The sequence below is a fragment of the Pseudomonas mucoides genome (assembly GCF_015461845.1).
GTDB lineage: Bacteria > Pseudomonadota > Gammaproteobacteria > Pseudomonadales > Pseudomonadaceae > Aquipseudomonas > Aquipseudomonas mucoides.
In genome coordinates, this window is record NZ_JACOPW010000014.1 from 1 (window position 1) to 54,821 (window position 54,821).

A 54,821-nucleotide genomic window follows, 5' to 3' on the forward strand; every position below is an offset into this window, starting at 1 on the left:
CAGCAGCCTCTGTTGCTGTCAAGCGGTTATTTTCAGAAGTTTTCAAAGTTTCGCTTGGAAATCTCTAACAACTTCAACCACTTGCGCTTCCGATCACTCGGTAGCGGGAGGCGAATTCTACAGCGTTCCAATACTACGTCAAGTCTCTTTTTGAACTTTCTTTCCCCGTCCGAACGCCTGTACTACAGAGGCCTTTTCAGCCCCCTCCCAAGCCGCATTGGCTGGGTAAACCAGCGACGCGACTACTCGGTCGTCCAGTCGAGATCGTCGTCCCACTCCTCATCGTCCTCAAAGTCCTCCTCATCAACCTCCTCCGCTTCCGGTTGGTTAAGGAGGAAATCCTTACGACTCTCAGTAATTGCCCGTCTTAGTTCCTCCCCCTTCACGGGGCAGTTGAGCATTTGGGCGATGCGATCGATTTTTTTCGCCACGGCTTCCTCCAACGCATCGGCTACGACCCGATAGTGCGCGCTTTCGGGCACGGATGCCAAATGGCTGACCGTCTTGCAACTCAGTTTCTGGGCATTTCCTTGAGTCGGGCCTCGACGTTTTCGTCAGGAAAGCGTTTGTGCAATGCCTTCATTAATGTATCTGCCGCCTGTACCTGACCGGCATTCTGCAGGCGCACCACCTCACGCAGTTGCTCATCCAGCGCTATTGCCGGCGCCGCTGCACGTTTAGCAATTTTCGCCTCTTCGGCCCTCTCGGCATTAATCGGCTCGCTCTGCGCGGGCGCAGCAACATCGGCCATCGGCGCCGCCGGGGCAGCCAGAGAGCGCGCAGCTTCTTTTTTGACGACCGGGGCGGATGCCTTGGGCGCCGTGACGAAGTCATAGCCCGGCGATTGCTCCGGCGTACGCTGCGCCAACGCCAGCATCAACGCGACACCCACAAGGCTGGCAAACGCAACCTGCCAGCGAGGCTTCTGGCACGCCTGAATCCAGCGCTGCCACAGGTTTGGCTTCGGCACCGGAGCTTCCTTATGGGCCACGGCAAGGATCAATGAATCCAGATGAGCCGGCGGTTCACCCGTCGCGTGCTCACGAAAGTGCTTCACCACATCATCTTCAGGTGCAGGACGGGCGTCAGTCATATCAGTACCTCCTCGGCCAGCAGCCGACGCAGTTTTTGCTGGGCGTAACGCAAACGGCTTTTGACGGTTTCCAGCGGTGCTCCAATGAGCATGGCGATCTGCGCCAGATCGAGATTGCCATGGGCACGCAGGAGGAAGACCTCACGCTGGTCAGCAGGCAGATTTTGCAGCGCCGTTTCCAAGCGCTGACTGTCGCGACTCAGGCTTAGCAGTTGCTCCGGATCGGTCGCCTCATCAATGACTGCATGAGCCTGTTCGTCATAGCTGTCGTGCAAGGGGTTGTGGACTCCGTGCTTACGCCAGTGATCGATCAGTCGATTACGGGCGATCTGGTAAAGCCACGTACGAAAGTTCGCCCGACCTTGTGGCTGACTGGTACTGCGAATCAGGCTCAGCCAAGTGTCCTGGTAAACCTCTTCGGCCAGCTCGGGTTTACCGCTGAGGCCGAGCAGGAATCGATAGAGGCCCAAACGATGGCGAGCGTACAAGATCTCGAACGCTGGCCCGTCACCTGCTCGATAACGGGCCAGCAGCGCTTCGTCGCCCGGCTCAAGAGCTGACATGTCAGTTGTAGCCTCCTTTAATAAGCGGCTCACTGTTCGATGCCGTCGTGGTGCGCAGGCTTTGTGCTAACGCTACCAACTGCACGAACTCGGCACGCAGCCCGAATCGATCCTCTCCCCGCGCACCGCGAGCCAGTGCTTGCGTGTCCCTCAAACTGAAATCACCGGTATACCGCCCATCTTTAAGCTGCTGGGAAAACGCGGCGACGGCCGCCGCAAACCTCAGGTCATCGCTGGCTTTGCCGGATTGACTGTCAGTGATGGGTCGCTCGATCAAGCGACTATTCCCACCTTCGGGCAGCTGATACCTCACTCGCAGCATCGCCAGTTCTCCGGAACTCCCGGAAACGGACGACTCAGGTTTGCCATAGCGCAAAGGCTCCAGCCATCCCTTCTCACCCTTGGGCACAATTTCATACAGCGCCGTCACCGTGTGCCCTGCACCGATCTCGCCCGCATCGACTTTGTCGTTGCTGAAATCCTCGCGCTTCAACGTCCGATTTTCATACCCCAACAGTCGATACTCGCTGACCTGAGCCGGATTGAACTCCACTTGCAGCTTGACGTTCTTCGCCACGACCGCGAGCGTTGAGCCGAGCTGATCCACCAGCACCTTGCGCGCTTCACGCAGGTTGTCGATGTAGGCGTAGTTACCGTCCCCGGCGTCGGCCAGTTGCTCCATCAGGTGTTCATTGTAGTTATCCACCCCAAAACCCAGGGTCGTCAGGGAAACGCCAGTCTTGCGTTTATCCACAGCCAGTTGCTTGAGGCTATCGAAATCGCTGATGCCGACATTGAAGTCACCGTCGGTGGCCAGCAGGATGCGGTTGATTCCCTTGGGGATAAACGCCTGCTGCGCCATTTGATAGGCCAGTTCGATGCCCGACGCGCCAGCGGTCGAACCGCCGGCGGTCAATTGATCGATTGCTGTACGAATTTTCGCCTTTTCGCGTCCGGAAGTTGGCTCGAGCACCACACGCGAATCGCCAGCGTAGACCACCAACGAAACACGATCCTGTTCGCGCAATTGATCAACCAGCAATTTCAGGGTGCTTTTGACCAGCGGCAGACCTTCGCGGCGGTCCATTGAACCGGACACGTCCACCAGAAACACCAGGTTCGCCGGGGCCAGTTCCGCTACCGCGCGGTCAGACGCCTTGATGCCGATGCGCAGCAGGCGCGTATGCGGGTTCCAGGGTGACGATGCCACTTCAGTGGTCACGCCGAATGGCGAGCCGTCGGTGGGTAACGGATAGTCGTAGGGGAAGTAATTGACCATTTCCTCCAGGCGCACAGCGCCGTCGGGAGGCAAGCGCCCCTGATTCAGTAACCGTCGGACGTTGGCGTAAGCGCCAGTATCCACATCGGCACTGAAGGTCGAGACCGGCGCCTCGGCCACGCTGTGGATGGGGTTGTCCGCCAGCGCCTGGTATTGCTCTCGCTGTTCATCCCGATACCCCGGTGGGAATGACTCAGGTGCAACACTTGCGACCGGTGCCGGACGTGCGCTGCGCTTGGCCATCGACCTATCCGCCAGCGGCGCTTCACTGCGCACCACCCCAGCCGCCTTCATCTCGCTTTGAGCCGGTGGCGACACTTGCGCGGAATCGGGTGCGGAGGAAACGCCGCAACCGGCGATGGCCAGCAGCAACCCGGTGGTGAATCCCTGGGCGGCCGGGCGGAGGAAATGCAGAGGGAGGGACATGGGGGCTGACCTCAGGAGGAAATTGATCCATTCATCCTCTGAGACGAGCTCCCGTTCAGGTTCGGGTTAAACCGGCTGAAAATTAAACTCAGCGGTGGTAACGGCGCACCACGCTGCTGTTCCTCAGCACATGACCTTTGATTTTTTCCAGCAGTTGCGCACGCGTCAGGCCGGCAGGCAAGGCGTCTGGAGCGAGGTCCAGCGCATACAACTGAATAATGTAGTGATGGGCGCTGTCGCCAGTCGGTGGGCAGGGCCCCATGTAACCGGGGGTGCCTTTGCTGTTGGTGCCGCTGACACCTTCAAGGGCTGATTTTGCCCCGACGCCGGCAGGAATCTGGTGCGTGGTGGCCTTGATGCCGTAATGCACCCAATGATCAACACCTTGGCCCTTTTGGCCGTCCGGGTCGTGCATGACGATGGCATAACTCAGTGTTCCCGCCGGACCGGTGTTCCAGTTCAGCGCCGGTGACGCATTGTGTCCGCCACAACCCGGAGCATCGCTGGCAGCCGCCGAGGTAAACAGCCGGTCATCCGTTACACCTGGAATGTTCAGGGTGAAACGCTCCTGGGCCTGCGCCGGAAATTGCACGCAAAGGGCGACTGCAACGGCCGCCAGCCAAGGGTTCAGAGAGGTCAATCGGGTCATTCCGGAGCACCTTGTGCGGATAGGGCCGTCGTCGGCTTGCGAACTATAGCTGTACCGTTCGTGCGGTGGCAGTGGGAATTGGCTGAACCTCGCGTAAAGCGCCAAACTCTTAAGTGAAAGTCTGTCTGGAGAGCCATCATGGCACTGCACCGCGTTGCGCATTTCGCCGATGTGTCCGAGAGCCGGGGCCTTGAAGTCCGGGTTGCAGACACCAAAATCGTTTTGTTGCGAGTGGGCGATCAGTTACGCGCCTATCAGGGCGAATGCCCGCATGCCGGGGCACCGTTGGCGGAAGGCGCGCTGTGCCACGGACGCTTGATCTGCCCGTGGCACAAAGCGGCGTATCGGATTGAGGACGGGGCATTGTGCGAACCGCCGGCCCTGGACAGTCTCAAGCGCTATCCGCTGGAAGTACGCGAGGGCGAGATCTGGGTCGACGACCAGCCATTAGCCGATGCGCATACACCGCCGGCAGACGACGAACGGACATTTGTCATCGTCGGGGCCGGGGCGGCCGGTACGGCGTGTGCGGCGGCGCTGCGCGAAAAGGGCTTCGGCGGCCAAGTGCTGCTGATCGACCGCGAAGTCGATGCCGGCTACGACCGCACCGTCCTGAGCAAATTTGTTATCGCCGGGGAGATGCCGCCGGAAGAAATCCCGCCGCTGAGGGACGAGGCGTTTTATCGCGAACAGCGTATCGAGCGCATCAGCGGTGAAGTCGCCAGCCTGGACTCGTCGAGCAAAACCCTGCGGCTGACTGAGGGTCGATCGTTGAGGTATGACGCCGCGTTGCTTGCCACCGGCGGCAAGCCCAATCCTCTCACGCTGCCTGGCGCGGATTTGCCGCAAGTGTTCGTGTTGCGCTCAAAAGATCAGGCACGGGAGATTCTGCAGGCGGCAAAACCCGGCCAGCGCGCAGTAATCATCGGCGACAGCTTTATAGCACTGGAATCCGCGTCAGCCCTGCGTGAATACGGCTTGGAAGTGACTGTTCTGGCCCGGCATGCCATCCCCTTCGTCGCGCAATTTGGCGAAACCGTCGGCAAAGCGATTCGCGCCCTTCATGAGGCCAATGGCGTGGTGTTTCATACCGAAGGCGAAGCCTCTTATATAGAAGGCACGGAAAACGTCGAAGCGGTGTGCCTGGACAATGGTCAACGTTTGCCGGCGGACCTGGTGCTGGCCGGCATCGGCGTCACCCCCGCAACCGATCCGTTTACCGATCTGCCCAAGGAAAAAGACCGCTCGCTGAAGGTCGATGGCGCCATGCGCGTTACCGACGGGGTGTGGGCAGTCGGCGATATTGCGACCTTCCCGCTCAACGGCCAGCCTCAGCGCATCGAGCATTGGCGCCTGGCTCAACAACAGGCGCGGATCGCCGCCGCGAATATGCTAGGCGCTGACGAGCATTACCTCGACGTACCGTATTTCTGGACCTGGCACTTCGGCAAAAACTACGACTATCTCGGCCATGCCGAAGCCTGGGACGAAGTGGAGTTCAAGGGTGATCCCTACCGCCCGCCCTTTATAGGCCTGTTCGGCAAGAACGGCGTAGTGGCGGCTGCGGTTGCCTGCGATGAAGAACGGGCCATGGCGCTGCTCGCCGAACGCATGAAGCAGCCGCTCTCAATGGATGAAGCGTGGCAACTGATTCGGGACATGAGTTAGCAGGCAAACACCCGACAGCAAAACGCCCGGCCTCTGCGTGCAGCAGAAGTCGGGCGTTGTTTTGAACGACTGGTTTTATTCCTGGATTTCAGCACCACCACCGATTTTGCTCATCACGAAGCCCACAAACTCTTCTACGGTCATTTTCTGGCCGTTGAATTCCACCTGATTGTTGGCGTAGTGAAATTTGCTGACGATGTTGTTGCCGTCCAGTTTGGCGAATTGCGTACCGACCGCCATGCTGCCGAACATGTCGGCCGTGGCGGTCGCCTGGTCGGCGATGAGCTTGGCGTCGGTCTGACCATCAAGCTGGCTTTGCACGGTGAACACGTCGACGAGCATTGGCTTGGACACTTTTACATTGATATCCAGCAGTGCAATCAACTGTTGAGTCAGTTGATCGGGCGGCAGGTCCATGGTCGGTGGTTTGGTCAGGTCGAGCACCAGATTGGCGCGGCTTTCGCCATTGGTGGTGTTGAACGACAGGTTTTCCAACGCCACCTGCGGGCCGGCAGCCAGCAGTTTTTCAAGGCCTGTTTTGACCTGCGCCTCTTCGGCCGGGGTCAGGACCAGTTCTGGAGACGGCTGACCGGCCGCAGCGGCCTCGGCGGCGGCTTTCTCGTAAGGCTGCAGTTTGGTCTGGTAGACCTGCATCAGCGACATGGTCGCCGGGATATCGAGGTTCTTCAGGCTCATGGCCATTTGCGCGGAACCGACCGCCTTGCCGTTCACCGACACTTCACCCACTTTGTAATCGGCACGCCCCGAAGCGCTGGTGCCCGATTCCTCGGTCAGGTTTTTCATTTCAAATTTCTTCAGGCCCAGCACCGATTGCTTGGGACCGAAGGTGGATTTGCTGTCGCTCAGCTCGAGGGTGTTCTCGCCGGTGTAAAAACCGTAAGTGCTTTTTACCAGGTTACTGGCCATGGTCAGGCCATTGAGCTCGACCTTCACCGGGGTCTGATCTTCAGCCACGGTGGTCAGCGTCAGGCTGTCCATGTAGCCGTTGGCCTTGATCTTCTGGGCCTGGGCGCTGGCGGCGACTTCGAGGTTCAAACCGGAGAATTTCAGGTTGGACTTGTCATCCAGCGCGACATCCAGTGGCAGGAATTCGAGGGTGCCATTGGTGGCGTTGTCGTAACCGATGTTGACCACGCCGGTGAGCGGGGATTTGTCTTTGGCGGCAGCAAACCATTTCTCGGTGAGCGGGGTGCGTTCCAGTTCGTAGTGACTGGTGGCCATGACCGGCAACCACTTCAACGAGACCAGACGCGAGAACGGCAGCGGGCCATGTTCGATGTGGTCGACAAAGAGCAACTCAATCGGGGCTTCACCAAACATCTCGCCTTCGCCCTTGAGGCGGTAGTGCGCGGTGCTGCTGAACACATGACGCTCAAGCGACACCAGCTCCAGCGAGGCCGTGCCATTGGAACCGACCAGCGCAGCCTTCAGCTCTTTGTTGGCGTCGGCGATCGAGGTGTTCAACACGCCTTCGATTTTGGTCCCGGTGTACCAGGCTCCACCCGCGCTGATTGCACCGATGGCTACGACGATTCCAAGAAGCACGCCTGCTGATTTATTCATGAATGACCCAGTCAATGTCCGTTGTTTGAAGGTGTCGTCGTCTTCCCTGAACCCTTGAGGGGGTTGCGGCTCGACTCCGCTAAAAGTGGGGTGGAGATTAGCACTAGGCGCATCGGGCGGCCCAATGTTTAAAGGTTAAAGAGTGTCTATGGACTACTCGGGACGGTTGAGAGTTTCGGCGGATATGAAATCGCCATCGCGAGCAGGCTCACTCCTACAAAGGTTATGTGTCGTTCACAGAACCCTTGTAGGAGTGAGCCTGCTCGCGATGGCGTCATCCCAGCCAACACACATCAGGAATACTGCACTTCCATCTCATCCAGCTGATGATCAAAGCTCTTGAGCCGCGCCGTCCACGTATACACCAGCACCTCAAAGTCGCGGTTGATCACCGCCCCGCCGGTCACCTCCGAGCGCGGATCACAGACGTCGAGTTGATAGCGTTCCCGCGCCATCTTGGTGGCGACATCCGACAGCTCGCGGGCATTGTTGAGCCAGTGCCAGCCGTCCTCGGACACCTGTTTATCCAACGCCAGGCATTGCTTCTTCAAGGTTTCGAGGCTTTTTTCCAGCGGTGTGCCAGTGAGTTCGCCCATGACTTCCTGGAACGTGCGCCCCGGTTGCCAGTAGCTGCCCCAGAAATATTGGTCAAACACCGTTTCGACACGACGCAGCGCCACCTTGGTATCCCAGATCAGCACCAGGGTCTTGCCTTGTTCGAATTGTCTTTTTTTGATGCGCTGACCCTGGACGGAAGCCCAGGCCACCACCACGATCGCCATCACGGCGATGAGCGCGGTGGCGCTGTCGAGAAACACCAGCGCCTTGTCGATCTGGTGGGCCAGCATGATGCCGTAGAAATAGGTGGCCGACAGCAAAACCAATGCTGCAATAGCGCACCAAAAGCCAGGAGCATAAGGGTTTTTCATTATTTTTAATCCCCATGACCAACGCGAGCTTGATCGATGAAGTCGACTCGCGACTCCATCAAATCAAAGCATAGCAACGGCCTCAGGGTTTGCTGGCGTTCGTGCCTTGCGTTCGTCCGCTTTCCCAGCCGCCGCCCAAGGCGAGGAACAAATCGATCTGGCTGGCGGCCACCTGGGTGTTGGCAGCGGCGAGTTGCGCAGTGACGTCCGTGTAGGTGCGGGTCGCTTGCAGGTCCGCCAGGAATGATTCGCGCCCGGCCTGGAAGAAACGATGCGTCTGGTCCGCTGCCAGTCTTGCCGATTGCTCGGCGTCTGCCAGGGCGTCACGACGTTGCAACAACGCAGCGTACTGGGCCAGGCTGGTCTGGGTTTCGCGAATAGCGTTGAGCACCACCCCATCGAAATGCGCCAGCGTCGCCTGAGTCACCGCTTCGGCTTCGCGGATGCGTGCCCGGGCGCCGTTGGTCGGCACGTTCCAGGTCAGCGACGGACCGAAGCCCCAACGGTTGGTGGACGGGTCGCCGAGATCGTCGAGGATACCGACGGTGCCGATGGTCGCGCCAATGCTGATGTTCGGGTACAGCTCACCCGTGGCGACGCCAATCCCGGCCGTCGCAGTCGCCAGCCGGCGCTCGGCCTGCCGCACATCGGGACGACGCTTGAGCAATGCGGCGCCATCGCCCACCGGAATCAATTGCGCGATTTTCGGCAGCTCGTGGCAGGTGGCGGTGCCGGCCGGCAGTTGATCCACTGGCTTGGCCAGCAACATCGACAGGCGATACAGCCCGGCCTGACGCGAGGCCTCATAGCGCGGCATGTCGGCGCGCAGGGATTTGAACTGGGTTTGCGAACGGGTGACCTGGGTTTCGTCGCCACGGCCGGCATCGCGCAGGCGCTGGATCAGCGTGGTGCTCTGGGCCTGCAGGTCGAGGGAGTGCTGGGCAATCTCCCGCTCCTCATTGGCCGCGCACACCTGTGTGTAGGCTCGGACCACGTCGGCCACCACGGTGATGCGAGCCGTATCGGCAGCTGCCTGCGTCGCATCGGCGTTGGCCTTGGCCGCTTCGATGCCACGCTGCAACGTGCCGAACAGATCGAACTGGTACGACGCGCTGATGCCGATATCACCGACGTTGGCCACCGGCACTTTTTCCGGAATCAGGAACGCTTGGCCAGACTCCTGCAATCGCTGGGCGCCCATCTTCACACCGCCGCTCCAGCCACCCGCCGCTTCTGCCTCATCGACCTGAGCACGGGAGCGCGACAAACTGGCCGCCGCAACGCGCAAATCGGTATTGGACGCCATGGCCTGTTGTACCAACTGGTCGAGTCGCGGGTCCTTGTACAGGCGCCACCAATCGGCCGGCACCGGGGCGGACACCACCGTTTTGCCGTCGACCGCCAGATCGCCCTGCAAATCGGGTCGATGGACAGCCGCTTCGTCGGGCAAATGGTAATCCGGGCCAACGACCTGACACGCCGATAGCAGCAAACCTAATCCGGCAACCGCCAAACCCGACGCCTTGCTCATTTCGCCGGCTCCTGCGGTTGATCGTCGATGATCGACACGGTCGCAGTCCGCCCGGCGATCATGCGGAAGTCCGCCGGCACATCGTCAAAGACAATCCGCACCGGAATCCGCTGTGCCAGGCGCACCCAGCTGAATGCCGGGTTGACGTTGGGCAGCAGGTTGTTGCCGATGGTGCGGTCGCGGTCTTCGATGCCGGCGACGATGCTTTCCACATGACCACGCAGCCGCGCGCGGTCGCCGATCACGCGGATGTCGACGCTTTGGCCGACATGAATGCCGTTCAGTTTGGTTTCTTCGAAATAGCCGTCGATGTGGAATGAATTGCTGTCGACCACCGACAACACAGGTCGCCCGGCGGTGACGAATTCCTGGGCCCGCGGTGCACGGTCGTTGACATAGCCATCGACCGGGCTGCGGATGGTCGAGCGATCGAGGTTCAGTTGAGCGCTGTCCACCGCCACTTGGGCTTCCATCAACGCCACTTCGGCGCGAGCCACCCGGGACTGACTTTCTTCCAGTTGCTCGCCCGGCACCAGATTGCCCAGGCCACGGTTACGCTTGGCCTCGCGTTGCGCCTGAGCCAGGGTTTCCTGACGGTCGGCGACTGTCGCTTTAGCTTGGCGCAGTGCCAGTTTGAAACGGTCCTGATCGATGCTGAACAACACCTGCCCGCGTTTCACCAACTGGTTGTCGCGCACGTCCACTTGCTGAATCAGCCCGGACACGTCCGGGGCGATTTGCACGATGTCGGCACGGATATGCCCGTCGCGGGTCCACGGCGCAAACATGTAGTACATCACCATGCGCCAGACCACGACGACGGCGAAGGTCACGATCAACAGGGTCAGCACCACGCGCCCCAGGGTCAAAAAAGGTTTTTTCATGTCATCAGGTATCGACTGAGTGAGTCCACGGCGCCGAGCAGCAAAGCGTAGAGAGCCACGTTGAACAATGCCCGGTGCCAGACCAGACGGTAAAAGTGCAGGCGCATCAGCAACCCGTGCACCAGCAGGTACAACACATACGTAATGCCCATCAGTACCAGCAGCGTGGGCAGAAACACCCCGCTGATGTCCACATCACCGATCATAAAGGCGCTCCATCGATGCCATGGGGCAGCGGTTCTTCGAGTTCGCCCACGCTTACGAATTCCACGCCCGGCAACAACGCCAGGCGCAGGCCGCTCAGGGCATGCAACAAATTCAGACGGGCATCCTCATCACAATTTGTGTCCAGTGCCCGGCGGGCGCGGTCGAGGGTCATCAGCAACGGGCCGGGGGCCGGCAGACGCTCATCCGCCTTCAGGCAGGCCTTGAAATACTCACCGACTTCCGCCACCACCTGATGCAGCAGCGCTCGCGGTACACCGTCCACTCGCGGCGTGTAAGCCAGCAGATCGAGCACGTTCAGCGCCACACGCACCTCACGCAACGCAATGCCGGTGTCCTGGCCAGTCATGGCCAGACGCGGCAAGTGCTGCATCAGACGATCGAGCACGTGTACGCCCAATTGCCGGTGTTCGGCCAGGTTCGCCGGTTTGCTGAGATTGACGATGTCGCGCCAACTGAAGCGGGTTAACCGCTTGGCCGCCAGCTCCGCACCGAACGGCCGGGCGATCAGGGTCCAGATGAAGGCAAACAATAGCCCGATGGGGCCGGCCAGGTTGGAGTTGGCGAAACTGAGGAAGTCCGCATCGTAGGCGCCCTGAATGCTGATAAACGACGAGGTGTTGACGAGGGTCAGGAGCATGCCCAGGTAAAATTGCGGCTTGACCGTCAGGGTGCCGATGCAGATAAACGGCACGGCAAACGCCAACACCAGCATCGGGAAATCGTGCAGGTTGGGCAGCACCAGAAACAGGTAAAGGCTGGCCAGCACCACCGACATCGCGGTCCAGAAGAAGAATCGGTAAATCTGCGGTGCCGGGTCATCCATCGAGGCGAAAAAGCTGCACGACACGGCGGCCAGAATCACTGCCGAGCCGCCATCGGTCCAGCCAAGCAGAATCCACAGCACCGAGGCAACGATGATCGCGGTGACCGTCGAGGCCGCCGAGTAGAGCATCAACCCACGGTCGAGAAACGGTGACAGGCGACCGAGGCGCCAGTGGCGATACACGGCGCGCCAGCTGTCCGGGCTTTCGCACTGGATGGCGTATTGCAGGCTGCGGCAGTCTTGCCACACATCAATCCACTCGCCGAGGCGATACAACGCATTGGAGAACAGCAGCTGTTTGCGATCGTTAAGCGCTTCGGCGGACGGTTGCAGGGCCTCAAGCTGTTCTTTCAGCGCCTGCCAGCGCGCGAGGTCGGCGTCTTTGTGATTGAGCCATTCGGTCGCAGCGGCCAGCAACGGTGCGAACTTCTCCACCAGCTCGGGCGTACGCCGCTCAAGGGCATACAGCGCGTCGTCGAGGGCGTCGATCACCGGCAACAGGTGAATCATGCGCCCACGCAATTCCTTGGTGTTGCGCACGGTTTGCCGGTGCGCGCCCTCGTGCGGCAACTGGCCGATCATTAATTCCAGGGTATTGAAGGTCGTGACCATGGCGGAGCGCAGCGCACTGACTTCGTCCGGCTGCACCTGGCGGCTGAGGAAACGCAGGCTGTACGTCGAGGCATCGGCAAACCATTTGCTCACCGAGTCGTTGAACACCGGCGCCAGCCGCCGCGGCCAGAACATGGCGCCGACCACCGCTGCCACGGCGATGCCGAGGAAGATTTCTTCCGTCCGCGCTTCTGCCACATCCCAGACGCCTAACGGGTTGTTCACCACTGGCAAGGCGATCAGCGGCAAGGTGTAACCGGCGAGCATCAAGGCGTAGTTGTTGGCGGTGCGCAGGTGCAAGGACAGGAACAACAGCGTCCCGGTCCACAGCGCAATAACCACCACCAAAACGTAGGGACTCTGGACAAACATCGGCACAAAAAGCACCGCGGCCGCCGCGCCAAAAAAGGTACCGATGGCACGGTACAGCGCCTTCGAACTGGTAGGACCGACAAAGGGGCTGGACACGATGTAGACCGTGGCCATCGCCCAATACGGACGCGGCATTTGCATGAGCAGGGCGATGTACAACGCGATCATCGAGGCGGCAAAAGTACGCACACCGTAGAACCAGTCTCGCGCCGCGGGCATACCGCTGAAAAATCCGCTCAAGGGTTGACCACCGACGGCGAATTCGCCGCTTCAAAGGCTTTCAGTACCCGAAGCGTAGCTTCCAGATCGCTTTGGTCGATGCCTTCAAGCACTTCATGGCGCAATCGCACCAGCTCGATTTCGACGGCCTGCACCAATTCGCGACCGGTGGCGGTCAGGCTCAGGCACTTGGCGCGCCGGTCATGGGCATCTTCGGTGCGGCAGACGTAGCCCGAATGACACAACTGATCGAGCAAACGCACCAGGGACGGACTCTCCATCCCCGCCGCCTGCGCCACCGTCACCTGCCGCACGCCCTCGCCCAAGCGCCCGATCATCAACAACGGGACGGCGCAGGCTTCGGAGATTCCATAGTTGACCAGCGTGGTCTGGCAGATCTTCCGCCAATGCCTGGCGGCCACCACCATGGAGCTGCTGATGTTCATCTGGAGAGCGTCGAGGTTTTTCGGCACGAGGGGAAATACACACTGTTAGTTTGCTAACTATCAATATCGCATTTGGGGGGAAAGGTGGTCAAGTTTTGAAACAATTCACCTGCGGATTGAACACTTCTACAGAGCATCAAGGCTCACAGGCACGGAGTCTTCACCACTGCGGGCAAGAACAAGCACCGCCAAATCGAAATCATCCAGACGCTCCAGCATCGCGCCATACAAATCTGCCGAAATCGGATACGCCTGGATTCTGTTGTTCTCTAGAACTGCGATTGGCTCCTGTTGCGCCTCCCGTACCCCATCACCTGCGTTCTGAGCAAACTCGGAGATGCCGATGACCTTTTCTGCCAACAACCGCTGCATGAGCTGATCTCTGCATAGAATCTGTTTTCATGAAATTACTTCAGCCAGGCCCATAACCTTCAAAAAACCTGTGACGAGTTTTTTCAATTGCTTCTACACCCCCCGCCCCTTCCTCAACAACACATCCAACTGATCCACCACCTCCGCCCAATCCGCATCCTCCAAAATATCGTTACGCAAAAAATCCGCCTGGCTCTCGCTCCAGAAAAACGCATCGGCAAGGTGCAGTTCGGGCTTGAGCGGTGAGTGGGTGGCGATGAATTTATCGATGCTCTCGGCGTCATCCTCCAGGCCGAGTTGCTTGAACAGGTTGGGCAGGGTGTGGGTTGGGGATTCCATGTCGGGCTCCTTGAAAAATGAAAAATCAATCGCGAGCAGGCTCGCTCCCACCTAAAAACCCGGTCAAAGGTGGGAGCTAGCTTGCTCGCGATGGCGGTGGTACTGACAACACAACACTCACTGACTCAATTCCCGCACCTCGGCATGCGGCACCATTTTCAAGAATTGCGGCATGTCCATGTGCAGCAAATTGATGTGATTGCCAGCTTCCAGATAGATGTCTTTCTGCCGGGTTACCAACGGGTCAATGACCACATCCAGCCCATAGGCCTCACCCAGCGCCGGCACGGCACCGCGTTCGCAATCATCGAACAGGTGCGGCAGATTGCTTTCCCGCGAGACCTGCCATTCACCGCTGCTGCGGACTTTGCTCAGGTCCAGGTGACGGCTGGCAGGCAACACGGCCATCAGGTAGTGGCCGTGGTGATCGTCGAGGATGACCGACTTGGCCACCCGCTCGGCAGGAACACCCGCGAGCCGCGCCGTTTCCAGGCTACTGGCCGAATGGGGATGGGTGACGATGTCATATTCGCAGTGTGCCGTTTCCAGGCTTCGCTGCACGGTTCTTGCCATACGCATGATGCACCTCGGTGTCCGCAACAGTGACGAGCGGACGATGGTTGACGCGTTTCTTCGTACTGAAAGTCTAGGCCTGATGATGCATTTCGGCGGGAAATCCGCCCATCGGACGCCACCGTAAAGTGAGCAGAATTCAGAGATGCCAAGGCTCAACTAAACTGTATACAGAGCCACCTGATGACTCTCGCGGAGGGTCACGTGAAGATTCGTTGCTGTGCCGTTGCACTGCTGTTGGCGATGAGCGGATCGGTGTTCGCCGCCGATACCGTTGTGCTGCTGATGCCAAATCCCATCGGGATCTGGTTGATCACCTTCGGCATCGCCTTTCTGATCGCCGAGGCCGCGTTGCCCAACTATGGCGTGATCGGTTTGGGCGGCATTGTGATGTTCGTGATCGGTGCAGTGATTCTGACCAACACCGAAATACCTGTTCCCTTGATCATCGGCCTGGGGCTGGTGAGTGCCCTGCTCCTGATTTTCCTGCTGATCCGCGCCCTGAAAACCCGACCGCGGCGTAACGTCACTGGCGATGCAGAGCTGCTGGGCAGCGTGACGCCGGTCCTGTCGTTGCTGCCCGACAACGCCTGCAACGGCTGGGTGCATCTGCAAGGGGAGCGCTGGCAGGTTTCAAGCCCGACACCGCTGCAGCCGGGGCAACACGTCCTGGTGGTGGCGCGAAAAGGATTACTGTTGCAAGTGGCCGCGGCTGACGCGGTGCCGGTGGGAGAATAAACATGGGCCTGCAAGTAGGTTTCGCCGCGCTGCTGCTACTGCTGATTGCACTGGCGGGGTCGACCTTCCGCATCCTGCGCGAATACGAGCGCGGCGTGGTGTTCCAGCTCGGACGCTTCTGGCAGGTCAAGGGTCCCGGCTTGATCCTGCTGATCCCGGTGGTCCAGCAAATGGTCCGTGTCGACCTGCGAACCATCGTCCTCGACGTTCCCCCACAAGACGTCATTACCCGCGACAACGTCTCGGTCAAGGTCAACGCGGTGCTGTATTTCCGTGTGCTCGATCCACAGAAAGCGATTATCCAGGTCGAAGACTTTCTGGCGGCCACCAGCCAATTGGCCCAGACCACTCTGCGAGCGGTGCTGGGTAAACATGAGCTCGATGAACTGCTGGCCGAGCGCGAACGGCTGAACATCGACATCCAGCAAGTGCTCGACGCCCAGACCGACGCCTGGGGCATCAAGGTTGCCAACGTCGAGATCAAACATGTGGACCTCAATGAATCGATGGTCCGTGCCATCGCCAAACAGGCCGAAGCCGAACGGGAGCGCCGGGCCAAGGTGATCCACGCCGAGGGTGAATTGCAGGCCTCGGAAAAACTCATGCAGGCCGCTGAAATGCTCGGCCGTCAGCCTGGGGCCATGCAGTTGCGTTACATGCAGACGCTGAGTTCGATTGCCGGGGACAAGAGCTCGACCATTGTCTTCCCGCTGCCGATTGAACTGCTCAAGGGGATGGCGGATTTGTCGTCAAAGCCTTAATACCAAGACTTTCAATGCAGCACAAACAAGCGCGCATTAGCCCCGCCCGCCTGCGTAATACCGGCGTTCTTCCAGCCCACGGGCAGCGGTGCGAACTCGTCCGGCACACCGACGGTGCCGATCAGCCACACCCGACCGGTGCCCTTGGGCAAGTTGTCGAGGCGGTCCAGATAAATGTCCTGGGTGACCAGCGTGCCAAATCCATAGCCATTGGGTCGGCCCGACCCGCCATTGGCCAACGGTGGGGTGTACAGCAACGGTTTAGCGTCGGTGCGATTGTAATAAACATAGGCGAGGTACCAGAGCATATCGCTGGTGACGATCTGGTCGCCCGCAACGAAGTGCTGGTTAACGTAGTCGACCATCACATTGATTTGATCGTGGGTATCGACCGTAGCGTTGTTTTTCAAGCCGACCAGTTCGACGCCGACAAACAACACCAGCACTGCCAGCGCCAGCATTCGAAAGCCTGAATACAGGCGATCAACAGCCAGCGCGACAATCATCGGCAACCCCAGTGCATAGGCCGTCAGGTAACGCTCAATGAACACCGGCGAGATAAACGACACGGCGAACACCAACAGCATTGGCAACGCCGTGTAGATCACCAGCAGGATACTGCCGCGAATGACGCTACGATCCCGCGCCAATGCCACGCCGGCAATGGCCAGCAACGCCAGCGGCAGCGCGATAAAAATCAGCGTCGGCAAGTTTTCGCCATCGTCCTGGGTCAGCAACGACCAGATCATCGACGGCAACGAGCCGAACGTGACCGGCAACTCCCACCCCACATCACCATTGGCTTTGAGCAGGTCCATGTGCTGGATCAGATCAATCAGGTTGGGTACCCATGGCAGGTAGATCAGCACGATTGCCACGTTCGCCAACCACCAGCCGGGGCGTTGAATAGTGCGCACGCGATACGCTGGCAGCACACGAATCAGCCCCAGGTACAGCCAGTGGCACACCACGCACAGGGCGGTGAAATAATGGGTGTAGAACGCCGCACTCATCAGCAGCACATACGCCACCAGATAGCGTGTACGCCGGGGATGCCTGATCCAGTAGACCAGCGCAATCGTCGCGCCGATCAGCCACAGGCCCAGCAGCGAGTACATCCGCACTTCCTGGCTATAACGCACCGCCGTCGGCAGCAGCGCCAGGAGAAAACCAGCCAATAACGCAGCGCGCCGGGTGGCGATCAAGTCCATCAACCAGACGCCGAGCCACACCGTAATGATCCCGGGCAGAGCGCTGAGACAGCGAATCGAAAAAATGCCGTCGCCGAACACTTCGATCCAGCCATGCAGCAGCATGAAATACAGCGGCGGGTGCACGTCATGGGCAGCGTGCACCCATATTTCGGCCAATGAGTAGTGGCTCATCAGCAGGCTCGACCCTTCGTCGCCCCAAATGGCCGCCGCCGTCAGGTCGTAGAAACGTACCAAGGCTGCCAACGCCAGAATCGGCAACAGCCGGTGCTCCTGCGCCCACCGCAACCAACGCTGTACCACCGCCCAGCCGCCAGGCACCGCGTGCGGATCCTGGGTACCGCCAAGCGAAGTTTCTCTGCGCGCTTCCATTGCCTCCCCCTGCAACCGGCCCGACATCACGAAGCCTATGGATCACTTTAAGGCGGCGCAGGTTCTTCGTCGATGCTGGCTTTGCGACCAGTGACGTAAGTCAGCTTGCAGATCCAGGTCTCAATCAGTTACTCGCCAACGGATACACCGACTCCCATCCCCCACCCAACGCCTTGTACAACCCGACCATCGCCAGCGAAACCCCGGTCGAACTCTCCACAAACTGCTCCTGCGTCGCCAGCAATGCGCCTTGTACCGTCAGCACATTAACGAAGTCCACCACGCCTTCCGTGTATTGCTGCTGCGCAGTGCGCAGGGCGATCTGGTTTTGGCGGACGGCTTCGGCGAGGCTGTCGCGGCGCAGTTGGCTGGCGTTGTAGGCGGCCAGTTGATCGTCGATTTCATGCCAGGCGCGCAGCACGGTTTGCTGATAGGCGATGGCCGCTTCCTGTTGCTGGGCTTCGCGCAGGTTCAGCACACCGCGCAGGCGACCGCCGTCAAACAGCGGCAGGCTGAATTGCGGGCCGATGCCGAATGAACGCGAGCCCCACGAACCAAAATCGCTGAGCTGCATGGCTTGCGAACCCAGGTTGCCCGACAAGGTGATCCGCGGGTAGAAGTCACCCTTGGCCACGCCGATGTTCGCGGTGGCAGCGTGCAGTTGCGCCTCAGCCTGGCGAATATCCGGACGGCGTTCAGCCAGCTGCGACGGCAAGCCGATCGCGACCTGGCGCGGGGTTTGCGGCACCGGCCCATCTGTGGATAACTCGGCGTGCAGCGCTTGCGGCGGTTCGCCCATCAACAGGCTCAACGCGTTGATCAGTTGCGACTGCCGCTGCTCCAGCGCGGGCAGGCGCGATTCGATGGCGGCAACTTGGGCGGCAGCCTCGGCGACATCCAGGTCAGTGGCAACGCCGTCGGCCAGACGCAGTTGCGAAAGTTTCAAACTGTGGCGGGCGACATCGAGGTTTTGCTCGGTAACAGCCCGAGTGCTTTGCACGCCGCGCAGCTGAATGTAGTCCTGAGCGGTTTCCGCGAGCACCGACAGCAGCACGCCGCGACGATCGTTTTCCGCGACTTCCAGCGTGGCGTCGGCGGCTTCGGTTTCGCGGCGTACACGCCCCCAGAAATCCAGTTCCCAGGAGGCGGAGAAGCCGGTGTCCCACAGGTTGAATGCCGAATCACCGTTGTGCCCCGAGGGATCGTTCAAGCCTTCGCCGCTGTTGCGTTTGCGCCCATAGCTGCCCGTCGCGGCCGTGTTGGGGTAACGGTTGGCGGTGATCACCTGGCGCGCGGCACGGCTTTGCTGCAAGCGGCTGCTGGCGAGTTTCAGGTCGAGGTTGTCGGTCAGGGCGCGCTGGGTCAGGGCGGAGAGTTTTGGGTCGTTGAAGACTTCCCACCAGCGTTCGTTCATGTCGGCGGTGACCGCTTCACCGGCGGCGGGTTTGGCCGGTTTTGACCATTCGGTGATTTGTCGGGCTTGAGGTTTGTGGAAGTCGGGGCCGACGGTGCAGGCTGACAGGCTCATGATCAGCAAGGCGCAAAAGGTCAGTTGAGGCCACCGCTCAACAAAAATCTTCATCGCTGAGCCACCTCATGCGACACGGCACTCGCCGTATCAATACTCGCCTCCACCGACATCCCCACGCGCAGCCGCGAGGCCAATGCCTGCCCAGGTTCGAGGACGATTTTCACCGGGATCCGCTGCACAACCTTGGTGAAGTTACCCGTGGCGTTGTCCGGCTTGATCGAAGCAAACGTCACGCCCGTCGCCGGGGCGATGCTCTCGACGCGACCGTTCAGCGCCTCCCCGCCGAGGCTATCAACCCGCACCTGCACACCCTGCCCTGGCTGAACGTTAGTCAGTTGAGTCTCTTGAAAATTGGCCACCACGTAAGCCTGCGCCAGCGGCACTACCGCCAGAATCTTGCTACCCGGTGTCACATAAGCGCCGACTCGCACGGCGCGCTCGCCGACCATGCCGTCCTGCGGCGCGACAATGCGCGTGTAAGACAACTCATAGCTGGCGATTTCCAGCGCGGCTTGCGCCCGTTTCAGTCCGCCTTCCGCCGCATCGCGCTGGGCCGTCAGGATGTCCACTTGCTTGCGCTCCGCCGCCAGCACCGCCATCGCGTTGGCCAACCGCGCATTGGCCTGATCGATGCGCGTGCGCGCTTGCTGAGCATTCTGCACCGTGCCGGCCCCAACACCGGCCAAGTGGTCGTAGCGGTTCAACTCATGCTCGGCGAACGCCATTTCAGCCTTGGCCGAGACTACCGAGGCTTGAGCCTGAGCGATCACTGAGGCCTGGCGCTCAAGGGTTGCGCGGGCATTTTGCAGTTGCGCCCTGGCCACCAGGGTTTCGGCGTCCGCCGCCTGAGCCGCAGCGCGCAGATCACGATCATCGATCAGTGCCAGCAACTGCCCGGTCTTGACCTGCTGGTTGTCTTCCACCAGCACCTCCTTGATAAACCCGGCCACGCGCGGGACCACCAGCGTGAAGTCCGCCGAGACAAACGCGTCATTGGTTTTTTGCTGCGTACGCGGACCGAAAAGGCCGGGCGTCAGCAGGCAAATCAGCACACTGACCGCCACTACTACGGCGACACCGACAGCTATCTTTTGCTTGGTTTGAGTCGTCATAAAAACCTTCTGTTTCAGTAAAGCGTTCAAGTCGGCGCGCGCGGTGGATACATCCGCGTCGGCAGCCAGAAAATCAGCAGGATCAACGCCAACGCGACGCCCGCCATGCACAGGTAAAGATCGGAAGAAGTCAGCACCACGGCTTGCTCGTGCAGGCGATGGGCGAGGCCCGCGCTGTCGCGTTCGGCCAGGGGCGAGTTGCCGAGGTTGTCCACCAGCATCGTCGAATGAAAATGCAGCCTGGTGGTGGTCGATGCCTCGATGACGCCGGTCGCAATTACCGCTGACAGACCTTTCACCGTGTTGAACCAGGCCGAGGCGAACGGCCCTTCCATCGGCAAGATGCTGCCGGTCGACAGCATCAACAGCGGCAGGACGGCCATGGGCTGACCGAATATTTGCAGCAGTTGCAGCGCGTAGAAATCGTCGCGAATCCATGCTGACGTCAGCTGCGAACCACCGACGCACGACAGCGCCAACAGGCTCAAACCCGCGCCCAACACCCAGCGACAATCGACCCATCGCAGGTTGCACAACGCCGCCACCAACGGCAGCGCAATCAACTGCGGCAACGCCGCCAACAGCGTGATCGGCGCCGTCTGCACGGGCCGGTAACCCTGCACCTGAGCGAGGTAAGAGGACGGAATGATGATCACCGCCAGCAGTATCACCAGCACCCCGGCCAAGGTGAGCAAAGCAAACGAGAGGTTGCGGATGCCAAGCATCTGCATCTTGAAAAACGGTATCGGCTGCGACCATTCATTGATCAGAAACAGCACCAGCAACAGCAGCCCACCACCGAGCAATCCACAGATCAGGCTCGACTCGAACCAGTCCAGCCGATTGCCCTGCAAGATGCCGATCACCAGCATGCAGATCGCCGGAAAACCCAGCAGCAGTCCGCGCCAGTTGAAGTGCTTGAAGCGCTCCAGACGTAGCGGGTCCTGGGGCAAACCATAGGCCACCGCGCCCAGCGCCAGCAGACACGGCACGATGATCTGCCAAAACGTCCACTGCCAACCGACATACTCGGTCCACAACCCGGCCAGTGGCGTACCGAGACCGGGGCCGAACGTGGCGGTCAGCGCATAACCGGCCAGGCCATAGAGCTTCACATTGGCCGGCAGGAACCGCAGTGCGACGGTCATCAGCATCGGTGGCAATGCACCGCCGGCCAGGCCCTGCAACGTGCGCATGACCAGCAGGCTTTCGTAGTTCGGGGCGAACGGACACAACAGGCCCAACACCGTGAAGACGCTGATGGCGCACAGGGTGAATCGCCGCAGGGAGAACGTCACCGCACACCACGGCGCAAACGCCATGGCCGCCACCGAGGTCGCGGTGTAACTGGCGACCAGCCAGGTGCCTTCGTCGTAACCGATGGCCAATGCACCGCGAATATCCGCCAACGCTACTTTGGTCACCATCTCGTTCAAGCCCGACACCAGCACTGCCAGCAACACCCCCACCAGACCGATGATGATCCGCGGGCCGAAGACCGGTGGCACGACGGCGGCGGGCGGGGTCACGGCGAGGGGTGCCGTGACGGTGAGGGAAGTCATTACGGCTTGCTCCGGGGGTTGAATACCGGGGCATTTTAAAAAGCGTGTGGCCTGACGAAAACTGACTTATCGACAGGTTATAAGTGCGCTAGACGCAACAATACAAAACCCCCTGTAGGAGTGGGGGTTGCTTCAGATGGGTTGTGCGGCCTGCCATGTTTCGTCGCAGCAGGTTTTGAGGGTTTCACGCAGCCAACGGTGAGCTGGATCATTGTCAAACCGTGGGTGCCAGGCCTGGGTCAGCATCAGGGTGGGCAGCGGAATCGGCAGGGTGAACGAGCGCAGTTTCAAACCCAGGCGTCGCACGCTCAGCAACGCCTCTTGGGGCACCGGCAGAATCAGATTGGAATCCGGCAACGCGAACATTGCCGCATGAAAGCTCGGCGCGATCACCGCCACCCGCCGCTCCAGCCCCAATGCGTTGAGAGCCGTGTCGATCGGCCCGCGGGCAATTCCACGGCGCGACATGCTGATATGCGAAAAACCGGCATAGCGCTCGGCGGTAATCTCTTCGTCGAACAGGGGATGGTCCTCACGCACCAGACCGACGAAGTGTGTCGAGAACAAGTTCTGCACTTTCACTTCCGGCATGACCGGACGATTGTTGCTGACACTCAAATCGATCCGCCCTTCACGCAGCGCTTCATCATCGCCATCGCCTTCCGGCACAAAGCGCAACTCACAGTGCGGCGCCTGGCGCTCCAGGGTGTCGAACAGTTTGCCGCCATAGACACCGACGAAAAAATCATTGGCGCGGATACTGAACCGGCGGCGCAACGAACCGAGGTCCACCTCATCGGCGGAACGAAACAGCAAGGCGGCCTGCTCGACCACGTCACGCACCTGCTCGCGCAGTTCCAGCGCCTTGGGCGTTGGCACCAGACCGCGCCCGGCGCGCACCAGGATCGGGTCGCCGATGGCTTCGCGTATGCGCGTCAGCGTTCGGCTCATCGCCGCCGGGCTGAGGTTCATCCGCCGCGCAGCGCCAACCACGCTGCCCTCATCGAGCAAGGCGTCGAGGGCGACCAACAGGTTCATGTCCGGGAGTTGCATGCTGAGCACTCGTGGCTGATCTGGATTGATTCAGACGCAATGCTAGCAAACATCTCTCACATGATGTGTTGGCTGGATTGGCCCCATCGCGAGCAAGCTCGTACGATGGATTACATTGACCGACCATTTTGTGAACCACACAAAACCCTGTGGGAGCGAGCTTGCTCGCGATGGCTCAGACCAAACACCACAACTCTTACCGCTGCATCCCCCAGCGCTTAACGGTCACCCGCTCCAACGAATCAAACACCAGGTTCTCCACCAGCAACCCAATCAAAATCACCACCGCCAACCCGGCAAACACCTTGTCGGTGTACAGCTCATTACGGTTCTGAAAAATGTACCAGCCCAACCCACCCTTGCCGCTGGTCGCGCCAAACACCAACTCCGCTGCAATCAACGTACGCCAGGCAAAGGCCCAGCCAATCTTCAACCCGGCAAGTATCGACGGCAGTGCTGCCGGGATCAGGATAAACAGCACAAACCGCATACCCTTTAACCCGTAATTACGACCCGCCATGCGCAACGTTTCCGAGACCCCGAGAAAACCGGCATAGGTGTTCAAGGCCAACGCCCACAGCACCGAATGCACCAGCACAAAAATCAAACTGTTCTGCCCCAGGCCGAACCACAACAGCGCCAACGGCAACAAGGCAATCGCCGGCAACGGGTTGAACATCGAGGTCAATGTGCTCAGCAGGTCCCGACCGAACTGGGTCGACACCGCCAACGTGGTCAAGGCAAACGCCAGGACGATGCCGATCAGGTAGCCCTTGAGCAACACCACCAGCGAAATCCAGACCTTGCCCAGCAACTCACCACTGAGCAAACCGTCATACAGCGCGCTGGCGGTTTGCAGAAAACTCGGCAGCAGCAGGTCATTGTTCTGAACGCGGGCGACCACTTCCCACAGTACCGCCAGCAATATCAGGATCAGGCTTTTACGAATCCAGCCCTGTTGCCAGAGGCGCTGACCGAGGGGTAATTCACGCTCCAGCGGTACGCTGGTCAGCGGCTGCAAAACCGTTTCGAACGCTTCACGCGCAGATGATAAATGGCTCATCGGGCACTCCTCTCAATGGCTCAATAAGCGATGCGAATGTCGGAGAAATCCAGCTCACGCTCGGTTTCCGGCGACTGACCTTCATCGAACAACAACCGGTGAATCCGTCGCGCCGACTCCTGAAACGCCACGCCGCCAAGGCTGTGCAGATCGTATTGGTGGCTGTGGACTTCCGCCCGCACCCGACCCGGATGCGGCGACAGCAACAGAATGCGATTGCCCACCACCAACGCCTCTTCGATGGAGTGGGTGACGAACAGCAGCGTGAAACGCACCTCTTCCCACAGCAGCAGCAATTCTTCCTGCATCTTGCGGCGGGTCAGCGCATCGAGCGCGGCGAAGGGTTCGTCCATCAGGAGGATTTTCGGTTGCATCGCCAAGGCGCGAGCGATGGCGACTCGCGCTTTCATGCCACCGGACAAGGTATGCGGATAAGCATCGGCAAACGCCGCCAGCCCGACTTTTTCGAGGTAGTGCAGCGCCCGCTCTTCAGCTTCTTTACGCTTCAGGGTTTTCGATGCCAGCAGCGGAAACATGACGTTCTGTTTCACGGTTTTCCACGGCGGCAGTTGATCGAACTCCTGGAACACCACGATGCGGTCCGGCCCCGGCGCATGTATGGTTTGCCCTTGAAGACGGATCTCGCCCTCACACGGCTGAATGAACCCGGCTACTGCCTTGAGTAAAGTTGATTTGCCGCAACCGGACGGGCCGAGCAGCACAAAGCGGTCCGCCGGATCAATTTCAAAACTGACTTGATGGGTCGCTCGAACCACACGCTGCGGCGTGCGGTATTCGAGGCTGACGTTGTCGACCGACAGCAGCGCCTGGGCTGCAACGTTCGGTTTGCTGACCGTGTGGCCTTGCAAAGGGGCGTTCATTTCGATCAGCTCCCTTGCAGTGGCTTGGCGTCCTGGAAGAAATAGTCCTTCCACGAACCCGGTTTGTTTTTGATCGCCCCCACGCGGTAGAGGAACTCGGCCAGTGGATACGTATTCTTCGGCGTGACGCTGAATTCGAACTGCGGGTTGTCGATGATTTTCAGCAACGCAGCGCGGTCGATTTTCGCCTTGGTGACGCGGATGTAAGTGTCGGCCGCAGCGCTTTTGTCGTTCTGCGCGAATTCGGCCGCTTCGGTCAGCGCCGCGATGAAGGCCTTATAGGTTTTAGGGTTCTCGTCTCGGAATTTCTCGGTGGCGAACAGCACCGTCGGCGAGTTCGGGCCGAGCACGTCATAGGAGTTCAACACCACGTGGACGTTGGGGTTGGCCAACTCCTGATCCTGGAATGGCGGGTTGGAGAAGTGCCCGGACAACTCGGTGCCCCCGGCCACCAACGCAGCCGTAGCGTCCGGGTGCGGCACTGCAATGGTGTACTTGTCGAGGCGATTGAATTCCTTGTCACCCCACTGCTTGGCGGCCGCGTATTGCAGGAAACGTGACTGCACCGACACGCCCACCGCCGGCACCGCAATCCGGTCCTTGTCGGTGAAATCGGCGATGGTCTTGACCTTGGGATTGTTGCTCACCAGGTAGTAAGGGAAGTTGCCAAGCGAGGCCACGGCTTTGACGTTCTGCTTGCCGTGGGTGCGATCCCAAATGGTCAGCAACGGACCGACGCCCGCGCCTGCAATATCAATCGAGCCCGAGAGCAGCGCATCGTTGACCGCCGCGCCTCCCGACAGCTGAGTCCAGTCGACCTTGATGTCGATGCCTTCCTGCTTGCCGTACTTCTCGATCAGGTTCTGATCGCGCACCACATTGAGCAACAGGTAAACAATGCCGAACTGCTCGGCGATGCGGATTTCACCTTCGGCGTGGGCCGCGGTCGGCGCCACCAGGCTGCCGGCGATCAGGCTGAAACCCAGGCCGATAGCGGCCGCCAGCGGTGCAAAGGGAAGACGTTTGGACATGTGAGTTCTCCGATAAATCAGAAAGGCGCGTCGCCCTGAATGGTGGTGCGGTACAGCTTGCGGCGCAGATGGCTGGGGCATCCGGCGGCGAGGTGGATCAACGAACGGTTGTCCCAGAACACCAGGTCATGCGGTTGCCACTGATGGCGGTAGATGTTTTGCGGCAGCACGCTGTGGGCGTAGAGCTCGGCGAGCAGTTGCTGGCTCTCGTCATCCGGCAACCCAACGATGCGGGTGGTAAAGCCTTCGCTGACGAACAGCGCCTTGCGCCCGTTTTCCGGGTGCGTACGCACGATCGGGTGGACCACTTCGGCAACTTGAGCGAGCTGTTCAGGCGTCAGGGTCGGGCGCCAGTTGCCTTCGAATTTGCTTTCGCTGTAGCGCGCCGTGTAGGAGTGCGCCGCGGATCGGCCTTCAACCGCTTTGCGCAACGCATCGGGCAGGTTGTCCCAGGCTTTGTGCATGTCAGCGAACAAGGTGTCGCCGCCCTCGGATGGCAGCTCTTGGGCGTGCAACATCGAGCCCAGGCTGGGCAGTTCTTTATAGGAAAGGTCCGAATGCCAGAACTTGCCAGCGTCACCGAGGCCAATGGATTGGCCCTTTTCGATGATGTTGGAAACGATGAGGATTTCCGGGTGGCCGGCCAGCAGGAATTGCTTGAGCACGTGGATCTGCAACACGCCGAATCGACGGCTGAAGGCAATCTGCTGCTCGGGAGTGATGCGCTGGTCGCGGAACACCACGACGTGATGATCCAGGTGCGCGCGATGGAGGCGGGTGAAGTCCTGGTCATTGATCGGGAGAGACAGGTCGAGGCCGATGATTTCGGCACCGACGGCGCCGCTGAACGGGCGGATGTCGAAGGTTTGTGGCGCGATGCGGTTGGTAGCAGAGACAGCTGACATAAAAATCACTCCCACGCACGGCACGCTCAAGGGCGCGCGCGTCGATCAAGAAACTCACGGAGGTCCCGTGTTGGTTCGTGTCGTGCGGCGCGCCGATTGGTCGGCAGGTACGCAGGAGAGTGACTTTATAGGTATAAGAATTGAAATTTAAATACCGTTAGTGAATAACGATATGGCTTTTAGGGATGTGCTGTTTTTCAGGCCGCCATCGCGAATTATCGCTCGTGCAACGCCTCAGCCCGCGCCCGAATAATCGGCTTGAGCAAATAGCTGAGCACTGACTTCTTGCCGGTGATGATATCCACCGACGCCACCATCCCCGGAATGATCAGCAACGGCTTTTCATCCGTGCCCAGGTGGCTGCGATCGGTGCGCAGCTTGATGATGTAGTACGTGGTCTTCTTGTCTTCATCGGTGATGGTGTCTGCACCGATCTGCTCAAGCTTGGCCTTCAACCCACCGTAGATGGTGTAGTCGTACGCCGTGAACTTCACCGTCGCCTCTTGCCCCGGGTGCAGGAAGGCGATGTCTTGCGGGCGAATTTTCGCCTCGACCAGCAAGGTGTCGTCCAGCGGCACGATTTCCACCAGGTCGCTACCCGGCTGGATCACGCCGCCAATGGTGTTCACCAGCAGCTTGTTGACGATGCCGCGAACCGGAGATGCCACCAGCGTTCGGCTGACCCGGTCTTCCAGCGCTTTGCCGGTGGCCTGGGCCTTGTTCAGGTCGGTGCGTGCTTCGTTCAGTTGAGTCAGGGCTTCGCTGCGGAATTTACCGCGTGTCTCGTCAATCTTGCGCTGCACTTCCTTGATCGCCGATTCGGCGCGAGGGATCGCCAGTGTCGTGGCATCCAGTTGTCCACGCGTTTCGACTTCGGCACGCCGCAGGCGCAGCACTTCAACCGGCGACACCGCGCCCTGGGCCACTAACGGCTCGGACATGTTGATTTCCTGGCGTTGCATACTCAGTTGCTGGCGATACTGCGACTGTTTGGAGGTGAACTCACGCAGCTCTTGCTGACGCTGGATCAACTGCTCCTGCAAACCACCGATTTCATCGTGCAGTTGCTGACGACGGCTCGTGTACAGCGACTCTTCGCTGGCCGCCTGAACGGGCACGGCTTTGAGCACGTCCGCCGCGAAATTCAGCGGACGGTCGTCGACTTCCGCGCTCAAGCGTTCAACCCGCAGTAGCATCGACAAGCGATCCGCTTCGGTCTCGCCGACATTGGAAGCGAAGCGCGTATCGTCGAGGCGAATCAGCGGCGCACCGGCCTCAACGATCTGCCCTTCTTTGACGAACAGCTCGGAGACGATACCGCCCTCAAGGTTCTGGATTTTCTGGATCTTGGACGATGGAATCGCCTTGCCGTCGCCCTTGGTGACCTCGTCGATCACCGCGTAATGGGCCCAGAGCATCAGGAACACGAAGAAAGCGATGATCGCCCAGATCGTCAACCGCACCACGCGTGGGGCGTCTTCGATGAGGGCTTTGTTGACCTCGGGCAGTGGCTGGCCATGCAACGAATCGGAGCCTTTGAAGTAACGACCGATCGAATTTTTGAACCCCGACTTAAGCAACACTGATCTGCCCCTTCTTCAACGCTTCCATCACGGCGGCTTTCGGGCCATCGGCAAGAATTTGTCCACGGTCGATGACGATCAAGCGATCCACCAGCGACAACAGCGAAGCCCGGTGCGTGACCAGCACCACGGTTTTACTTTCCACCACGGCCGCGAGGCGTTGTTTGAGGCGTTCTTCGCCGGTGTTGTCCATGGCACTGGTCGGCTCGTCGAGCAGCAGGATTGGCGGATCAAGCAACAGCGCCCGGGCCAGCGCGACATTCTGGCGCTGACCGCCGGACAGGTTCTGCCCGCGCTCACCGACTTGCAGTTCGTAACCTTGCGGGTGCAGACGGGCAAACTCGTGCACGCCGGCCAGTTCGGCGGCCTGCAGGACCAATTCGTCTTCTACATAACGTGCGCCCGACACCAGGTTATCGCGCAAGGTACCCGCCAGCAGCTGGATGTCCTGAGCCACGTAGCCGATGTTGTGGCGCAACTCACTGACGTCGATCTGACGGATGTCGACGCCATCCACCAACAGCGCGCCGTCATCCGGTTGGTACAGGCCCACCAGCAGTTTGGCCAGGGAGCTTTTGCCCGAGCCGCTGCGACCGATGATGCCGATTTTCTCGCCCGGCTTGATGATCAGGTTGATGTTCTTCAGCGCCGGATTCTGCTGTTGCGGATAGGTGAAACTCATCTGCCGGCATTCGATGGCACCTTGCAGCACCTTGCGGCTCAGCGGGCGCTCTTCGAAATTGCGCTCTTGCGGCAACTCCATCATTTGATCGACCGAGGTCATGGTCACCCGTGCTTGCTGATAACGGGTCAGCAGGCCGGACAGCGAAGCCAGCGGGCTCAGCGCACGACCGCTGAGCATGTAGCAGGCAATCAGGCCGCCCATGCTCAGGTTACCGGCGATGATCTGGTACACACCGAAGACAATCATGATCACCCCGGCCAGTTGCTGGATCAGCAAGGTGATGTTCATCGCCAGGCCAGAGAGCATTTTCACCCGCAGTTCGAGGCGGCTGAGGGTGCCGATGGTTTGTTCCCACTGATACTGGCGTTCGCTTTCGGCGTTGTTGACCTTCACCGCGTCGAGGCCGGCGAGGGTTTCGATCAGGCTCGACTGACGCTCTGCGCCGAGGGCCATGGTTCGTTCCATGGTCGCCACCAGCGGTTTCTGCAGCGCGTAGCCGATCAGCAGGGCAATCGGGAACGCCAGCACCGGGATCCATACCAGGTGTCCGCCGAGTATCGCGATGACCATGAAGATCAGCAGCGTAAACGGCAGGTCGATCAGGCTGGTCAGGGTCAGCGAGGCGAGGAAGTCGCGCAGGCTCTGAAACTCATGGATGTTCTGGGCGAAGCTGCCGACCCGCGCCGGGCGGTATTTCATCGCCATGCCGACAATGCGCTCGAACAGAGTGGCGGAGATGATCAGGTCGGTTTTCTTGCCGGCCAGGTCCAGACACAGACTGCGCAGGCTCTTCAGAATCAGGTCGAACAGGTAGGCACCGGAGATGCCGATGGCCAAGACCCACAGGGTCGATTCCGCCTGGTTCGGCACCACGCGGTCGTACACATTCATCACAAACAGCGGCGCGGCCATGGCGATGATGTTGATCAGGAAACTGGCGGCGATGGCGTCGGCGTACAGCCAGCGCGAACGCTTGAGGGTGTCGCGGAACCACGAACGCGCACGCGGAATCAGCGTGCCGTGATTGACGTCGAATTTGTGCTGGGGTTGAGCGAAAAACACTTTGCCGGTGTAGTCGTCGGCGAGCAATTCACGACTGACGAGACTTTCGCCGCCATCGCATTCACTCAGCAGTACGCGCGCCTGGTCGTCACCGTGCCAGCCGAGCAGGACCGCACTGCGGCCATCCTTGAGCAACAGCAATGCAGGCATCGCAATCGCCGGGATCTGCTCAAGCTTGCGTTGCAGCACCCGACCTTGCAGGCCGGCGCGAGCGGCGGCGCGAGGCAGCAACTCAACGCTCAGGCGTTGCTTGGGCAATGGCAGGCCGGTGGTCAACATCGCGGCGCTGGCCGGTTTCTGGTGCAGCGTGCACAGGGCGAGCAGGCCATCCAGTAACGGATCGTCATGCAACGCGCGTGGATCATGGATGAGTTGAACTCGACTGACTTCTGATTCCACGCTCGACACTCTTGGCTAACGGTAAAAAGGGAGGACTCAATTCATCCCGGAAAGCGGAACCTGGCTTCACGTCGTTCTGCACAACGGATGCCAACGGTGCAACCACTCCCTGGCGCTTGAGCAACCGGCTCATGGTCGCCTTGAATCGGTGATGAGTAAATAACTGAATGTTTTTGAGCTCGGCGGCTTGTTGACGCACCACTTCACTGGACGTCGAGAAACCGTCAAACGCCATTGGCGAGAGGCGCTGGCGCGACGCCTGCGGAGCAAAATTTCCCCGGTGATTATGGGTCGATGCTGTTCGCGTGGTGACGCTATTCAGTGTCTTCATGACAATTACCGCCCAGCAGATCGCCCCTTGGAAGTATCCCCCTTTGGCCGTCTTTAACTGATAATCCGCGCCCAATCGATTATTAACACCTGCCTGGACTTCCGGATGGACTTCCAGTGCCTGTCGCATGGCCTGCGCAAAGCTCTGTATCCGAACAAAACCGGTGCCTGGAGCGATGGGGCGAAGCCTTGAATCAGTGCAGACGAACGGTTTCGATTTCCCTGAATTACTTGTCGTAAATCACTGCGAAACATACGAACGCATCGGAAAATGACCACCCGAATGACCGTATGTCGGAAAGTTTAAAATTGGACCCGGATCACACTCGACGGGACCGCTCGTTACTCAAATATCAATGTGACATTACTGAGACGAGTGTTTAGGATGGCACCCGCAAGGTCAATAGTTTGGCATATAGTCAATAGCTAAAAAATATAGACAATTTATTGACGAATATCCGCGTCAAACTTGCGTCTACTCTTGCTTTAAAAGTTTGCCCGGACAGGTCCGGCCGAGTGCCGTCATGTCCCTGTAAGTCACGTGTGCAAGTCAACTGAATGTTCCACCCGGAGAGTCTTCAATGAGCAGTGTTGTTGCCATCGTCAAAAGCATTGTCGGTCAAGTTTTCGCGGTGTCCCCAGAGGGCGTCCGTCGTGTACTCGTTGAAGGCGATCGGTTGCTGACAGGGGATCAGGTAGACACGGGGGCAGCGGGTGCCGTGACGCTCGAACTGGCTGACGGCCGGACCCTGGACCTGGGTCGCGACACTCAGTGGAGCGCCAGCGCTCCGGACTCCAGCACCGACCTGGCAGAAGCCACCGCACAGGCCGCGCCATCGGTTGAAGAATTGCAGCAAGCCATCGTCGCCGGCGCCGACCCGACCAAAGACCTTGAAGCCACCGCGGCCGGCCCCACGGCTGCCGGCACGGGCGGCGCGGCAGGTGGCGGTCACAGCTTCGTGATGCTGGATGCCACCGCTGGCCGGGTGGACCCGACCGTGGGTTTCCCGACGGCGGGTTTTGGCACCAGCGCATTGGCGGCACAGAACCCCCTCGACGGACAAACGGCCGACACCAATCCGAACCTGCAACGTGAATCGACCCTGAGCCTCAGCGCCACGCCGACCATCACCGAAGCCGGCGGCGTACTGGTTTACACCGCGACCCTGACACAGGCGCCGCTGACCGACCTGAGCATCACCTTGTCCAACGGCTCGGTGATCGTGATCCAGGCCGGCCAACTGACCGGCACCGTCAGTGTGCCGTTGGCGCCGAACGACACTGTTTATAACGACCCGACCCAAATCGATGTGACCGTCACCGGCACCACGGGCGGCAACGGCATCATCGTCACGCCGCCGACGACCCCGGCCGTGACTCAGGTCACCGACACCGTCGACACCACCACGGTTAGTTTGACCGCAGGCGCCAGCGTTACCGAAGGCGGCGTGATCACCTACACCGCGACGCTGACCAACCCGGCTCAAACCCCGGTGACCATCACGCTGTCCAACGGTTCGACCATCACCATCGACGCCGGCAACACCACGGGCACCGTTAACGTGCCGACCGCTGCCAACGATGTCTATAACAATGGCAGCACCGTCACCACCACGATTACCGGTGCAACCGGTGGCAACTTCGAAAACCTGGTCCCGAGCACCACGCCGGCGGTCACCACCATCACCGACTCCCGCGACGACACCGGCCTGAGCCTGTCGGCATCGACCGAAGTGGCCGAGGGCGGTCAGATTCTGTACACCGCAACCCTGACCAATCCGGCCGGTACGCCAGTCACCGTGACCTTGAGCAACGGCGCGGTCATTACCATCGCGGCGGGCGCGACCACCGGCAGCGTGAGCGTCCCGGCGCCGGCTGATGATGTCTACAAAGACGCCGGCAAAGTCGAAGCGACCATCAAGGACGCCACCGGCGGCAACTTCGAAAACCTGGTGACCAGCCCGGCAGCGGCGGTGACTGAAGTCACTGACACCATCAACACGTCGACAGTCAGCCTGACGGCCAGCGGTACTGTGGCCGAAGGCGGCACCGTGGTTTACACCGCGTCCGTTACCGCACCCGTCACCGGTTCGCCAGTGGTTGTGACCTTGTCCAACGGCCAGACCATTACCATCCCGGTCGGATCGAGCAGCGGCAGTGTGAATTTCACCGCGCCGAACGATGCCCTCGCCGGTGGCGGTTCCTTGAGCGTCAAGATTGATGACGCCAAGGGCGGCAACTACGAGAAGCTGGACGTTGACGGCAAGTCGGCGGACACCTCGATCACCGATACCCAGGACACCACCACCGTTAGCCTGACCGCGACCGATTCCGTCGCTGAAGGCGGCTCGATCGTTTACACCGCGACCCTGACCAACGCCGCCGGCACGCCGGTGACCGTCACCCTGAGCAATGGCGCGGTCATCACCATCGCGGCCAACGCAACCAGCGGTTCCGTGACCGTTAAAGCACCGGCCGATGACGTCTACAAAGACGCCGGCAAAGTCGAAGTCACCATCAAGGACGCCACTGGCGGCAATTTCGAAAATCTGGTCAAAGACTCGGCTGCCGCCGTGACCAGCGTCACCGACACCCTCGACACCTCGACCGTCACCCTGACCGCCACCGGCAGCGTGGCCGAGGGCGGCACCGTGGTTTACACCGCATCGGTCGGTGCTCCGGTTACCGGTTCGCCCGTCATCGTGACCCTGGCCAACGGTCAGACCATCACCATCGACGTTGGCAAAAGCAGCGGCACCGTCAATGCCGTGGTCTCGAACGATGTGCTAAATGGCCACGCGCCGGTCACCAACTCGATCACCAACATCAGCGGCGGCAACTACGAAAACCTGGTCGCCGACAAGACACCGGTCAGCACCCGCGTGACCGACACCGTCGACACCACCACCCTGTCGCTGACGGCCACCGGCAACGTCAACGAGGGTGGCTCGATTGTTTACACCGCGACCCTGACCAACCCGGCCGGCACGCCAGTGACCGTGACCCTGAGCAACGGCGCGACGATCACTATCGAGGCCGGTAAAACCACCGGCACCGTCAAAGTCGATGCGCCGAAGGACGACGTCTACAAAGACGCCGGCAAAGTTGAAGTCACCATCAAAGACGCGGCCGGCGGCAACTTTGAAAGCCTGGTCACCAACCCGGCGCCAGCCGTGACCAACGTGGCGGATACCACCAACACCACACGCCTGACCCTCAGCGCGGACACGGCGGTACTTGAAGGTTCGCACATTACTTACACCGCGACCCTGACCCACGCCGCGCAAACCCCGGTAACTGTCACGCTGAGCAACGGTGAAACCATCACCATTGCCGCGGGCAAAACCAGTGGTTCGGTGACCATCGCGGCGCCAAGCGACGACGTCTACAGGGACACCGGTTTGCTCACCGTGAAGGTGACCGACGCCACCGGCGGCAACTTCGAGAACCTCGTCGTCAGCCAGGCACCCGCAATCACCATCGTCTTTGACACCATCAACACCACATTGCTGTCTCTGTCGGCCAGCCACACCGTCAGCGAGGGTGGCCAGATCACCTATACCGCCACCCTGAGCAACCCGACAGACACGGCCATGACCGTGAAGTTGAGCAACGGCGCGGTCATCCAGATCGCCGCTGGCGCTTCCAGCGGTTCGGTCGAGTTTGCTGCACCGGCTGACACACCGTACGTCGATGGCGGCAAAGTCGCGGCGATCATCGTCAGCCAAAGCGGTGGCAACTTCGAAAACGTCGCGGTCAATTACGCGCCTGCGGTCACCACCGTTGCTGATACGAAAGACACCACCGGCCTGTCACTGAGCGCCACCGGCACGGTCGCCGAGGGCGGCTCGATTGTCTATACCGCGACGCTGACCAATGCCGCTGGCTCTGCCATGAGTGTGACGCTGAGCAACGGCGCCGTGATCAACATTGCCAAGGGCGCCACCACCGGCTCAGTGAGTTTCGCCGCGCCCAAGGATGATGTGTACAAGGACGCCGGCAAAGTCGACGCCAGCATCACCAAAACCACCGGTGGCAACTTCGAAAACCTGGTGGCCGACAAGACGCCAGCTGTCACCAACGTGACCGACACCATCAACAACAGCACCGTATCCCTGACCGCCACGGCCCACACGGTCGAAGGCGGCACCGTGGTCTACACCGCGTCCGTCACCGCGCCCGTCACCGGTTCACCGGTGGTTGTGACCTTGTCCAACGGCCAGACCATCACCATTCCGGTCGGCGCCAGCAGTGCAAGCGTGCATTTCAAAGCACCTAACGATGCCTTGGCTGGCGGCGGATCGCTGAGCGTAAAAATCGACGGCACCACCGGTGGCAACTACGAAAATCTGGTGGCGAACAAAACGCCGGCGGTCACCTCAGTGACCGATGTAAAAGACACCACCACGGTTAGCCTGACCGCGACCGATTCCGTCGCTGAAGGCGGCTCGATCGTTTACACCGCCAAACTGACCAACGCCGCCGGCACGCCAGTCACCGTCACCTTGAGCAATGGCGCGGTGATCAGCATCGCTGCGGGTGCGACCACTGGCTCGGTGACCGTCAAGGCACCGGCCGATGACGTCTACAAAGACGCCGGCAAAGTCGAAGCGACCATCAAAGACGCCACTGGCGGCAACTTCGAACACCTGGTGAGCAGCCCGGTAGCAGCGGTGACTGACGTCACTGACACGATCAACACCTCGACGGTCAGCCTGACGGCAACGCCTGCCACGAACGAAGGCGGCAACGTGGTGTACACCGCGTCCGTCACTGCACCCGTCACTGGCCAGGCCGTGGTCGTCACCTTGGCCAACGGTGAAAAAATCACCATCGCCGTCGGTGAAAGCAATGCCTCGATCACCGTCAAGGCGCCGAACGATGCGCTGGTCGGCCACGAGCCGCTGATCAACTCCATCAAGGAGGTGACCGGTGGCAACTTCGAGAATCTGGTCGCCGACAAAACCCCGACCTCGACCGCCATCAGCGATACCGTGGACACCACCAAGGTGACCATGACCGCCAGCGACTACGTGGTCGAAGGCGGCAACATCACTTACACCGTCAACCTCAGCAATGCCGCTGGCACTGACATGACGGTCAAGTTGAGCAACGGCGAGAGCGTCCTGATCAAGGCCGGCGACAAGTCGGGCTCCATCACCGTTCCGGCGCCGGGCGATGACGTCTACAAGGACGGCAGCAAGATCACCGTCGGCATCGCCAGCACCAGCGGCGGCGATTTCGAGAAGCTCGACGTCAGCCAGACCACGCACACCACCACCGTCAATGACACCATCGACACCACGACGCTGAAGCTCAGCGCAGACGTGAGCACCGTCGGCGAAGGTGGCCAGATCATCTACACCGCCACCCTGAACCACCCGGCTGACACCGCGATGACCGTGACGCTGAACAATGGCCTGGTGATCAATATCAAGGCCGGCGAATCCAGTGGTTCGGTGCCGTACACCGTGCCGAATGACATTTACACCGGCGCACCGGACGTCCGCGCAGCAATCGCCGACAGCACCGGCGGCAACTTCGAAAAACTCGACACCGACCGCTCCGCCGTCGTCACCAAAGTAACCGACACCGCCGACACCACCAGCCTGACCCTCAGCGCCAGCAGTTCGGTGCAGGAAGGTGGGCAGATCGTCTACACCGCGACCTTGTCCCATGCCGCCGGCAGCGACATGACCGTGAAACTGAGCAACGGCGCGATCATCACCATCCTCAAGGATGCGGTGTCCGGCCAGGTCAGCGTGGACGCACCGAAAGACGACGTGTACCTGGACGCCGGCAAAGTCACCGCCAGCATCGATCAGGTCAGCGGCGGCAAGTTTGAAAGCCTGGTGCCGGACAAGTCGCTGGTGTCCACGGACATCACGGACACCCTCAACGACGTGGTCGCCAAACTGACGGTGGATAACTCCAGCATCACCGAAGGCGGCAAAGTCACCTACACCGTGACCCTGACCAACGCCGATGGCTTGCCGGTCAACAATCACGGTGACCTGACCTTTACATTGACTGACGGCACCGTGGTCAAAGTTGCGGCCAACCAAACCAGCGGCAACACCGTGGTGACCACCCAGGACAACCACTACGTCAACCAGCCGGTGACTGTGGTTAATCAACTGACTGGCGTCTCGGGCACCAACAACTTCGAAAACCTGGTACTGAGCACCGACAAGACCACCGTCACCGTCATCGACAACGACCACGCGCCAGTGTCCGCCGGCGGAGCTGTCACCGGCCTCGAAGATTCGACCATCACCCTGAGCTGGAACGACTTCAAGGTCACCGACGTCGATAATGACAGTCCACTCGGCATCACCATCACCCAGGTATCGGGCGGTGGCACGCTGCTGTTCAACGGTGTGCAGGTCACCTTGGGCCAGACCATCAGCCAGGCGGATATCGCGCTGGGCAAACTGACCTTTGTACCCGCCGCCAATGAATCGGGCGCCGATGGTTACGGCGGTACCGGCGTTGGTAACAAGGCGTCGGATTACGCGCAGATCCAGTTCAAACCTACCGACGGCTTCAACCAGGGCGCGGAATCGACCTTGAAAGTCGACATCACCCCGGTAGCTGACGCGCCAACGCTGAACGTCGCGGGCAACAACGTAACCTCGACGGGCTTGATCAAAGAGGTCTGGACCGGCCTGTCAGGCCTCGGCACCGATGGCAGCGGCGCGGCAACGGGCACACTGAAAAGTGTCATCGATGGCGCCGGCACACCGAATTCCAGCAGCACCGTTAGCAACGTGCAATCCGGTGGCGATGTGGCCCAAGGCACGGCGTCGAAAACCTCCGGCCTGATTTACCTCGAAGCCGGCAAGACTTACACCTTCAGCGGCACCGGCGATGACAGCTTGCTGGTGACCATTGGTGGCAAGAACATCGCGGCCACTACGTGGGGCGCGGGTGCCAACCTGAACGGTTCATTCACCCCATCCACCAGCGGTTACTACACGCTGGACATCTACCACCACAATCAGAACGGTCCGGGCAACTATGACGTCAACCTGTCGGTCAACGGCAGCCCGGCCATCGACCTGAGCAGCGCTGGCGTTCCGCTGTATACCGGCGTCGCGGATCTGGCCGCTTCCGGCGTGACGGTGTCCGATTTGCACGGCACCAACGGCGAAGGCTACTACGACGGCTACGCACTCAACACCGGCGTAGAAGGCACCAGCATTCACCTGTCCGCCATCAGCACGGCGCTGACCGATACCGACGGCTCTGAAAGCCTGAGCGTGAAGATCAGCGGCATCCCGGCGGGCTCGGTACTTACTGACGGCGCGGGCCATACCTTCACCGCGACTGCGACCTCAGGCGAAGCCAATGTCACCGGCTGGAACCTCGGTTCCCTGACCGTGACCCCGCCGGCGAACTACAACGGCCAGTTCAACCTGACCGTGACCTCGACGTCCACCGAGACCCTCGGCGGTTCCGCGCCAAGTACCGCGACGATCCCGGTCACGGTTTATCCGACGGCCTACGTCAGCGAAGTGGTTGCGACCCTCACCGTGGATAAAACCACCGTGGCCGAAGGTGGCCAGATCACTTACACCGTGACCCTGTCCAACAAAGACGGCATTGCAATCAGCAGCCACGACGAGCTGACCTTCAAGCTGTCCGACGGCACACTCATCAAAGTGCCCGCCAACGCGGCGTCGGGCTCGTTCACCATTACCGCCCCTGACGACATCCTGATGGGCGGTCAGCCGACCATCGTCAACAAGCTCGAAAGCGTTAGCGGTGCTGACAACTTCCAACAACTGACCCTGGCGCAGAATTCGTCGCAAACCACCGTGACCGACGAGTCAGGTTCGGGTACCTCAATCGACAACCATGGCGACAAAGTCGGCATCACCATCGTCGGCAACGGCGCGGTCCTGGAAAACCAGGCGCCGAGCTTCACCATCAAGCTCGACAAGGCCCAGGATGTTGCCCTGACCGTGAAACTGAGCGACGGCCAGACAGTGACCTTCGCCGCAGGCGAAACGGAAAAAGTCCACACCCTGGCGCCGCAAGGCGAAGACGTCTACAAAGACGGCGGCACCGCGACGCTGGGCATCAGCGGCGCAACTTCCGGTGGCACTGCGCTGGAAAATCTGGTGGTGGGTAACCCGGCATCGGTGGTCATCACCGACACCATTAGCGAAGTCATCGCCAAGCTGACCGCGACCCCGAGCGTGAATGAAAACGGCACTATCACCTACACCGCGACCCTGACCGATGCCAAAGGCACCTTGGTCACCGCTCACGATGCGCCGGTCACCGTCACCCTCGACAGCGGCAAGACCATCACCATCGCCGTCGGCCAGAGCTCCGGCACCTTGCTGGTGACGGCGGATAACGATGTCTACAAAGGCCAGACCACCGTCACCGAAGGCATCAAATCGGCGGCCGGCGGCAACCTGGAATTGATTTCGCCAAACGCCGACGAAGTCACCACCACGGTCAATGACGTCAACGACGCCACCACCGTAAAACTGACCGCCACCCCGAGCGTCGATGAAAACGGCACCATCACTTACACCGCGACGCTGACCGACGCCAAAGGCGCCTTGGTCACCGCGCACGATGCGCCGGTCACCGTCACCCTCGACAGCGGCAAAACCATCACCATCGCCGTCGGCCAGAGCTCGGGCACCTTGTCGGTAACCGCGGGCAACGACGTTTACAACGGCGCGCCAAGCGTCACTGAATCCATCAAGAGCGCCAGCGGCGGCAACCTTGAAGCCCTCGGCGCAGACAAGACCAGCGTCTCGACCACGGTCGGCGACTTCAAGGACACCACCACGGTCAGCATCACCGGCAGCGCCTCGGTGACCGAAGGCCAGACGGCCAATTACACGGTCAGCCTGACCAACCCGGCGCAGACCGAAGTGACGCTGAAAATCGTCTACAGCGGCACCGCGGCCGACGGTTCGGACTTCACCGGGGTGTACACCGTGAAGATTCCGGCCGGCGCCAGCAGCGCCAATTTCAATGTCGCAACGCTGGACGACCGGATCACCGAAGGCACTGAAAACTTCGTGGTCAAGATCGACTCGGCCACCGGCGGCAACTTCGAGACGCTGGCGGTCAGTGCGACCAATGGCAGCGTCAGCACCTCGATCATCGACAACGATGCGCCGCCGGTGCTCGACCTCGACGCCAATAACTCCAGCGGCGCCACCGGTGCCAACTACAACGTGACGTTCACCGAAGGCACCACCGGCCAGGGTGTATCGATCGGCGACACCGATCTGAAAATCACCGACCCGGACAGCACAATGCTGACCGGCGCAACCATCGTGCTGACCAACCGTCAGCCGGGCGATGCGCTGAACCTGGGCAACAGCGTCAATGGCATCACCATCAATGCCAACAGCACGAATGGCACGGTCACGCTGACGTTGTCCGGCAACGCGACACTCGCCGACTACATGCAGCAGATCAAGAACATCAGCTTCACCAACAGCAGTGAAGACCCGAGCACCGTGCCGCGGATCATCACCGTGACCGTGACCGATGGCAGCAACTACTCCAACACCGCGACCACCACGGTGACCGTCGTCGGGGTGAATGACGCACCGACCGCCGCACCGGTCAACGTCACCGGCACCGAAGACACCCCGCTGATCCTGAACTGGTCGACCTTCGGCGTCAGCGATGTCGACACCCCCGCCGCCAGCCTCGGTGTGAAAATCACCGGCCTGCCGGGCGAAGGTAAATTGCAGTACCTGAACGGCTCGACCTGGACCGACGTAACGGCCAACCAGACCCTCAGCAAGACTGATATCGACGCCGGTAAAGTGCGTTTCATGCCGGATGCCAACGAGTCTGGCGCCAATGGCAACAGCGCCGGCATGGGCAACAACAAGGCGGACTACGCGCAGATCCAGTTCCAGCCAACCGATGGCTCGCTGCAGGGCAACACCGGCACGATCAAAATCGACATCACCCCGGTTGCTGACGCGCCAACGCTGAACGTCGCGAGCAACAACGTAACCTCGACAGGCTTGATCAAGGAAGTCTGGACCGGCCTGTCGGGCCTCGGCACCGATGGCAACGGCGCGGCTACGGGCACGCTGAAAAGCGTCATCGATGGCGCGGGCAAACCGAACACCAGTGGCGCAGTGACCAACGTGCAGTCCGACGACAGCGTCGCGGCAGGCACGGCGTCGAAAACCTCCGGTCTGATCTACCTCGAAGCGGGCAAGACTTACACCTTCAGCGGTACTGGCGATGACAGCCTGCTGGTGACCATCGGCGGCAAGAACGTTGCGTCGATCACCTGGGGCGCGGGGGGCAATTTGAACGGTTCGTTCATCCCGACCACCAGCGGTTACTACACCCTGGACATCTACCACCACAACCAGAGCGGCCCGGGCAGCTATGACGTCAACCTGTCGGTCAACGGCGGTGCGGCAGTCGACCTGAGCAGCGCTGGCGTGCCGCTGTACACCGGTGTGGCGGACCTGGCCGCGGCCGGCGTGACGGTGTCCGATTTGCACGGCACCAACGGCGAAGGCTACTACGACGGTTACAAACTCAACACCGGCGCCGAAGGCACCAGCGTTCACCTGACCGCGATCAACACAGCGCTGACCGACACCGACGGCTCCGAAAGCCTGAGCGTGAAGATCAGCGGCATCCCGGCGGGCTCGGTGCTCACCGATGGCGCCGGCCACACCTTCACCGCCACCGCGACCTCAGGCGAAGCCAACGTCACCGGCTGGAACCTCGGCACCCTGACCGTGACCCCGCCGCCGTACTACAACGGCCAGTTCAACCTGACCGTGACCTCGACCTCCACCGAGGCGTTGGGCGGATCGGCACTCAGCACCGCGACGATTCCAGTCACGGTTTACCCGGCGGCTTACAACGCCGTTACCGCAACGTCCGGTAGTGACAACATCACCGGCACCGACGGCAACGACATCATGGTCGCCGACATCGGCGGGCTGACCGTGGTGCCGGGCACCAACTACAACATCGCGTTCATGGTCGACAGTTCGGGCAGCATGAGCTCGTCGTCGATCAACGCCGCCAAGGACTCGCTGACGTCGGTGTTCAACACTCTCAAGCAGAGCATGGGCGGCAACTCGGGCACCGTGAACATCTTCCTGGTGGACTTCGATACCCAGGTCAACAAATCGGTATCGGTCAACCTGAACGATCCGAACGCCCTGACCTTGCTCAAATCGGTACTGGACTCGATGTCGTCCGGCGGTGTGACCAACTACGAAGATGTGTTCAAAACCACGGCCAACTGGTTCCAGAGCGCTGACGCCGTGGCCAACACCGGGGCGAAGAACCTCACCTACTTCATCACCGACGGCCAACCGAACTACTACCAGAGTGGCGAACAGACCAACCCGACGCTGTACGGCAGCGTGAAGCTCGATGACGTGGTGAACACCCGCAATTACAAGCCGGGAGATACCTTCTCCACGACCATCGACAGTACTCACAAACTGACCATCGACAGTGACGGGAATGCGACGCTGTACACCTTGAACGGCTCCAAGAACTGGAAAGCCAGCGACGTGGGAACCATACACGCTCAGGGCGACGGTACTTACGAGGTGTCCTACACGACGGGCAGCGGCAGTGATCAGACGATTGTCGATAACTCCTCTTCCAGTTTTGCGCTGCTGAGCAATGTGTCCAACGTTGAAGCCATTGGCCTGAACAAGGGCGTTACCCTCGTCGACTTGAGCCCGTACGACTCGAACCATACACCGCAAACCAACATCGATCCGAAAGACCTGGCCAACTCGATCGTCGGTCATACCGAAGCGACACAACCAGGTTCCGACACGGTCAATGGCGGCGACGGCAACGACATTCTGTTCGGCGACCTGGTGAGCTTCAACGGTGTTGCCGGTGAGGGTTATCAGGCGATGCAGGCGTTCGTCGCCCAGCAGACCGGCGTGGACGTCAGCAAGGTCACCACCAGCAACGTGCACCAGTTCATCACCGAGCACTACACCGTGTTTGATGTGTCCGGCGCCCACGACGGCAACGACACGCTGTTGGGTGGTGCGGGCAATGACATTCTCTTCGGCTCGGGTGGCAACGACAGCCTCGACGGCGGCAAGGGCAATGACATTCTGCTCGGCGGCACCGGTAACGACACGCTGATGGGTGGTTCGGGCAACGACATCCTCATTGGCGGTTCGGGCGCCGATACCTTTGTGTGGAAGTCAGGCGACACCGGCAACGACGTGATCAAGGACTTCAAGGCCAGCGAAGGCGACCGTATCGACCTGCGTGATCTGTTGCAGGGCGAGACCGGCAGCACCATCGACAACTTCCTGAAGATCAGCACGGTGGATGGCGTGTCGTCGCTGCAAGTCAGCTCCGGCGGCAAGTTCAACTCTGGCGACGCGGCAGCCGCGACACCGGACGTGACGATCAAACTGGAAGGCAACAATTGGTCCAGCGCCAACATCCACACGCTGATTGCCGGCAGCGATCCAACCATCAAAGTCGACCACAACAACAGCTGATCCCACGAAAAACGGCCGCCCTTATGGGGCGGCCGTCACGTTTGTGCCTTTCTCCACGGTGACGATTTCGTCGCCGCACCGCATACTCGCGTCCAGTTGGCCTATGCTGCTGACAGCATGAGGCTGGTTCATTTCTGAGGGATGCTCACATGTTCTACGTGCAACGCGATGCGCAAGGCCAGTTAGTGCGCGTGGAAGCCGCGGCCTACGCCGAGGCCACGGAAACACTGCCGGCCGACCACCATGAGATCCAGGCCTGGTATGCCAACGAAGTGGTGGAAACCAACCTCAAACAACTCAAGCAGAGCGACCAGGAAATGATCCGGGTACTCGACGACTTGATCCAGGTGCTGACCAGCAAAGGCGTGATCCGCGTCACCGATCTGCCGCCGGCGGCACAAGCCAAATTGATGGACCGGACCCAGGCCCGTGAGGCGTTGGGCGGGTTGAGTCATTTGATTGATGATGAAGAGACGGGGTTGATTTAACCCCGCACACTGATCGATCCCACGCGGAGCGTGGGATCGATCATCCGCGCTAAGCCTTGACCGAACCCGGCGCCAACTCTGGCGATTCAAGGTGATCCAGCGCTCGCTCCACCAATAAATGAACCCCATCTGCCATTCGGCCAAGCGCCAGCGCGACGCAGCGGCGTGAGCCTTCGACATCGTCTGCCAGCGCTGATGGAGCGCAGGTCTTCAGAGGCGTTGGCCAGGAGGGCTTCGGTGGGGATGTCGGGGGAGACGGTGAAGAGGAGGCCTCTGCGGGGAGAAGGCGGGTTGGGGGTTACTTTGAACATGGCGGAGTCTCAATGATTACAAAGAGGCTGACCCGGTTCGCTTGCACGCGAATAAGGTGGCCGCTATGTGCGGGGTGCCAGACCGAGTAAACCACGCCCTAAACCTCGGCAGACCCGAAGGTCTCCCGCACACAGCCGCCATAAAGCAATCGCAACAAGCATGAAAAATGCCTGATGAACGGCCAGAGGCAGTGTTTGGATGTGGTTTTTACCCGGACTTGCACGTCCGTGTCACCGATTATTCAGTGACAAGGCCAGACTAGACCTGCGCATTACCCGGAATAAGTTCACCAAAACCGACGCAACTCGAAGGAAATCTCCTAGGAGTTTTCCTTCAGATTTCCCGGTGACTGCGATAAGGGCATCAGCCTCACCGCCAAGGCTTGGGCTCACCGAACAACTGCCCCTGAACCCCATAGATCCCCATTTCCCGAATCACCGACAACTCCCCTTCGGTCTCGACCCGCTCGGCAATCAGCGGCAAATCGATGCTGTGCGCCGCGCGCTGGATTGCCTCGATGAACAGGCGCTTGTCGCTCTCCTGATCAATCGCCCGAATGTAGCCGCCATCGATCTTCAAGTACGCCAACCCCAGCCGCGCCAGGTTGCCGATCATGCTGAAACGCCCGCCAAAGCGCTGCAGGCTCAGGGAGAAGCCGAGTTCTCGCAGGCGCCGCGTCAGCTCTTCCAGCTTCGCCTGCTCTGGCAATTGTTCCTCGCCAATTTCCAGGGTCAGGCGCGGCCCCAGATTGGAATTCGCGCGCAGAATCTCGAAGATTTTATTCAGCGTTTGCGGATCGCCCAACGTCGCCGACGACAGGTTCAACGCCAGCGACTCTTCGTGGTCCGCCATCTGTTCCAGCACCAACTCCAACATCAGCCGATCCAGCCGCGCAGTCCAGCCAAAACGCTCCAGCCATGGCAGGAAGCGCCCGGCGGGAATGGTCTGGCCCTGCTCGTCGACCAAGCGCGAGAGCACTTTGTAATGCAGCACCAGTTGCGTGTCCTGACTGGCCACAACCGGTTGGAAATACAGCTGGAAGCGCCGCTGATTCAACGCCTGATCCAGCAAGTTGTTCCAGGCATGATGGTCATCGCCGACACTGGCCGACGCGCTGTGATCCAGGCACGCCCAGCTCGGCTCGCCCTGACTTTCGGCCTGCGCCAGCGCCTGGTCACCTAGCCCCAGCACCGCTTGTGGTGAGTCGCCATGAACAAACGGCGCCAGCCCGATCGAAGCCACCGTGGCCACGTCGGTGGCGCCCGTCGCATGCAGGCTGGCCAAGGCACTGTCGAGGCTCTGCGCCAGCTGCAACGCTTCTTCGCGCACCAACCCCGGGGCCAGCACAGCGAATTCGCCGCCGCGAATCCGCGTGACGAGGTTCTGGGTTTCCGGGTACTTGGCACACTCGCGGGACAACTGCTCGCCTACCGCTTTCAACAACTGGTCGGTGCGCTGGCCGCCTAACCGCTGGTTCAAACCGGCCAGGTCCTTGACCCGCAACAACAGCAGATAACCGGAACTGGCCTGCTCCGGATTGCTCACCCGAGCGTTTAATTGCATCTCGAAATAACGACGGTTGGCGAGTCCCGTCAGGTTGTCCTGATAGGACTCGACCCGCAGTTTTTCACTGCGTTCGGCCTGCTCCTGGAACAGTGCCTTGAGCTTCTCGACCATCTGGTTCATCGCCTGCACCACGCGGCGCAGCTCCGGGGTGCGTGGCAGCTCCGGCAGGCTGAGAAATTCACGACGCGCGATGGCGTGGGATTGCTGGACCATGTAGTCCAGCGGTTTCAATTGCCGACGCAACAGCAGCGCGCCCAGTACCGCACTCACGGCGCCGCAGACCAGCAACCAGCCAAGACTGCCCAGCGCGCTCTGCCACAGCTTGGCCAACGCGAACATCGGGTGGCTGACCACCTCGACCCGCGCCGCCTGCTCCCAGCCACGGCTGACAATCGCATCGCCGCCAGCGGCTTCGAGGCCAATCATTTTGACGAACCAGTCCGGCACGTTGTTCACCGCCGGAATCCCGCTGCGCTCGACGATGGTTTTGTCATTGCTCAGATCAACGACGCGGATACTGGCGTAGTAGCCGCTGTCGAAAATCGAACTGACCAGCAACTCGACCATCGCCGGGTCGTCGATGTTCGGCGTCAGGGACAGCGCCAGCGCCGTCGCGGCGTCCTGAGCGTGGGAACGCAACTGGTTGACGTACTGGGTGCGCGAGCTTTCCAGGCTGACCATGAAGCTGCCGGTGAAGGCGACCACCAGGAACAGACAGATAGCGATCAACAGCTGTTTGAACAAAGACATCTGAGCGCGTGCTCCTAGTTTGTCGTTTCGACCGGGAAACCTTCGGCCTGCATTTTCTTCAACACGTCCTGCCAGCGGGACAGGCGTTTGGTGTCACCGACCTTTTTGTTGCCCTTGGCGCCCGGCAAATACAAACCTTCTGCATTGAAAGAGTAGACCGGTAACAGATCGGTTCGTTGACTGGCCGGTTTTATCTCGTTGATCAGACTGTCGAGCACCAGCGGCATGGCCTCGGGGCTGGAATAGTAGGTCAACACCATGTGCGCCCGGTTCTGACGCAACGCCTTGACGTAGGTGATGCGCAGCTTGTCACTGGACACGCCGAGGTGGCGCAGGCTGAAATACTTGGCAATCGCATAGTCTTCGCAATCGCCGGCGCCCTTCCACAACGCTTCGATGGGCGTTTCCCAATAATCGACGTCGTGCCACAGGTCGATGTCCTCGACGTAGCGCACCTGATTGTTGAAGAACAGGTTGACCACTTTGAGCTGTTCCAGCTCGCTGACCTGCTTCTGCGTGGCCAGTAAATGCTGCCAGGCGTCTATCCGTTGCTGCCCTTCACCCAACGGCCCGTACAGGGCCTGGGCGCGACGGCTGATCAGCGAAAAGTCCCAATCGGCCTGCAAGCCGCCCAGCATGACGCCGGTCAGCAGCAGCGCGCAGCACAGCCAGCGCAAGATCCGTGGGATTGCGAAACGTACCGCCAATGCGAGGCATCCAGAGCAGGCAAATGGAATTCGCCCGATGGTGCAGGTTAGCCCGACAAAAGACAATGGCACGGTGCAATCACGGGCGACGCGCTAGACTTTGTATTGTGAATGTCATTAAAAGGTTGCGATTGAAAACCTGACTTGTTTGACAAGCCTCATCGCAGTCACTAGTGTCCAGTTGGATCCAAATATTTCAGTCGAATAGGGTGCGAGTAGTGTCACACAAGACCAACCCTCTCAGCAGTATCAAGGTCAGCGGGTCGATACCCGCTCACCTCGCACGTTCGGTGATCGAAGAAACGCTGCGTTCGGCGATTCTCGATGGGCGCATCCCTTGCGGCACCGCGTTGCGCCAGCAAGACCTGGCTGACCTGTTCGGCGTCAGCCGTATGCCCGTGCGCGAAGCCTTGCGCCAGCTCGAAGCCCAGGCGCTGCTCAACGTTGTCGCCCATAAAGGTGCCGTCGTCGCACCGCTGGTCCAGGGCGACGCCGTGGAAACCTATGCGCTGCGGATTCTCCTGGAATCCGAAGCCCTGCGATTGTCGATTCCATTGCTCGAAAAAGAAGACCTGGAAGCCGCTGCCCGTCATATCGATGATATGGAGACCGAGCAGAACTACAGCGAGATTGGCCGTCTCAATCGCTTGTTCCACATGTCGCTGTACTGCAAGGCGCCTAACCGCCGCCTGTTGGGCCTGATCGAAGAAGGGTTGAACGAAGAAGAACGCTTCCTGCGTTTCAACCTCGAAGCGATGGGACTGGGCAAACTGTCCCAGGACGATCACCGGGAGCTGTTGCTGGCCGTGGAAGATCGCGACATCGAGCGCGCAGTCAAGCTGCTAGAAAATCACCTCAACCGCGGTGTAGAGGTCATTACGCGCTATCTCGCCAGCCCTGAAGCACTGAACAAGAAAACCACCCGGTAAATCGTGCCATCAAGCCTGAACGAGCAGATCGGACTGCTCGTTTCGCTGACCACGTCGGCGCTCAGCCCCTCGCTAAAGCCTTGCCCTCGATTTTTCCCTTCCCAAGCCCAATAACTGTACCGAGAGGATGACGCCTCGGTGATAGCGGCTGCCGTGATTTACGCTCACTCTTGGACGGCCAACAACCAATGAACGGGCGACGCTGCGCACCTGCGCAACAGTCCCCGCCACAAGAACCTACGGAAGGAGTCTTGTCACGGGAAAGGAAGCATCGGCGTTGATCCCAGCCAACTTCCACCCTCTAAAGTCACGTCATTGATTCAACCAAGAAAGTTGCTTCGAGTGAGGCATTCACTCTTTATTTCAATTCTGACTTTAATTAGTTGGAAGGAGCAACTACGCCTGAATAAAACTTCAAACCGCAGTTTTATTGGAGCTTGTCGCGCCGAACAAACTTGAACTTTCATTTAATTAAAAAATGACTTGCCGGAAACTTTATTCGTGTATTAGTTTTTGCTCGCCGCACTGAGCAAAGTCCTACAAGGCTTGCCCTGTGGACTCATAGCCATTCAAACCGACTAATCAGTTCGAGGCACTTGCTCGCCCACTGAAAACTTTAAACGCCAGGCACTGATTGATCGCAACTTCCTTAACGCCATCTCAGATCACTTATAGGCATACTCATGAAAGCGAATAAAGACCGTCTCATCCAGAAGAAAGCAGAACTTAGTGCACACCCGATCTTTTCTGAAATACATTCGCTGGCGGTACTTCAGCGCTTCATGGAAACCCATGTATTTGCAGTCTGGGATTTCATGTCGCTGACCAAACGTCTGCAACAGGAACTGACCTGTGTTCAATTACCTTGGCTGCCGCCTCGAGACTCGCAGGCCGCACGCCTGATCAACGAGATCGTGCTGGGTGAGGAGTCCGATGACCGTCCGGCCCAGGGTCATTACAGTCACTTTGAATTGTATCTGGATGCGATGCGCGAAGTCGGCGCCAGCACCGTCGCCGTGGAGCGCTTTGTTGCGTTGCAACAAGAAGGCGTGAGCTACGACGTCGCGTTGCAAAGCGTGGACGTCGACCCGGCCGCCGCGCAGTTCGTGCGGCACACCTTGCACACAGCATTGCATGCACCGGGACACAGCGTTGCAGCGGCGTTTTTGCATGGTCGTGAGAGTGTGATTCCGCAGATGTTCCAGCGAATTCTGGACGATTGGGGCATCGGCATCGAGCAAGCGCCGACCTTCCGTTATTACCTGGCACGGCACATCGAAGTCGATTCCGAAGACCACGGCCCGGCGGCGGAAAAGCTTCTCGCCCGGTTGGTTGATGGCAATCCGCAACGGGAAGAAGACGTCTACGCCAGCGCGATTGCTGCCGTAGAAAGCCGCATTGCCCTGTGGGACGGTCTGCGCCTGAGCATGGGCGAGCCTTTGCGTGAGGTGACTGTATGAACGCTGCCGATTACCAATCCTTCGCCGACGCCTGGGAGAGCCGCGCGACCATCCGCACTCGCCCACGGCGAGTGCTGGAAAACGATGACAAGCTGATCTATCCCTTGAGCCGTCAGCCGCTGGTGCTGAGCGAAACCTTCCTGCGTGAATGCCCGGAACAGCGGGACTTCGCCTTGGTGCAGACGCTCTACAAATTCATCAACGACGTGGTGATTTTCGAAACCGAGATCGTCGACAAGACTGCGCGCAGCATCGCCAAGAATCGCTTCGCCGTGGCGTTCCCGTTCGCTTGCCGATACGACGCCATGACCGTGGTGGTGGACGAGGATTACCACGCCTTGGTGGCCATGGATTTCATGCAGCAGACCATCGCCATGACCGGCATCACACCGGTCCTGTTGCCAGACGAAATCGAGCTCAGTCGCGCTATCCCGGCGGCGGTGGCGCTCGCGCCGGAACACTTGCGCAGCGCCGTCGAATTGATCTGCGTGGCCATTGCCGAGAACACCGTGACCGGCGATGTCGCGGCGTTCGCCAAAGACGACACGGTCAAGCAATCGATCAAAGGCCTGATGGCCGATCACTTGCTGGACGAAGGTCGCCACTCCGGCTTCTGGGCGCGGCTCGTGCGTATCTACTGGCACACCGCGAGCGAAGACGATCGCCATTGCATCGCGCAGATCCTGCCGGTGTTCATCGGCCATTACCTGACCAACGATATCCAGAAGTCTTTCGACTTCCGGCTGATCGAGTCTTTGCAGATCAGCGACGCGGCGCGTCAGGCCCTCAAGGGCGAAGTCTCGGGGTTGGCCTTCCCGATCAATCGCCATCACCCGCTGGTCGCCAACATCGTGCGGTTTTTCCGCAGCAGTTCGCTGCTCGATTCGCCGTGCGTGCAAGACGCCCTCAGCGACTACCTGGTTTAACGAGGAGAACCTCCATGAGACGTCTCGACATTTTGCTCATTGGGCAAAGCCAGGCCTTGACCGCCCTGGCGCTGGAGCTTGAACAACACGGTCATTCGCTGGTGCGGTTTTTCGACACACTTGATAAGCAACCGTCGTTTGATTTGCTGATAGACGACGCGTCGATGCCTTTCGGTCATTCTGGTGAGACACCGCGATTGACGCTTCAACTGGGTATCGGCGGGTCGGAGGCTGGTAGCTTGCCGTCGCTGGACCTGTTGTGCTCGTACAACGAGGCATTGTTCACGCGTGTGCCGATCGCCGACGAGCCTTACGGCAACGGCCAGGCATTGCGCCTGCGAGCGGTAGCGGAGCTGGTGGATCACGTCGCGCTGCTGGTCAGCCGCTTCTCCCGGGATGCCGAGTATTTTCTGCACGCACAACCGGCCGCGCCGGCTCACTTTGAGCGTGTGGACACGTTGGTGTGGCTTGAACACCTGGCATTCGTCCATCAACTCAACGTCACCGCTCAACCCTGGCTGCTGGAACTGGGGCAGATCCCGATGATCGAGCGCCTTGAACAGCGCCTCCTTCAATCCGCCGAACGACCCGCGCTGAGCATCGACGGTACGACGCTGAGCTATCGGCAACTGCATGCCCATAGCCGTGCTATCCAACAGCAGTTACAGCCGCTGCTCGATAAGCATCAGGGGCCGTTGGTGGTCGGGATCTGCCTGCCGAAATGCAGTGCGCTGTATGCAGGGATTCTGGCGATTCTCGGCAGCGGCGCGGTGTATTTGCCGTTGGAGCCGAGCCATCCGCTGCAACGTCAGCAGTACATACTTTCAAACGCCGGGGCCGTGTTGTTGCTGCATGACGGCCAGCATCCGCTCGCCGAGGACATGCCGGGGCTGGACATCAGCCGCATCGACCTCGACGACGTGGACCTCGAACAACCCTTGATGCGTCAGCGACCTGACAGGGATGCGCCGTGCATGGCGCTCTATACCTCGGGCACCACCGGCCATCCCAAAGGCGTGTTGCTCAGTCAGGCCAACCTTGCACACTTCACTACGTGGTACGCAGACTACGTACAACTCACCGAACAGAGTCGGGTACTGCAGTTTTCATCGCTGAGTTTTGACTCGTCGCTGATCGATATTTTCCCGACGCTGTTGCAGGGCGCCAAGCTGATCGTGCCCAGTGACGATCAACGCCGTGATCCCTTGCAACTGGTCGAGCTGATCCGCCACCAGCAACTCAGCCACGGTTTTTTGCCGCCGGCACTGCTGAGCATTCTGCCGCTGGATCAGTTACAGGGGCTGGATCATGTGATGACCGGCGGCGACGTTTGTGAACCGTACGTGATCGAACAACTGTCGCGCCAGGGCAAGCTCTACAACTTGTATGGCCCGACCGAAGCCACGGTGCTGATCACCGCGCGACAATTGCGTCCCGGCGACAGTAACCGGACCCTCGGCGCACCGATTGCCAACAGTCAGGTGCTGATTCTCGATGAAGAGTTTCAACCCGTTACCGACCACACCGTAGGTGAGTTGTACATCGTCGGGCCGGGGGTGTGCCTGGGGTATCTGAACAACCCGCAGCAGACCGCCGAACGCTATCTGAACCTGAGTTTGCCAAGCGGCCAAAGCCTGCGCGCCTATCGGACTGGCGATATGGCGAAGTGGACGAGCGACGGCATCGAGCTGTGTGGGCGGCGAGATAACCAGGTGAAGATTCGCGGCTTTCGGGTTGAACCGGAAGAGATCGAACGCTGCCTGCGCGACAGCCTGTTGTACCGCCAGGTGGCGGTGGTCATCGACAGTCAGCGGCGCATTCTGGCCTTCCTCGCACAGCCTCAGGAAGACTGGCCCGGTGCCGCTCGCGAAGCCTTGAAGGCTCACGCGTTGCAGTTCTTGCCGGACTACATGCAGCCCGGTGCCTGGACCGAACTGCACAGCATGCCCTTCGCCAGTAATGGCAAAGTCGATCGCAAAGCGTTGCTTGCCATGCCGGTCAACGTCCTGGAAAACACCGCTCGACGCTTGCCAGTCAGTGCCGATGAGGCTTTGCTGCTGGAGATCTGGACCGAGTTGCTGGAGCTGCCGGCCAGCGATATTTCTACCGACGAAAGCTTCTTCAATCTGGGCGGTCACTCGATCCTGTTGTCGCGCATGCTGCTGCGATTGCGTGAGGAGTTCGGGCGCAGTATTTCGATCAACCGCTTCATTGAACTGCCGACCATTACGAAGTTGGCGACCTTGGTGCGCGGCTCCGGCACTGAAGAAGTGCTCAGCGAAAAGGCCTTGGCGGATGCCTTCCGTGAGTTGGATATTCAGCCGCTGCCTGTCAGCCGAATGGGCGACGTGCATAAGGTGATTGTCACCGGCGCAAACAGTTTTGTCGGTGTGCATATCGTCGAGGCACTGCTGGGTTGGGGCGCCACTGAAGTCGCGTGCCTGGTGCGCGATGGCGGTGGGCAATCAGCGGCCGAGCGCTTCGCTCATGCGCTGCGCGAGAACCGTCTGGAGCATCTGGATCTGAGCCGTGTACGGGTTTATGCGTCGGACATGACTCATCCGTTTCTGGGGCTATCCGATGAGGTTTACGCGCGCCTCGATCGAGAGTTCGGCGCGCTGGTGCACAACGCTGCCAACGTCAATCACGTACTCGATTACGAATCACTGGCGCGAGACAACGTCGAACCGATTTTCGAGTGCCTGAAGTTGTGTGAAGGGCGCAGCAAGAAAGTCTTCAACTTCGTCTCGACGCTCTCAGCGTCCAGCACGATTGCCGCCGACGGCCGAGTGCTGGAATTGCCAGCGGCGCAGACCCCGCCAATCTATATCAAGAATGGCTACAACCTCTCCAAGTGGGTCGGCGAACGGATTCTTGAACGGGCTCGCGAGCGTGGGGTGCGGGTCAATCTCTATCGCCCCGGCAACATCAGTTTCAACAGCCTCACGGGTGTCTGCCAGCCGCACAAAAACCGTTTGATGTTGATGCTCAAAGGCTCGATCCAGCTCGGCCAGGTGCCGGAGTTCGCGCTGAATTTCGACCTGATGCCGGTGGACTTTCTCGCCCGATTCATCGCCTTCCATGCCAGCCGCTATCAGCCGGAAAAGGCGGTGTTCAACCTGCACAACCCCGAGCCGTTGAGCTGGGACGACTACGTGGCGTCCTTTCGCGAGGCCGGGCGGGAATTCTCTATGGTCAGCGTCGCGCACTGGCAGCAGCAACTGGGCCGGGTCGACAGCGACAACGCGCTGTTCGGTGTGCTCGGTTTTTACCTCAACGGCTTCGAGGAAGACATCGGCGACATCTCGATGATCGGCCACGCCAACGCCCAGGCCGGCGTGCGACAGATGGGCGCGCACTACCCGGAAAAGACCCCGGCGCTACTGCGGCGTGGTTGCGACTACCTGAAAGAAATCAACTTCATCTGAATCAACCAAACGGAGCAAAACCATGAGCACTCTGCAACCCGATACCCTGATCAAAAATCCTGAAGGCTGCCACGTGGTGTCCTCGGTGGAAGTGCCGGTGGAAGCCACGAAAGTCTGGGCAATCGTCGGCAACTTTGCCGGCTTTGATCAGTTCATTCCGGCACTGTCGCACATCGAAATGACGGGCGAAGGCGTATCGTCCTTACGCAAAAAATTCTTCAAGGACGGTAACCTGGTGGTCGAGCAACTCAACTCGCGGGATGACCACGCGTTGAACATGACCTGGACCACGATCTACAACACCTTGGGCGTGGCCAATTTGTGGGCGGCGATGAGTGTTGAGCCGCTGGGCGTGGGCAAGTCCCGTGCGACCTGGACCATCATCGCCGAACCGGTGCAGAGGGGTGCTGAGGCTCTGCCGGGGTTCAAGGCGTTTGTGCAGGGGTTTGCTGATGATGCGATGAATAATGTGTTGAAGCTGTTTGTATAAGTCTGAGCTTGATCGATAACGCAGCCTGAAACGACAAAACCCCTGTCTGCGTTAGCAGACAGGGGTTTCGGAATTCAATCTTGACGATGACCTACTCTCACATGGGGAAACCCCACACTACCATCGGCGATGCATTGTTTCACTGCTGAGTTCGGGATGGGATCAGGTGGTTCCAATGCTCTATGGTCGTCAAGAAATTCTGTGACCAGCCCGTTACCGCAGCAACGTGCCAGCAAAAAATGGTGACTTCTACTAAAACAAAACCCCTACCTGCATACGCAGATAGGGGTTTCGGAATTTAATCTTGACGATGACCTACTCTCACATGGGGAAACCCCACACTACCATCGGCGATGCATCGTTTCACTGCTGAGTTCGGGA

Annotated in this window: 39 protein-coding genes, 2 rRNA genes and 2 pseudogenes; 11 read left to right on the forward strand and 32 right to left on the reverse strand. The window is 60.0% G+C overall.

The window, feature by feature from the left end; genetic code table 11:
* Positions 1 to 242: 242 nt before the first annotated feature.
* The 5 genes from H8F22_RS32050 to H8F22_RS32070 form a co-directional block, all read right to left on the reverse strand.
* Positions 243 to 491, reverse strand: a complete 249-nt coding sequence (locus tag H8F22_RS32050; protein WP_027925997.1) for a hypothetical protein — start codon at positions 489 to 491, stop codon at positions 243 to 245.
* Positions 492 to 511: 20 nt separating this feature from the next.
* Positions 512 to 1,093, reverse strand: a complete 582-nt coding sequence (locus H8F22_RS32055; protein WP_027925998.1) for a hypothetical protein — start codon at positions 1,091 to 1,093, stop codon at positions 512 to 514.
* Entirely contained in the window at positions 1,090 to 1,656 is a 567-nt protein-coding gene (locus H8F22_RS32060) for an RNA polymerase sigma factor (protein WP_027925999.1), read from the reverse strand. Before H8F22_RS32060 ends, H8F22_RS32055 begins: the two co-directional genes overlap by 4 nt.
* Position 1,657: 1 nt before the next feature.
* Positions 1,658 to 3,361 carry a vWA domain-containing protein gene (locus tag H8F22_RS32065; protein ID WP_059181857.1) on the reverse strand — a complete coding sequence of 568 codons (1,704 nt, stop codon included), beginning with the start codon at positions 3,359 to 3,361 and terminating at the stop codon, positions 1,658 to 1,660.
* 88 nt (positions 3,362 to 3,449) lie between these two features.
* Positions 3,450 to 4,010 (reverse strand): YbhB/YbcL family Raf kinase inhibitor-like protein, encoded by a 561-nt coding sequence (locus tag H8F22_RS32070; RefSeq protein WP_027926001.1) that lies wholly within the window; start codon positions 4,008 to 4,010, stop codon positions 3,450 to 3,452.
* A gap of 138 nt (positions 4,011 to 4,148) precedes the next feature.
* Between H8F22_RS32070 and H8F22_RS32075 the strand changes: the two genes are divergently transcribed.
* Positions 4,149 to 5,678, forward strand: coding sequence for an apoptosis inducing factor family protein (locus tag H8F22_RS32075; protein ID WP_194941124.1), 1,530 nt, complete (start codon positions 4,149 to 4,151; stop codon positions 5,676 to 5,678).
* Between the two features lie 75 nt (positions 5,679 to 5,753).
* Here the strand turns inward: H8F22_RS32075 and H8F22_RS32080 are convergent, their stop codons facing one another.
* The 10 genes from H8F22_RS32080 to H8F22_RS32125 form a co-directional block, all read right to left on the reverse strand.
* Entirely contained in the window at positions 5,754 to 7,262 is a 1,509-nt protein-coding gene (locus H8F22_RS32080) for a YdgA family protein (protein WP_027926003.1), read from the reverse strand.
* 293 nt (positions 7,263 to 7,555) lie between these two features.
* Entirely contained in the window at positions 7,556 to 8,191 is a 636-nt protein-coding gene (locus tag H8F22_RS32085; protein ID WP_027926004.1) for a hypothetical protein, read from the reverse strand.
* An 82-nt stretch (positions 8,192 to 8,273) separates the two neighbouring features.
* Positions 8,274 to 9,722, reverse strand: coding sequence for an efflux transporter outer membrane subunit (locus H8F22_RS32090; protein ID WP_194941125.1), 1,449 nt, complete (start codon positions 9,720 to 9,722; stop codon positions 8,274 to 8,276).
* Positions 9,719 to 10,606, reverse strand: coding sequence for an efflux RND transporter periplasmic adaptor subunit (locus H8F22_RS32095; RefSeq protein WP_194941126.1), 888 nt, complete (start codon positions 10,604 to 10,606; stop codon positions 9,719 to 9,721). Before H8F22_RS32095 ends, H8F22_RS32090 begins: the two co-directional genes overlap by 4 nt.
* Complete coding sequence (locus tag H8F22_RS32100) at positions 10,603 to 10,812, reverse strand: DUF1656 domain-containing protein (RefSeq protein ID WP_027926007.1); 210 nt, start codon at positions 10,810 to 10,812, stop codon at positions 10,603 to 10,605. Before H8F22_RS32100 ends, H8F22_RS32095 begins: the two co-directional genes overlap by 4 nt.
* Positions 10,809 to 12,881 carry an FUSC family protein gene (locus H8F22_RS32105; RefSeq protein ID WP_027926008.1) on the reverse strand — a complete coding sequence of 691 codons (2,073 nt, stop codon included), beginning with the start codon at positions 12,879 to 12,881 and terminating at the stop codon, positions 10,809 to 10,811. Before H8F22_RS32105 ends, H8F22_RS32100 begins: the two co-directional genes overlap by 4 nt.
* Positions 12,878 to 13,306 (reverse strand): MarR family winged helix-turn-helix transcriptional regulator, encoded by a 429-nt coding sequence (locus H8F22_RS32110; protein ID WP_027926009.1) that lies wholly within the window; start codon positions 13,304 to 13,306, stop codon positions 12,878 to 12,880. Before H8F22_RS32110 ends, H8F22_RS32105 begins: the two co-directional genes overlap by 4 nt.
* 126 nt (positions 13,307 to 13,432) lie before the next feature.
* Entirely contained in the window at positions 13,433 to 13,678 is a 246-nt protein-coding gene (locus H8F22_RS32115) for a type II toxin-antitoxin system Phd/YefM family antitoxin (protein ID WP_194941127.1), read from the reverse strand.
* A gap of 93 nt (positions 13,679 to 13,771) precedes the next feature.
* Positions 13,772 to 14,017, reverse strand: a complete 246-nt coding sequence (locus tag H8F22_RS32120) for a DUF2789 domain-containing protein (protein WP_194941128.1) — start codon at positions 14,015 to 14,017, stop codon at positions 13,772 to 13,774.
* 117 nt (positions 14,018 to 14,134) lie between these two features.
* On the reverse strand, positions 14,135 to 14,596 hold the full coding sequence (locus H8F22_RS32125) for an aminoacyl-tRNA deacylase (protein WP_027926012.1): 462 nt from the start codon (positions 14,594 to 14,596) through the stop codon (positions 14,135 to 14,137).
* 198 nt (positions 14,597 to 14,794) lie between these two features.
* Between H8F22_RS32125 and H8F22_RS32130 the strand changes: the two genes are divergently transcribed.
* Together H8F22_RS32130 and H8F22_RS32135 are read left to right on the forward strand one after the other, a co-directional pair.
* Positions 14,795 to 15,328 (forward strand): NfeD family protein, encoded by a 534-nt coding sequence (locus H8F22_RS32130; RefSeq protein ID WP_027926013.1) that lies wholly within the window; start codon positions 14,795 to 14,797, stop codon positions 15,326 to 15,328.
* A gap of 2 nt (positions 15,329 to 15,330) precedes the next feature.
* On the forward strand, positions 15,331 to 16,089 hold the full coding sequence (locus H8F22_RS32135; RefSeq protein ID WP_027926014.1) for a slipin family protein: 759 nt from the start codon (positions 15,331 to 15,333) through the stop codon (positions 16,087 to 16,089).
* An 11-nt stretch (positions 16,090 to 16,100) separates the two neighbouring features.
* Here the strand turns inward: H8F22_RS32135 and H8F22_RS32140 are convergent, their stop codons facing one another.
* The 12 genes from H8F22_RS32140 to H8F22_RS32195 form a co-directional block, all read right to left on the reverse strand.
* Positions 16,101 to 17,672, reverse strand: a complete 1,572-nt coding sequence (locus H8F22_RS32140) for a glycosyltransferase family 39 protein (RefSeq protein ID WP_027926015.1) — start codon at positions 17,670 to 17,672, stop codon at positions 16,101 to 16,103.
* Positions 17,673 to 17,796: 124 nt separating this feature from the next.
* The gene (locus tag H8F22_RS32145; protein WP_050590244.1) at positions 17,797 to 19,254 is read right to left on the reverse strand and encodes an efflux transporter outer membrane subunit; all 1,458 of its coding nucleotides are present in this window, start codon (positions 19,252 to 19,254) and stop codon (positions 17,797 to 17,799) included.
* The gene (locus H8F22_RS32150) at positions 19,251 to 20,315 is read right to left on the reverse strand and encodes an HlyD family secretion protein (protein WP_027926016.1); all 1,065 of its coding nucleotides are present in this window, start codon (positions 20,313 to 20,315) and stop codon (positions 19,251 to 19,253) included. The genes H8F22_RS32145 and H8F22_RS32150 overlap by 4 nt, the downstream gene beginning before the upstream one ends.
* A 26-nt stretch (positions 20,316 to 20,341) precedes the next feature.
* The gene (locus H8F22_RS32155) at positions 20,342 to 21,877 is read right to left on the reverse strand and encodes an MFS transporter (RefSeq protein ID WP_059181865.1); all 1,536 of its coding nucleotides are present in this window, start codon (positions 21,875 to 21,877) and stop codon (positions 20,342 to 20,344) included.
* 132 nt (positions 21,878 to 22,009) lie between these two features.
* Positions 22,010 to 22,930: a LysR family transcriptional regulator gene (locus H8F22_RS32160; protein WP_027926018.1), complete on the reverse strand. Its 921-nt coding sequence runs from the start codon at positions 22,928 to 22,930 to the stop codon at positions 22,010 to 22,012.
* Positions 22,931 to 23,126: 196 nt separating this feature from the next.
* Positions 23,127 to 23,993, reverse strand: coding sequence for an ABC transporter permease (locus H8F22_RS32165; protein WP_059181866.1), 867 nt, complete (start codon positions 23,991 to 23,993; stop codon positions 23,127 to 23,129).
* Positions 23,994 to 24,013: 20 nt separating this feature from the next.
* Entirely contained in the window at positions 24,014 to 24,874 is an 861-nt protein-coding gene (locus H8F22_RS32170; RefSeq protein WP_194941129.1) for an ABC transporter ATP-binding protein, read from the reverse strand.
* A 5-nt stretch (positions 24,875 to 24,879) separates the two neighbouring features.
* Positions 24,880 to 25,905, reverse strand: a complete 1,026-nt coding sequence (locus H8F22_RS32175) for an ABC transporter substrate-binding protein (protein WP_194941130.1) — start codon at positions 25,903 to 25,905, stop codon at positions 24,880 to 24,882.
* 17 nt (positions 25,906 to 25,922) lie between these two features.
* Positions 25,923 to 26,810 (reverse strand): TauD/TfdA dioxygenase family protein, encoded by an 888-nt coding sequence (locus H8F22_RS32180; RefSeq protein WP_194941131.1) that lies wholly within the window; start codon positions 26,808 to 26,810, stop codon positions 25,923 to 25,925.
* A gap of 215 nt (positions 26,811 to 27,025) precedes the next feature.
* Positions 27,026 to 28,393 carry an HlyD family type I secretion periplasmic adaptor subunit gene (locus H8F22_RS32185; RefSeq protein WP_027926023.1) on the reverse strand — a complete coding sequence of 456 codons (1,368 nt, stop codon included), beginning with the start codon at positions 28,391 to 28,393 and terminating at the stop codon, positions 27,026 to 27,028.
* The gene (locus tag H8F22_RS32190; protein ID WP_059181867.1) at positions 28,383 to 30,539 is read right to left on the reverse strand and encodes a type I secretion system permease/ATPase; all 2,157 of its coding nucleotides are present in this window, start codon (positions 30,537 to 30,539) and stop codon (positions 28,383 to 28,385) included. Before H8F22_RS32190 ends, H8F22_RS32185 begins: the two co-directional genes overlap by 11 nt.
* Positions 30,502 to 30,999: a hypothetical protein gene (locus H8F22_RS32195; RefSeq protein ID WP_155953752.1), complete on the reverse strand. Its 498-nt coding sequence runs from the start codon at positions 30,997 to 30,999 to the stop codon at positions 30,502 to 30,504. The genes H8F22_RS32190 and H8F22_RS32195 overlap by 38 nt, the downstream gene beginning before the upstream one ends.
* Positions 31,000 to 31,450: 451 nt before the next feature.
* On the opposite strand from H8F22_RS32195, the pseudogene H8F22_RS33275 reads away from it, so the two are divergent.
* The 3 genes and pseudogenes from H8F22_RS33275 to H8F22_RS32205 form a co-directional block, all read left to right on the forward strand.
* Positions 31,451 to 37,072 (forward strand): annotated as a pseudogene (locus tag H8F22_RS33275) (retention module-containing protein); the annotation flags it as partial.
* 1,332 nt (positions 37,073 to 38,404) lie between these two features.
* Positions 38,405 to 43,384 (forward strand): beta strand repeat-containing protein, encoded by a 4,980-nt coding sequence (locus H8F22_RS33280; RefSeq protein WP_456107254.1) that lies wholly within the window; start codon positions 38,405 to 38,407, stop codon positions 43,382 to 43,384.
* 149 nt (positions 43,385 to 43,533) lie between these two features.
* On the forward strand, positions 43,534 to 43,872 hold the full coding sequence (locus H8F22_RS32205; RefSeq protein WP_027926026.1) for a hypothetical protein: 339 nt from the start codon (positions 43,534 to 43,536) through the stop codon (positions 43,870 to 43,872).
* A gap of 49 nt (positions 43,873 to 43,921) precedes the next feature.
* On the opposite strand, the pseudogene H8F22_RS32830 reads toward H8F22_RS32205, so the two are convergent.
* The 3 genes and pseudogenes from H8F22_RS32830 to lapG form a co-directional block, all read right to left on the reverse strand.
* Positions 43,922 to 44,168 (reverse strand): annotated as a pseudogene (locus H8F22_RS32830) (DUF6124 family protein); the annotation flags it as partial.
* 385 nt (positions 44,169 to 44,553) lie between these two features.
* Complete coding sequence (gene lapD, locus H8F22_RS32210; RefSeq protein ID WP_059181869.1) at positions 44,554 to 46,500, reverse strand: cyclic di-GMP receptor LapD; 1,947 nt, start codon at positions 46,498 to 46,500, stop codon at positions 44,554 to 44,556.
* A gap of 14 nt (positions 46,501 to 46,514) precedes the next feature.
* Positions 46,515 to 47,207: a cysteine protease LapG gene (lapG, locus tag H8F22_RS32215; protein ID WP_027926028.1), complete on the reverse strand. Its 693-nt coding sequence runs from the start codon at positions 47,205 to 47,207 to the stop codon at positions 46,515 to 46,517.
* A 218-nt stretch (positions 47,208 to 47,425) separates the two neighbouring features.
* Here lapG and H8F22_RS32220 point away from each other — a divergent pair, with 218 nt between their 5' ends.
* From H8F22_RS32220 to H8F22_RS32240, 5 genes are all read left to right on the forward strand, one after another.
* Positions 47,426 to 48,136, forward strand: a complete 711-nt coding sequence (locus tag H8F22_RS32220; RefSeq protein ID WP_027926029.1) for a GntR family transcriptional regulator — start codon at positions 47,426 to 47,428, stop codon at positions 48,134 to 48,136.
* 683 nt (positions 48,137 to 48,819) lie between these two features.
* Positions 48,820 to 49,596 carry a DUF3050 domain-containing protein gene (locus tag H8F22_RS32225; RefSeq protein ID WP_194941133.1) on the forward strand — a complete coding sequence of 259 codons (777 nt, stop codon included), beginning with the start codon at positions 48,820 to 48,822 and terminating at the stop codon, positions 49,594 to 49,596.
* Positions 49,593 to 50,522 carry a diiron oxygenase gene (locus H8F22_RS32230; RefSeq protein ID WP_027926031.1) on the forward strand — a complete coding sequence of 310 codons (930 nt, stop codon included), beginning with the start codon at positions 49,593 to 49,595 and terminating at the stop codon, positions 50,520 to 50,522. The genes H8F22_RS32225 and H8F22_RS32230 overlap by 4 nt, the downstream gene beginning before the upstream one ends.
* Positions 50,523 to 50,536: 14 nt before the next feature.
* Positions 50,537 to 53,950 (forward strand): non-ribosomal peptide synthetase, encoded by a 3,414-nt coding sequence (locus tag H8F22_RS32235; protein ID WP_194941134.1) that lies wholly within the window; start codon positions 50,537 to 50,539, stop codon positions 53,948 to 53,950.
* Between the two features lie 22 nt (positions 53,951 to 53,972).
* Complete coding sequence (locus tag H8F22_RS32240) at positions 53,973 to 54,440, forward strand: SRPBCC family protein (protein ID WP_027926033.1); 468 nt, start codon at positions 53,973 to 53,975, stop codon at positions 54,438 to 54,440.
* Positions 54,441 to 54,518: 78 nt separating this feature from the next.
* On the opposite strand, the gene rrf (H8F22_RS32245) is transcribed toward H8F22_RS32240, so the two are convergent.
* A 5S ribosomal RNA gene (rrf, locus tag H8F22_RS32245) occupies positions 54,519 to 54,634 on the reverse strand.
* A gap of 108 nt (positions 54,635 to 54,742) precedes the next feature.
* Positions 54,743 to 54,821 (reverse strand): 5S ribosomal RNA (gene rrf, locus H8F22_RS33325); the annotation flags it as partial.

Bases quoted from the DNA above. Each gene is read 5' to 3' on its own strand.
- H8F22_RS32055 (WP_027925998.1), bottom strand. From the start codon at position 1,093: ATGACTGACGCCCGTCCTGCACCTGAAGATGATGTGGTGAAGCACTTT.
- H8F22_RS32060 (WP_027925999.1), bottom strand. From the start codon at position 1,656: ATGTCAGCTCTTGAGCCGGGCGACGAAGCGCTGCTGGCCCGTTATCGA.
- H8F22_RS32065 (WP_059181857.1), bottom strand. From the start codon at position 3,361: ATGTCCCTCCCTCTGCATTTCCTCCGCCCGGCCGCCCAGGGATTCACC.
- H8F22_RS32070 (WP_027926001.1), bottom strand. From the start codon at position 4,010: ATGACCCGATTGACCTCTCTGAACCCTTGGCTGGCGGCCGTTGCAGTC.
- H8F22_RS32075 (WP_194941124.1), top strand. From the start codon at position 4,149: ATGGCACTGCACCGCGTTGCGCATTTCGCCGATGTGTCCGAGAGCCGG.
- H8F22_RS32080 (WP_027926003.1), bottom strand. From the start codon at position 7,262: ATGAATAAATCAGCAGGCGTGCTTCTTGGAATCGTCGTAGCCATCGGT.
- H8F22_RS32085 (WP_027926004.1), bottom strand. From the start codon at position 8,191: ATGAAAAACCCTTATGCTCCTGGCTTTTGGTGCGCTATTGCAGCATTG.
- H8F22_RS32090 (WP_194941125.1), bottom strand. From the start codon at position 9,722: ATGAGCAAGGCGTCGGGTTTGGCGGTTGCCGGATTAGGTTTGCTGCTA.
- H8F22_RS32095 (WP_194941126.1), bottom strand. From the start codon at position 10,606: ATGAAAAAACCTTTTTTGACCCTGGGGCGCGTGGTGCTGACCCTGTTG.
- H8F22_RS32100 (WP_027926007.1), bottom strand. From the start codon at position 10,812: ATGATCGGTGATGTGGACATCAGCGGGGTGTTTCTGCCCACGCTGCTG.
- H8F22_RS32110 (WP_027926009.1), bottom strand. From the start codon at position 13,306: ATGAACATCAGCAGCTCCATGGTGGTGGCCGCCAGGCATTGGCGGAAG.
- H8F22_RS32115 (WP_194941127.1), bottom strand. From the start codon at position 13,678: ATGCAGCGGTTGTTGGCAGAAAAGGTCATCGGCATCTCCGAGTTTGCT.
- H8F22_RS32120 (WP_194941128.1), bottom strand. From the start codon at position 14,017: ATGGAATCCCCAACCCACACCCTGCCCAACCTGTTCAAGCAACTCGGC.
- H8F22_RS32125 (WP_027926012.1), bottom strand. From the start codon at position 14,596: ATGCGTATGGCAAGAACCGTGCAGCGAAGCCTGGAAACGGCACACTGC.
- H8F22_RS32135 (WP_027926014.1), top strand. From the start codon at position 15,331: ATGGGCCTGCAAGTAGGTTTCGCCGCGCTGCTGCTACTGCTGATTGCA.
- H8F22_RS32140 (WP_027926015.1), bottom strand. From the start codon at position 17,672: ATGGAAGCGCGCAGAGAAACTTCGCTTGGCGGTACCCAGGATCCGCAC.
- H8F22_RS32145 (WP_050590244.1), bottom strand. From the start codon at position 19,254: ATGAAGATTTTTGTTGAGCGGTGGCCTCAACTGACCTTTTGCGCCTTG.
- H8F22_RS32150 (WP_027926016.1), bottom strand. From the start codon at position 20,315: ATGACGACTCAAACCAAGCAAAAGATAGCTGTCGGTGTCGCCGTAGTA.
- H8F22_RS32155 (WP_059181865.1), bottom strand. From the start codon at position 21,877: ATGACTTCCCTCACCGTCACGGCACCCCTCGCCGTGACCCCGCCCGCC.
- H8F22_RS32160 (WP_027926018.1), bottom strand. From the start codon at position 22,930: ATGCAACTCCCGGACATGAACCTGTTGGTCGCCCTCGACGCCTTGCTC.
- H8F22_RS32165 (WP_059181866.1), bottom strand. From the start codon at position 23,993: ATGAGCCATTTATCATCTGCGCGTGAAGCGTTCGAAACGGTTTTGCAG.
- H8F22_RS32170 (WP_194941129.1), bottom strand. From the start codon at position 24,874: ATGAACGCCCCTTTGCAAGGCCACACGGTCAGCAAACCGAACGTTGCA.
- H8F22_RS32175 (WP_194941130.1), bottom strand. From the start codon at position 25,905: ATGTCCAAACGTCTTCCCTTTGCACCGCTGGCGGCCGCTATCGGCCTG.
- H8F22_RS32180 (WP_194941131.1), bottom strand. From the start codon at position 26,810: ATGTCAGCTGTCTCTGCTACCAACCGCATCGCGCCACAAACCTTCGAC.
- H8F22_RS32195 (WP_155953752.1), bottom strand. From the start codon at position 30,999: ATGCGACAGGCACTGGAAGTCCATCCGGAAGTCCAGGCAGGTGTTAAT.
- H8F22_RS32205 (WP_027926026.1), top strand. From the start codon at position 43,534: ATGTTCTACGTGCAACGCGATGCGCAAGGCCAGTTAGTGCGCGTGGAA.
- lapD (WP_059181869.1), bottom strand. From the start codon at position 46,500: ATGTCTTTGTTCAAACAGCTGTTGATCGCTATCTGTCTGTTCCTGGTG.
- H8F22_RS32225 (WP_194941133.1), top strand. From the start codon at position 48,820: ATGAAAGCGAATAAAGACCGTCTCATCCAGAAGAAAGCAGAACTTAGT.
- H8F22_RS32230 (WP_027926031.1), top strand. From the start codon at position 49,593: ATGAACGCTGCCGATTACCAATCCTTCGCCGACGCCTGGGAGAGCCGC.
- H8F22_RS32235 (WP_194941134.1), top strand. From the start codon at position 50,537: ATGAGACGTCTCGACATTTTGCTCATTGGGCAAAGCCAGGCCTTGACC.
- H8F22_RS32240 (WP_027926033.1), top strand. From the start codon at position 53,973: ATGAGCACTCTGCAACCCGATACCCTGATCAAAAATCCTGAAGGCTGC.